At 62.3% G+C, this 57338-nt stretch carries 54 protein-coding genes and 1 pseudogene (2 of these 55 cut by a window edge); 14 read left to right on the top strand and 41 right to left on the bottom strand.

The annotated features are described in order from the left end of the window. From GRI48_RS08745 to GRI48_RS08880, 28 genes are all read right to left on the bottom strand, one after another. A protein-coding gene (locus tag GRI48_RS08745) for a sugar transferase (RefSeq protein ID WP_160674165.1) crosses the window boundary here: on the bottom strand, positions 1-53 show its 5' portion. Its footprint begins 511 nt before the window's first position; the window shows 53 of its 564 coding nt (coding positions 1-53); it begins with the start codon at positions 51-53; its stop codon lies beyond the left edge, outside the window. Positions 54-73: 20 nt separating this feature from the next. Further along, positions 74-769 carry a PIG-L deacetylase family protein gene (locus GRI48_RS08750; protein ID WP_160674168.1) on the bottom strand — a complete coding sequence of 232 codons (696 nt, stop codon included), beginning with the start codon at positions 767-769 and terminating at the stop codon, positions 74-76. 1 nt (position 770) lies between these two features. Further along, positions 771-1523, bottom strand: a complete 753-nt coding sequence (locus GRI48_RS08755; protein WP_160674171.1) for a glycosyltransferase family 2 protein — start codon at positions 1521-1523, stop codon at positions 771-773. Positions 1524-1547: 24 nt separating this feature from the next. After that, positions 1548-2393: a class I SAM-dependent methyltransferase gene (locus GRI48_RS08760; RefSeq protein WP_160674173.1), complete on the bottom strand. Its 846-nt coding sequence runs from the start codon at positions 2391-2393 to the stop codon at positions 1548-1550. Between the two features lie 38 nt (positions 2394-2431). Further along, a complete protein-coding gene (locus tag GRI48_RS08765; RefSeq protein ID WP_160674176.1) occupies positions 2432-3853 on the bottom strand; it encodes a capsular polysaccharide export protein, LipB/KpsS family in 1422 nt (473 codons plus the stop codon). 14 nt (positions 3854-3867) lie between these two features. Beyond that, the gene (locus GRI48_RS08770) at positions 3868-5307 is read right to left on the bottom strand and encodes a DUF6418 domain-containing protein (RefSeq protein WP_160674179.1); all 1440 of its coding nucleotides are present in this window, start codon (positions 5305-5307) and stop codon (positions 3868-3870) included. Continuing rightward, entirely contained in the window at positions 5304-6038 is a 735-nt protein-coding gene (locus tag GRI48_RS08775) for a class I SAM-dependent methyltransferase (protein ID WP_160674182.1), read from the bottom strand. The genes GRI48_RS08770 and GRI48_RS08775 overlap by 4 nt, the downstream gene beginning before the upstream one ends. A gap of 4 nt (positions 6039-6042) precedes the next feature. Further along, positions 6043-7428 carry a surface carbohydrate biosynthesis protein gene (locus GRI48_RS08780; RefSeq protein WP_160674185.1) on the bottom strand — a complete coding sequence of 462 codons (1386 nt, stop codon included), beginning with the start codon at positions 7426-7428 and terminating at the stop codon, positions 6043-6045. 34 nt (positions 7429-7462) lie between these two features. Next, complete coding sequence (locus GRI48_RS08785) at positions 7463-8362, bottom strand: hypothetical protein (RefSeq protein WP_160674188.1); 900 nt, start codon at positions 8360-8362, stop codon at positions 7463-7465. Between the two features lie 87 nt (positions 8363-8449). Continuing rightward, entirely contained in the window at positions 8450-9970 is a 1521-nt protein-coding gene (locus GRI48_RS08790; protein WP_160674191.1) for a lipopolysaccharide biosynthesis protein, read from the bottom strand. A gap of 20 nt (positions 9971-9990) precedes the next feature. Continuing rightward, positions 9991-11472 carry an aminotransferase class I/II-fold pyridoxal phosphate-dependent enzyme gene (locus GRI48_RS08795; RefSeq protein WP_160674194.1) on the bottom strand — a complete coding sequence of 494 codons (1482 nt, stop codon included), beginning with the start codon at positions 11470-11472 and terminating at the stop codon, positions 9991-9993. A gap of 49 nt (positions 11473-11521) precedes the next feature. Further along, entirely contained in the window at positions 11522-12178 is a 657-nt protein-coding gene (locus tag GRI48_RS08800) for an acetyltransferase (protein ID WP_160674197.1), read from the bottom strand. 8 nt (positions 12179-12186) lie between these two features. Next, entirely contained in the window at positions 12187-13329 is a 1143-nt protein-coding gene (gene neuC, locus GRI48_RS08805; protein ID WP_160674200.1) for a UDP-N-acetylglucosamine 2-epimerase, read from the bottom strand. Beyond that, the gene (neuB, locus tag GRI48_RS08810) at positions 13326-14363 is read right to left on the bottom strand and encodes an N-acetylneuraminate synthase (RefSeq protein ID WP_160674203.1); all 1038 of its coding nucleotides are present in this window, start codon (positions 14361-14363) and stop codon (positions 13326-13328) included. Before neuB ends, neuC begins: the two co-directional genes overlap by 4 nt. Beyond that, positions 14357-15160: an SDR family oxidoreductase gene (locus tag GRI48_RS08815; protein ID WP_160674206.1), complete on the bottom strand. Its 804-nt coding sequence runs from the start codon at positions 15158-15160 to the stop codon at positions 14357-14359. The genes neuB and GRI48_RS08815 overlap by 7 nt, the downstream gene beginning before the upstream one ends. Beyond that, entirely contained in the window at positions 15157-15855 is a 699-nt protein-coding gene (locus GRI48_RS08820; protein WP_160674209.1) for an acylneuraminate cytidylyltransferase family protein, read from the bottom strand. Before GRI48_RS08820 ends, GRI48_RS08815 begins: the two co-directional genes overlap by 4 nt. Continuing rightward, positions 15852-16859, bottom strand: coding sequence for a Gfo/Idh/MocA family protein (locus GRI48_RS08825; RefSeq protein WP_160674212.1), 1008 nt, complete (start codon positions 16857-16859; stop codon positions 15852-15854). The genes GRI48_RS08820 and GRI48_RS08825 overlap by 4 nt, the downstream gene beginning before the upstream one ends. Then, the gene (locus GRI48_RS08830) at positions 16850-19099 is read right to left on the bottom strand and encodes an N-acetylneuraminate synthase family protein (protein ID WP_160674215.1); all 2250 of its coding nucleotides are present in this window, start codon (positions 19097-19099) and stop codon (positions 16850-16852) included. The genes GRI48_RS08825 and GRI48_RS08830 overlap by 10 nt, the downstream gene beginning before the upstream one ends. Then, positions 19100-19768: an acylneuraminate cytidylyltransferase family protein gene (locus tag GRI48_RS08835; RefSeq protein WP_237451787.1), complete on the bottom strand. Its 669-nt coding sequence runs from the start codon at positions 19766-19768 to the stop codon at positions 19100-19102. Positions 19769-19776: 8 nt separating this feature from the next. Further along, positions 19777-21009 (bottom strand): hypothetical protein, encoded by a 1233-nt coding sequence (locus GRI48_RS08840; protein ID WP_160674221.1) that lies wholly within the window; start codon positions 21007-21009, stop codon positions 19777-19779. A 91-nt stretch (positions 21010-21100) separates the two neighbouring features. Then, positions 21101-23320: a GumC family protein gene (locus GRI48_RS08845; RefSeq protein WP_160674224.1), complete on the bottom strand. Its 2220-nt coding sequence runs from the start codon at positions 23318-23320 to the stop codon at positions 21101-21103. Between the two features lie 10 nt (positions 23321-23330). Then, positions 23331-24056: a polysaccharide biosynthesis/export family protein gene (locus GRI48_RS08850; RefSeq protein WP_337190794.1), complete on the bottom strand. Its 726-nt coding sequence runs from the start codon at positions 24054-24056 to the stop codon at positions 23331-23333. A 43-nt stretch (positions 24057-24099) separates the two neighbouring features. After that, on the bottom strand, positions 24100-25521 hold the full coding sequence (locus GRI48_RS08855) for an O-antigen ligase family protein (RefSeq protein ID WP_160674227.1): 1422 nt from the start codon (positions 25519-25521) through the stop codon (positions 24100-24102). After that, positions 25518-27554, bottom strand: coding sequence for a nucleoside-diphosphate sugar epimerase/dehydratase (locus tag GRI48_RS08860; protein WP_160674230.1), 2037 nt, complete (start codon positions 27552-27554; stop codon positions 25518-25520). Before GRI48_RS08860 ends, GRI48_RS08855 begins: the two co-directional genes overlap by 4 nt. A gap of 34 nt (positions 27555-27588) precedes the next feature. Beyond that, positions 27589-28524, bottom strand: coding sequence for an NAD-dependent epimerase/dehydratase family protein (locus GRI48_RS08865; RefSeq protein WP_160674233.1), 936 nt, complete (start codon positions 28522-28524; stop codon positions 27589-27591). A gap of 6 nt (positions 28525-28530) precedes the next feature. Further along, a complete protein-coding gene (fabI, locus tag GRI48_RS08870; protein WP_160675602.1) occupies positions 28531-29337 on the bottom strand; it encodes an enoyl-ACP reductase FabI in 807 nt (268 codons plus the stop codon). Next, the gene (locus GRI48_RS08875) at positions 29337-30350 is read right to left on the bottom strand and encodes a YihY/virulence factor BrkB family protein (protein WP_160674236.1); all 1014 of its coding nucleotides are present in this window, start codon (positions 30348-30350) and stop codon (positions 29337-29339) included. The genes fabI and GRI48_RS08875 overlap by 1 nt, the downstream gene beginning before the upstream one ends. A gap of 2 nt (positions 30351-30352) precedes the next feature. Continuing rightward, complete coding sequence (locus GRI48_RS08880) at positions 30353-31333, bottom strand: DnaJ C-terminal domain-containing protein (protein ID WP_160674239.1); 981 nt, start codon at positions 31331-31333, stop codon at positions 30353-30355. Positions 31334-31418: 85 nt separating this feature from the next. On the opposite strand from GRI48_RS08880, the gene pdxH reads away from it, so the two are divergent. From pdxH to GRI48_RS08895, 3 genes are read left to right on the top strand one after another with little or no spacing between them, the layout of a single operon-like run. Further along, positions 31419-32030, top strand: coding sequence for a pyridoxamine 5'-phosphate oxidase (gene pdxH, locus GRI48_RS08885; protein WP_160674242.1), 612 nt, complete (start codon positions 31419-31421; stop codon positions 32028-32030). Further along, complete coding sequence (locus GRI48_RS08890) at positions 32027-32977, top strand: cation diffusion facilitator family transporter (protein WP_160674245.1); 951 nt, start codon at positions 32027-32029, stop codon at positions 32975-32977. The genes pdxH and GRI48_RS08890 overlap by 4 nt, the downstream gene beginning before the upstream one ends. After that, on the top strand, positions 32974-33786 hold the full coding sequence (locus GRI48_RS08895) for a PhzF family phenazine biosynthesis protein (RefSeq protein ID WP_160675605.1): 813 nt from the start codon (positions 32974-32976) through the stop codon (positions 33784-33786). Before GRI48_RS08890 ends, GRI48_RS08895 begins: the two co-directional genes overlap by 4 nt. Here GRI48_RS08895 and GRI48_RS08900 read toward each other — a convergent pair. Further along, a complete protein-coding gene (locus tag GRI48_RS08900; RefSeq protein ID WP_160674248.1) occupies positions 33771-34898 on the bottom strand; it encodes a serine hydrolase domain-containing protein in 1128 nt (375 codons plus the stop codon). The genes GRI48_RS08895 and GRI48_RS08900 overlap by 16 nt on opposite strands. Here GRI48_RS08900 and GRI48_RS08905 point away from each other — a divergent pair. Further along, a complete protein-coding gene (locus GRI48_RS08905; protein ID WP_337190795.1) occupies positions 34897-35286 on the top strand; it encodes a hypothetical protein in 390 nt (129 codons plus the stop codon). The genes GRI48_RS08900 and GRI48_RS08905 overlap by 2 nt on opposite strands. Positions 35287-35290: 4 nt before the next feature. Here GRI48_RS08905 and fcl read toward each other — a convergent pair whose 3' ends face one another. From fcl to mnmA, 4 genes and pseudogenes are all read right to left on the bottom strand, one after another. After that, positions 35291-36247: a GDP-L-fucose synthase gene (fcl, locus tag GRI48_RS08910; RefSeq protein WP_160674251.1), complete on the bottom strand. Its 957-nt coding sequence runs from the start codon at positions 36245-36247 to the stop codon at positions 35291-35293. Next, positions 36240-37329, bottom strand: a pseudogene (locus GRI48_RS08915) (GDP-mannose 4,6-dehydratase). The gene fcl and the pseudogene GRI48_RS08915 overlap by 8 nt, the downstream one beginning before the upstream one ends. A 60-nt stretch (positions 37330-37389) precedes the next feature. Beyond that, positions 37390-38277 (bottom strand): hypothetical protein, encoded by an 888-nt coding sequence (locus GRI48_RS08920; RefSeq protein ID WP_160674254.1) that lies wholly within the window; start codon positions 38275-38277, stop codon positions 37390-37392. Then, complete coding sequence (mnmA, locus tag GRI48_RS08925; protein ID WP_160674257.1) at positions 38274-39437, bottom strand: tRNA 2-thiouridine(34) synthase MnmA; 1164 nt, start codon at positions 39435-39437, stop codon at positions 38274-38276. Before mnmA ends, GRI48_RS08920 begins: the two co-directional genes overlap by 4 nt. Before the next feature lie 109 nt (positions 39438-39546). Between mnmA and GRI48_RS08930 the strand changes: the two genes are divergently transcribed. The 8 genes from GRI48_RS08930 to GRI48_RS08965 all read left to right on the top strand — a co-directional run bounded on the left by GRI48_RS08930 (position 39547) and on the right by GRI48_RS08965 (position 48146). Further along, the gene (locus tag GRI48_RS08930) at positions 39547-39876 is read left to right on the top strand and encodes a hypothetical protein (RefSeq protein WP_160674260.1); all 330 of its coding nucleotides are present in this window, start codon (positions 39547-39549) and stop codon (positions 39874-39876) included. Next, the gene (gene sciP / locus GRI48_RS08935; RefSeq protein ID WP_160674263.1) at positions 39873-40172 is read left to right on the top strand and encodes a CtrA inhibitor SciP; all 300 of its coding nucleotides are present in this window, start codon (positions 39873-39875) and stop codon (positions 40170-40172) included. Before GRI48_RS08930 ends, sciP begins: the two co-directional genes overlap by 4 nt. Before the next feature lie 182 nt (positions 40173-40354). Next, positions 40355-40618: a GlsB/YeaQ/YmgE family stress response membrane protein gene (locus GRI48_RS08940; RefSeq protein WP_160674266.1), complete on the top strand. Its 264-nt coding sequence runs from the start codon at positions 40355-40357 to the stop codon at positions 40616-40618. Positions 40619-40861: 243 nt separating this feature from the next. Then, positions 40862-42052, top strand: a complete 1191-nt coding sequence (locus tag GRI48_RS08945) for an efflux RND transporter periplasmic adaptor subunit (RefSeq protein ID WP_160674269.1) — start codon at positions 40862-40864, stop codon at positions 42050-42052. Between the two features lie 5 nt (positions 42053-42057). Then, entirely contained in the window at positions 42058-45552 is a 3495-nt protein-coding gene (locus tag GRI48_RS08950) for an efflux RND transporter permease subunit (RefSeq protein ID WP_160674272.1), read from the top strand. A gap of 68 nt (positions 45553-45620) precedes the next feature. Next, positions 45621-46826, top strand: coding sequence for a DUF445 domain-containing protein (locus GRI48_RS08955; protein ID WP_160674275.1), 1206 nt, complete (start codon positions 45621-45623; stop codon positions 46824-46826). Then, positions 46823-47374 carry a GNAT family N-acetyltransferase gene (locus GRI48_RS08960; protein ID WP_160674278.1) on the top strand — a complete coding sequence of 184 codons (552 nt, stop codon included), beginning with the start codon at positions 46823-46825 and terminating at the stop codon, positions 47372-47374. The genes GRI48_RS08955 and GRI48_RS08960 overlap by 4 nt, the downstream gene beginning before the upstream one ends. A 67-nt stretch (positions 47375-47441) precedes the next feature. Continuing rightward, complete coding sequence (locus tag GRI48_RS08965) at positions 47442-48146, top strand: sigma factor (RefSeq protein ID WP_160674281.1); 705 nt, start codon at positions 47442-47444, stop codon at positions 48144-48146. 108 nt (positions 48147-48254) lie between these two features. On the opposite strand, the gene GRI48_RS08970 is transcribed toward GRI48_RS08965, so the two are convergent. From GRI48_RS08970 to sucC, 4 genes are all read right to left on the bottom strand, one after another. Further along, positions 48255-49061 carry a hypothetical protein gene (locus tag GRI48_RS08970; protein WP_160674286.1) on the bottom strand — a complete coding sequence of 269 codons (807 nt, stop codon included), beginning with the start codon at positions 49059-49061 and terminating at the stop codon, positions 48255-48257. Between the two features lie 60 nt (positions 49062-49121). Beyond that, a complete protein-coding gene (locus GRI48_RS08975) occupies positions 49122-50051 on the bottom strand; it encodes an electron transfer flavoprotein subunit alpha/FixB family protein (RefSeq protein WP_160674289.1) in 930 nt (309 codons plus the stop codon). Positions 50052-50078: 27 nt separating this feature from the next. Then, complete coding sequence (locus tag GRI48_RS08980) at positions 50079-50825, bottom strand: electron transfer flavoprotein subunit beta/FixA family protein (protein ID WP_160674292.1); 747 nt, start codon at positions 50823-50825, stop codon at positions 50079-50081. Between the two features lie 183 nt (positions 50826-51008). After that, positions 51009-52208 carry an ADP-forming succinate--CoA ligase subunit beta gene (gene sucC / locus GRI48_RS08985; RefSeq protein WP_160674295.1) on the bottom strand — a complete coding sequence of 400 codons (1200 nt, stop codon included), beginning with the start codon at positions 52206-52208 and terminating at the stop codon, positions 51009-51011. Between the two features lie 104 nt (positions 52209-52312). On the opposite strand from sucC, the gene GRI48_RS08990 reads away from it, so the two are divergent. Next, entirely contained in the window at positions 52313-53107 is a 795-nt protein-coding gene (locus tag GRI48_RS08990) for a 3'(2'),5'-bisphosphate nucleotidase CysQ (protein ID WP_160674298.1), read from the top strand. 121 nt (positions 53108-53228) lie between these two features. On the opposite strand, the gene GRI48_RS08995 is transcribed toward GRI48_RS08990, so the two are convergent. Then, complete coding sequence (locus tag GRI48_RS08995) at positions 53229-53921, bottom strand: YiaD family glycine zipper/OmpA-like lipoprotein (protein WP_160674301.1); 693 nt, start codon at positions 53919-53921, stop codon at positions 53229-53231. Positions 53922-54092: 171 nt separating this feature from the next. Between GRI48_RS08995 and GRI48_RS09000 the strand changes: the two genes are divergently transcribed. Further along, positions 54093-55412, top strand: coding sequence for a CNNM domain-containing protein (locus GRI48_RS09000; protein ID WP_160674304.1), 1320 nt, complete (start codon positions 54093-54095; stop codon positions 55410-55412). A 54-nt stretch (positions 55413-55466) separates the two neighbouring features. On the opposite strand, the gene GRI48_RS09005 is transcribed toward GRI48_RS09000, so the two are convergent. The 3 genes in view from GRI48_RS09005 to ileS are tightly spaced (each overlapping or abutting the next) and all read right to left on the bottom strand, a layout consistent with a single transcriptional unit that may run on beyond the window. Continuing rightward, on the bottom strand, positions 55467-55877 hold the full coding sequence (locus GRI48_RS09005; RefSeq protein ID WP_160674307.1) for a DUF3035 domain-containing protein: 411 nt from the start codon (positions 55875-55877) through the stop codon (positions 55467-55469). Beyond that, positions 55870-56412 (bottom strand): signal peptidase II, encoded by a 543-nt coding sequence (lspA, locus tag GRI48_RS09010; protein WP_160674310.1) that lies wholly within the window; start codon positions 56410-56412, stop codon positions 55870-55872. Before lspA ends, GRI48_RS09005 begins: the two co-directional genes overlap by 8 nt. Continuing rightward, positions 56409-57338: the 3' end of an isoleucine--tRNA ligase gene (ileS, locus tag GRI48_RS09015; protein WP_160674313.1), read on the bottom strand. It continues 1992 nt past the right edge of the window; only the last 930 of its 2922 coding nucleotides appear in the window; the start codon falls outside the window, past its right edge; the stop codon is at positions 56409-56411. The genes lspA and ileS overlap by 4 nt, the downstream gene beginning before the upstream one ends.

Here is a 57338-nt window from a genome sequence, read left to right on the forward strand (position 1 = left end):
AGCGCTATCAAGGCCCCCGCAATATCGATGACACGCTTGCCGACCTCGTACATTTTGCGAGAGGCACCTACCATCACCTCAAACCGATGGCCTGCGCCGTCATGAAAGCTTCCGCGCGGTCGAGGCCGGCCTGGGCACCGCGGGCGGTGGCCAAAGCACGGATCGCTTTTTCGCTCCGGGAATGCGGGTAAGCCCGCATGACGCCACGATAGCAGGCCAAAGCCTCGATTTTGCGATCGAGATTTGCTCCGACCTCTACAAAAGTGTCGGGTGCGAAGCTGCCGGAAGCCGCCGGAAACGACCAGTCCGTGGATGACTGCGTTTCCATCAGATAGATTGCGCGCACGCCAGGCGGCTCCGACCGACGCTGCGACAATCTAGCTGCGGCAAGACAGGCCCGGGCGACATGCCCATGATCGTCGTTCAGGTCGCCTGGAAAATGCGTGAAAATACGGTGCGGATCGATTGCAGCGATCTGCTCTTCTATGGCTTGGACCAGTTCTACATGCGGCACCGTGTTGAAACGGATATTCGGAAAGTTCTCAAAGCATGGGTCTTCAAAACCCAAATGCCGGTGCGCCGCCAGACAGTCCGCGCGAAGTTCGTCGTCGGACGGTCGCGCGTTGCGGGCATCGGCCCCTGAGCACATCAGCAGCGTATGTACTCGCTCTCCTTGGCTCGCCAACTGTGCACCGGTCGCACCAAAGCCGAGGACCTCATCGTCGGGATGAGCGACGACCACCAAGTTTCTTACCGGTGCTTCGACCATGTCAGAATCTCCGATACTTCAATGCTGCCCGCGCGGCATAGTGGGCGAAGAACCACGCCGAAGCGACGGTGCCGAAACCTTCGATCTCTCGGTATGTTTTCCAGACCTGCCGCGCGGAATTGCCCTTGTCGCGAGAAACCGACGCGTCGAGGACGCGGTAGCGCACCAGATCCTCATCCAAGCCGCGCGCGGCACCGCCTTCACGCAAGATGTTCAACCAGCAAACGAAGTCGTCATAATAACAGCGCTGCATGTGGATCGGACCGGTCTGACGCCTATCTACCATGACCGACGAGGTTAGGATGGCCGTGTTCTTTAGCAGACCACGATAGTCGATCGCGTCGGGGACAGTGACGTACGCGCCGGTTCGGGCCGCGTCGGCGGAAATTCGACGGTAGCCGGTAAAGGTCAATGCAGCCTTGGTCTCAAGCTGAAATGCAATCTGACGTTCCAGTTTTTCCGGCAGCCATAAATCGTCGCTGTCCAGAAATGCGATCCAGCGTCCGGACGCTTGCCCGAGAGCCAGATTGCGTGCCGCCGCGGGCCCTCCGTTGTGGCTGGCTTCAATCAAGCGGATTCGCGAATCCGAACGCGACAAGGCGCTCACGATCTCGCGCGTATTGTCTGGTCCGCAATCCTCGGCGATGAGCATTTCCCAGTTTTGATAGCTTTGGGCCTGCACCGACCGAATGGTCTGCTCGATGACGTTCGCCGCCTTGTAGGCCGGTGTTATCAGCGACACGCGTTGTTCCATCGAATCTTCTTGTAGAGGCGCCATCTAACCCACCGGTTCCCATACCAGCAGTGTCGGGGGATTGCGGGGCGAGGACACAAAGCGCAGCTGCTCGGTGGCGATGATCCTGACAAGTCCCTCGTCACGAAGTCTTGCCGCAGTACTAACCAATGTGCGCTGATAATCCTGCCGCCACACGTAGGTGCGTGATGCCTGATCGCGCAGGCTGAACTTGCTCAACAGTTCGTAACTAGGCTCCAGCATGATTACTCGGCTCACACCGGCCGAGATCAGATTGCGGAACACGCGTTCGGTGTAATCAGGCAGCTGCTCCAGACAGTAGTGGGTGAAACAGGTTGCCCCGCGCAGCTCCGAGAAGCCCGGACTGTCAGAATCGAGCAGATCGATCTGACCGATGCGGATTATATCGTTAAAGCCGAAATGGTCGACCACTTCCCGAGCAACATCGCGTCCTGTTGCCGACAATTCGAGGCCGACCAGCCGCGCGTAGCGGTTGCTTGTCGCGAGCGAGACGAGGTTCGCACCGGTCCCCGAGCCAAGTTCGTAAAGCGTATCTGTTTCCTGATCATACTTCGCCAGGATCGCATGCAGCATTCTGCGACGGTAGGCATAGTAATCGGTTCCGGGCATCTGCCAGAGTGCGCCTTCGATCTGCACCACCGCAGGTTCGTCGAGCCAGGCCTTGTCAGCATAAAGCAGGGCATCGTCGACCTGCTCCCAGCGGCGCGCCTGCCTCTGTTGCATCCACTCGCCTTGATCGTAATCGGTTGCGACGAGATCGCTATGCCGCGCGCGCCGTTTGACCAACCGATGCACGATATTGGCGAGAGTAATCCGGCCGTATATTGCCTGCGCGCGCAGGCTGGACACGCGCTTTGCGCTCTCCGGGATCGGTATTCCGTAACTCGTCATCGTGTGAGTGTCGCCATGTCAGGTTTTGCGGGTGTGGAGCCGCCTCGGCGCGCGGCATGGGCATCAAGAGCCTCGAGCAGTGTCTGCGCGACCTGCCGGATGTTATCCGGATCGAGATCGTACAACTCTCCGGGCAGAGTCTCTCGCCAGAGCCCGGCGAACCACCCGCGCTTGGCAGCGTGCTCGCAGATGGCTGTCGATCCCGACAGCGCAGACTTGATCGCGACGGCTGCCTCACCGGGGTTTTCGACCGCGTTGGCAAATGGTGCATCGCGATAGAAGGCATTGCCCAACACGATAACCGGTTTGTCCAGCAGACCGGCCTCCGCTCCGCTCTTCGAATTCACGGTCACTACGGCTTGAGAGCCTCGCATCACCTGGTAGTTGTTGGTTGCCGGCGGCAAGATCGCAACATTCCGCCGCCGCGCCAGCAAATCCTTGAGCCGGCCGACCTCTATCATTCCGACCATTGCTGGGTGTTCCTTGATCGCCAACGATGTTCCCGGAGGAAGCGAGGCGGCGAGTTCCTCGACGAGCGCCAATTGGTCCAGATAGGCGGGACTGCGAATGGTCAGCGCCACGTCTCCGGGCACATGCAGCGGATAGTAAATGTAGCTGCCGAGACGCTCGAGCGGCGTATAGTGTGCAGCAAGGCGGCGGGAATTGAGCACATTGCGCAGGTGCACCGCCACGTGATGCCCGATAAAACCGAATTCCTGTTTCTTGCCGAGGACATATTTGTCGACCGACTTCTGCCACAACCGGATTGCGTTACGCTTCGTGAGCATTTTGCCGAGTGCGGACGCGTAGTGATGACGATCTTTGGCCGGGATGACCAGCGAGCCGCTGGTGACCGTGTGAGCGAGGTATTCGTCGACGTCGCTATCGGGAGCGGCGGTCGCAGCGGATCGGAATGACGGTGCTAGGAAGCTGTTTGCAGTAAAAAGTAGACGGCCTCGGAAAAAACTGGGTTCGATGAACAGGTTGTCCAGCCCCAAGTCGCGTGCCGCGTAGAAAACGCCAATGACGGAAAGAAAACCGCCGAGTTCCTGAATTATGATCGGTCGCGCATCAGCCGGCATGTCGCGGATTGCATCATGCGTTGCCTGTATGGCCCTGGCCAGTTTTCGACGCATCGCGGTGTTATCAGATGTGCCAAACGCGTAACGCTCATGCCGACTGATCGTCGCGAAGTCAGGCATGTCGATCGAGGCGAGGATCTCTTCCTCCGCCCCCTCGTGCAGAACCACCTTGTACGCATCACGGACTGCAAAGCCCTCGGCTTGGAGCAGTTCAGTGCTGCGGTTGTCGAATGAGATGAAGTGCGGCGTGTGACCGAGGGCGCGAAGCTGCTTCGCTACCGGAATCCAGAATTCGGTCTGGTACTCGGCCAGTGTAGTGATGATGGGTGTAGTCATGGACATGCGGCCCGTCATCTTGCTGTCGCAGCAAGACCGTCTTGGGTTCGGGGCAGGTCGAACCCGGGCGAACCTGCGGATGGCCCGTTCACGGCCTGCATGCGCCCCACTAGGTTCTCTCGCTCGCGGCGCAGGATGGCTTGCTCGAGATGAAAAACACCGAACAGGATCAGGATCTTGAGATAAAAGGTATAGGCCAGCAACGAGTTCAGCATTCCTCCGATGTAACCAAGGTGGAATGCGAACATCACATAGATCGCCATTATCGATGACAGCAAATAGCCGCGAAAGATATTGCGCATCGCAAGCCTGGTTATCCAAGCTGTGCAGATTCCGATCAGAACCATGAGCGGGATCGCCCAGAACATCCCGAAAAGGCTGAGATAAATCTCCGGATATCCGCCCGCGAATTGTGTTCCGTTGGCAAGCAGTTCCTCGGTCCTGAAAAAGCCGACTTCGTTGATCATCAGATATTTGATGGATGTGTTTACGTTGGAGTCGATTGGATTGATGAGGACTTCGTCAATCGCCTGCCAATCTGGCTCGCGCATACCTCCGAAGACGAAATTCTGATAATGGGAAGCGTAAATTTCGACTGGTTGGACCAGCAGACGTTGCGATAGCTCAAACACCGGGTCGGCATAGCCACGCACATTATAGTAGCTGTTAACGATCAGACCGACCACAGCGATGGCGCCGATCAGGCCTCCGATCGCCATCAGCACTTTTGGCGAGATAAGTGCGGACCAAGGATCGGAGACGGTTTGGCGCGTCAGCAATCCTGCGCGCTTGGCTAGAATCAACGCACCGAACGGGAAAGCGTAAAAGCTTGCCACCATAACAAACGCGGAAAAGCGATTTCCCGTCAGCGCCCAGTAAACCAGCAGCAGCAGGACCAGTAAATTGGCGGACACGCTGACCGAGCGTCCTTGCAATCGTGGAATGACCGCTGCAATCCCAAGGGTAGCCGAGATGAGGAAGTTCATCTCGTAGGACAGACGGTGCAGGGGGCTTGCTATAATATTGTAGTCGACGCGGTCCATCCTGGAAAGAAGCGGTATTGTGCCGATTCTCAGCATTTCCAGATACAGAAGCGCGATCAGGCCGCTGGCACCGGCAATCATCAGCCACCGCATGCCATTGATATAGCCGGACGCAGCATAGGCCTTGTGGCTTATGCCCCTGAGAAACGCGCGGTCACCAAAGGCAACTGCGAGAGGGAGCACCAACGCCAGCACGGCAAAGCAAAAGAACGGCGTCGCCGAGTTCGCTCCCACGTGACGATCGAGTTGGGTTGCGTAGATCGGACCTGCGAGATCGAGATACAGAATGTCGACGAGCCGGCTACTCAGCGAGAACAGCAGTAGTGATGCGGCGATAGCAGCGACTATCCGCTTACGGATCAGCCAGGCAATGAAAAGCAAGGTGACACCAGCTATGCCAATCGAGATCATGACGACGCGTCCGCTTTCGCCGGCTTTCGCAAGGTCCAAATGATGTTGTAGCTGAAGCGCGGAGAGAACTCCTTCTTCGGCATTATGAAGAAACCATCGAGGTAGAAGTACCCGCCGGAAGATTCGCATACTTCAAGCCCAGCGCGGCGAGCGAGCGAGCGAAGAACGTCGCTGGATAGGATCGAGATGTGTCCGAATTCTTCAGGCGAGCTTTCAGTCTTGTAACGGGTGGAATTGCCGCGCGCCAACCATGCCACCCTCTCGACGACGTTGAAAGCATTGGGCAGCGACACGAAGGCCAGGCCTCCCGGCGTGAGCACGCGGGCGATCTCGCGCAGGATGGAGGCCGGGTTTTCGAGGTGTTCGAGTACATCGGATGCCACTATCGCATCGAATTCCGCGTCTCGATAGGCAGATAGTGCTTCGGCGTTGAGATCGACTCGACGGTACGAAAACCCGTCGGGCATCGCATCAACTTGGTCCTGCGGCAGCCAGTCGCATCCGGACAGATGTGTGAAACCGCGCGCGGCAAGGTGCTTTGACAGCCCACCTTTGCCGCACCCGACATCCAAGACCCGACTACTGCGGTCGTGGATCCGGCTCGCCACCTTGTCGGCCACCGTGGTATGACGCATCGACTGGCGATTAAATCCATCGGATGCTGTTTCATGCTGAGCTGCCCCAACCGCTGCACCGGCCCGCAACGCTCCGCGCAAGATATTTCTCAGCATCGTCTCAATCTCCAGCCGTCTTGGTCGCAACAACCTGTATTGAAGAAAGGGGCAGTCCGGTGAACGGGTGTCTTGCGGGCTTTGCGATCAGGCGTGGTCGGCCTGATATGGTAGTGGCCTTGTTTAGCCAATGTCGAACTTCGCCGATGCTTACCCGCTTCGCGCGGCGTTTCGGCTGTATGATCGCACGCAGGCGCGATGCCGCCCTGGATCCAAGCAGGTTCGCCCCTACACCTTGAAGCAACTGCGCGAACTTTGGTTTTTGATGACAGCCAGCCATCGACTGAATCAGGTTGCGGCTGCCGTTGCGAGGCGATCGCACCAGCACCGCCGCAATCCTTTCGGACGCGTCGCCGTCGATACGATAGAAATAGGGATAGCAGACCGACGTATATCGTTCCTGCAGGTCGAAGCTCTCCATGGCTACATCCAGGTTAGCTATGGCAAAAGCCATGTCTTCGAAAGATTGCATCAGCATACTGGCGCGATTGGGCAATTCGCTGTGCTGCCGTAGCGCGGGACTGGAAATAAAGTCGGGCGACATCGGCAATTTGTCGACCATCAATGCTTCAATCGCCGTGCTGCAATTGAGCTGGATCACGGCCTTGCTCCTGGCAATGACGCGTAGAACTCCACCCTCTCCATTAACGGTGACATTGGGCAAGTCGCGCAGCGCGTGCGAATAGACGTCAGGGTTTTCGAACGGATGCGGCCGCACGAGAAACTCTTCGTTCGGAAACCGGCTGGCTAACTTTGCGATCAAGCCAAGCATCTCGCGCATTGCTGTGGAACTGTCGGCGACGAGCGCGTTGACATAGTCGGAATCCCACCCTGCTGACACCATCGCATCAATGTCGGTGCCGCCTTCGACAAAGCGTGAATTCACCAGAGGAAACGCCGTGTTGATGAGAATGAAATCGCCACCGTCCGCATCGAGCAATGCGCGCCATTTGCGAGAGGCGCAATCGAACCGGGGACATCCCGTCAAGTGTAGTTTCTCCGGCGGGAGCACCCCGCGAGCCACGAAGGCATCATGCAGAAGCGGCCCCCAGAAGAAATATCCCGTAACGAGGTCGGCCCATCCTCCCTCGCCGACTGCACGCGCCAGTTCAGCCGGATTGTTGGGGCCATCGTTGGACAGGACGCCGCCTTCGCTGTCGAGGACGTAGACCGAGATGCCCATGTTTGCGTAAGCTTCGATTACATGGCGATTGGCCGGCCGGAGAAATGTCGTGACGACGGCGTCCAATCCGAGCAATGGCACATCCAGGCCTTGATCATAGAGCGGGATAATATAGCTCTCGACGCCCCGCGACCCGAGGGCAACCGCAATCATTGACACTGTCGGCAGGTCGCGGATCGGATGATCAATGATCAATCCGACCTTCAAGGGGCGATCTTGGTTCAAAAGGTTCTTCCGGAGTTCAGCCGTAAGTCAGGGCCACGCGTTGGCACTCACTCAAGTCGCCGGTGAGTTCGAATGTTGTCGTCTGGCGACCATTGAATTTCGGGTAGGATGTGAATGCAGCCATGTAAAGCAACCGTTCGTGGCCCGGGCTGACACGGCTGCCCATGTGATAACATCGGGTAGTGTCGACGAATCGGGCGCTTAACATTTTACCCTTCCAAGCCGAAACATAACGTTCGACCCCGTTTGTGAGCACTTTACTGTCGTGGCGATGACTGTTGAGTCCAAAAGGGACTTTTGCCGAAATGTCAGCGGGCAAATAGGTGAAAGGACCGTCGGCATCGTCTTCGCAATCGGTGAAATACACAAAGAGTTTGAGAACCGCAGTATCGTCGTAATCCTTGTGCCAAAGTTGCGACACGCGAAGGGGCCCAGGACGGTGCGAGGAATGGAGCAGGTATACGTAGTCGAGCAGCGGCGCATCATCGAAATACGCGCTTACAACGGCCAGGATTCGCTCCGCGATTGCAAGCTGGACGAATGGACTGTCGGCCGACTGGTGCCCGGCCTCATTCAAGTCCTCGTCCAGCAAACGATCCCAAAAATCCTTCTCCGGGTTGAGGCGATTGTCCTCCCGCACTCCGCTTGCGAGCTTGCCGACCGCGGCATCATACGCCGCACGCAGCAGTGCCTGATCGACTATTGCAGACGCATCCGCGCTTCCCGTGCGTCGCAACGTCTCGACCACAGAGCGCTGGTCTTCGTCCAGATCACGTCCAGCGAAGCTCTCCCTCCGACGATGAACAGCCGCGCGCGCACGATGGCGTGCAGCGGCCTTGCGCGCATGGCGATAGGGAGTGCGCGTAATGAACCAGCTAACTCGATTGCGAAGATTGGCGATTAATGGGGAAACCATGGAAAGCGGTGCCTGCTCCTGTGCGCTCCGGATTTAGATGCTCCGCCGAATCACTATAAGGATTTTTTCACGCGGCCTCTAGGCCGGCTATATCAGCTTGTCGTCCGGAGCTGCACGAAATAATCCCAAGAATGCGCGGATAGCGTGCTCGCGAAGAGCGCGCGGTAGCAGCAAAAAGGCGTAAAGAAACCAAATCAGTGCGGGCCCAAGCAGCAAGATTGCGAGCAGCACGATCGGGCTTGGTTCGGGCAAGAGCAGGTAGAGCCCACCAGCGACGACGAGTGCAATGGCGATCGCGGCAAGGCACTGCGTCACCAAATCGCTGCGCAGATCAATCCGCATGGCAATTACCCGCATCTGGAGCGGAAAAAGCAAAGCGAGGCTCACGACCTCGCCGATCACGAATGACCAAGGCGTAAAGTAACTCAGCAGCGCGACCGACAGGACGAGCTGCAACACCGACTGGATCAGCGTATAGACGTTCAGCCTGTTCACGCAGGCTCGATCCGCTGCAACCAGCGTGCCGGCAAATCCGCGCGGGACGTTCAGCAGCGGGACGGCCATGAACATCGCGAGCCACATCCAGTGACTGGAAATGGCCGACCCGAGCCAGTGAAAGAGCACAGGCTCGGAAAATGCGGCGAGCATGACAATCGGTGGAGCTGCAATCATCAGCGCTGCTGCAATACCCCCTCTACCGAGACGCTGCGAACGTTGCCTGTCGTCTGCGCTCAGCAGGCGGGCACCGAGCGGAAGGGCAGTGGTATTTATAAGCCCGAAAGCCGATTTGATGAACCTCGGCACCCGTGCGATGCTATCGAACAACCCCACTGCAGAAGGGCCGATTAGGATGCCGAGTAGCGGCGAACTCATCTGTGTCTGGATGATGCCAAGGGCCTTGCTATACAACATGGTTCCAGACCATCGTGCGATGTCATCGCGTGTCTGGTAGTCCCAAACAGTCAACCTAACGCCATTGCCGCGCAGTATGCCAATAGCGAAAAATCCTGCCACGACGGCTCGGGCGACCAACCCGATCAAGAGAGCGACGGCTACATTGTTTGGACCCAGATCGCTGAACACCGCGCCGATACCAAGCGAACCGTAAAGTAAGGCCGACAGGATTTCGCAACCTCTCAACTTGCGAAAGGCTTCAAAGCCGCGCAGGATCCCTTCGCTAACAAGCGTCAGGAACAGCAGCGGTTCGAGCAGGGCGGTGAGCCGAAGGACGGCGACGAAGCCTGCCCGTCCTTCAGGTTCGATGTTGAGCCATTCGGTAATCAGGGGCGCTGCGGCAAAGAGCGCGGCTCCAACGACAAAACCGAGTACAGTGGCCAAGACCAGCAGCAGGGAGATCGCTTTTCCGGCAGCCGCGTTGTCGTTCGTCGGACGGGTGGTCGCTATTGCGCGTGTGGCGTTCTCGCCGATCCCCAGATCGAACAGGCCGAACGACGCGCTTGGCAGCGGCAGACGCGCCAGGAGTATCTGACCATAGCCTGCCAGCCCATATGAAGCGATCAGGATCGGGGCCATCAACAAGCCGATGGCGCTGATGATGAAATAGGCTACTCCGGTAATCAGAATATTCCGGACCAGCGCTGCGAACATCGGAAATCTCTAGTCTGCGATCATGCTTGCGACGGCTGGCGCGAAACGGCATCGGCAAGCGCCGCAGCAACCCTGTCGACCTGGTCGAGTGTCATGTTCGAACCCGAAGGCAGGCACAGTCCGCGAGCGAATAAGTCAGCAGACACATCGCTCGTTTCGTTACTGCTTACGAAGCGTGCTTGCTTGAACAGCGGCTGCAGGTGCATGGGCTTCCAGACTCTGCGTGCTTCGATATTGAGCCGCGCGAGATCTTGCATGACCGCTTGCGGGTCGAGCGAGTGATTCAACAGGCAGGTTGTCAGCCAGCGGTTTGACCTGCTGCCGTCGAATTCCGGCATCCACGTCAGCGCCGTGCAATCGGCAAGTGCCTGCTCATATCGCGCAAAGATTTCGCGCCGCTTGTCGACCCTCTCCTCGAGCTTTGCCAGTTGACCGCGACCGATGCCCGCCAGGACATTGCTCATCCGGTAATTGTAGCCGACTTCGGAGTGCTCGTACCATGGCGCGTCATCGCGAGCCTGCGTAGAAAGCTTCCGGGCTCGCGCGACCAAGTCAGGATCGTCTGCCACCAGCATGCCGCCGCCCGAGGTTGTGATGATCTTGTTTCCATTAAAACTGAAGATGCCGATCTTCCCGAACGATCCGCACGCCTGCCCGTCGAGCTTCGCGCCCAGCGCTTCCGCAGCATCCTCGACGATCGGGACGCCGTATGCTGCGCAGATCGGAACAATGCTGCGATAATCGGCTGCCTGGCCATAGAGGTCGACCGTGATCACCGCCTTGGGGAGCCGTCCCTCCCGTTTGCACTCGGCCAGAGCACGCTCCAGGGCGAGCGGACAGATGTTCCAACTGCCGGTCTCCACATCTACAAAAATCGGTTCCGCCCCTTGATAGAGAACCGGGTTTGCACTCGCGACGAAGGTCAACGACGGGCAAATTACGCGGTCGCCCGGGCCGACGCCGAGGAGCACAAGCGCCAGATGGATAGCCGCAGTTCCCGATGACAATGCAGCGCCGTGTTGTACTCCGACGAATTGCGCGAGTTCTTTTTCGAAAGCGTCAACGTTGGGACCAAGCGGTGCAATCCAATTGGTGGCGAATGCCTGGTTGACGTACTGGAGTTCGTCTTCGCCCATATGCGGCGTCGACAACCAGATTTTCTCAGTCAGATCTCGGCGCAGCAATAAATCGATCACCCGGCCATTGTCATCGACGATCGGCAGTTGATCGATCTTGTGCCTGTCCAACAGCCCGACGGCTTCGGCGTCGCTGCATGGCATGCAAGCGGTGATTGGCGAGCGTTCTGGCAGATCGCGCAAACTCCTGCCCAAAGTCCAGTCCTGCAAAAGCAGTCGCCGGATATCGCCATCGGTGAGAAGGGCGACCAGCTTGGCATCATCATCCACCACGAGCGCCACTTCCTTTGCGGTGCGCTCAATGAGCTGCAAGGCATCGCCGAGTGATGCGGCTCCGGTCAGAACAAGATCGTCAATCTTCGCCAAAAATTGCCCCTTTTCCTTGCTGCGTGCCTCGCAGCGCGGTCGGCTTGGTCTAGCGTGGGAATTCGGGCAGTTCCCTACGCAGTTTGGCTGGCGACCCCAACCATAATTCGTTTGCAGGGATGCTTTTGGTGACGACGCTACCCATCCCGATCTGGCTGCCCGAACCCAAGGTCACCCCCGGCAGCAGGGTGGTGAACATTCCGATGTCCGCCCCTGCTTCGACGGTTAGGCTCGATCCGGCGCATTGCGGGGCGAAAGTGCAAAAATCGCCTAGGATCGTGTCGTGTCCTACCGAGCAGATCAGATTGAGAATCACGTGTTTGCGAACCTCGATCTGCGTGGTCAGCACGCAACCCGCGCAGATCACCGACCCCTCACCGATTGTCACGAATTCTGACATCTGCGCACTACGGTGAACGAGCGTGGCAAACTTCGGCTGACCAGCAGCCACCATTCGGTCATGCACCGCCTTTTTCGGTCGCGGTGGGCCGATTGCGATAACGAAATGCGCATCGGGGTAATCCGCCCAGCTATCGATCGAACCAAGTACCGGGAGGTCGCAGATTTTGGTCCCCGTGAGCGCCGGATCGTCATCGAGAAAGCCGAGTACCTCCCAGTCGTCGTCTCGCGCTTCGCGCGCTACCCAGAGAACTTCGCGCGCGAACGCGCCTGCAGCGACAATAATGAGTTTTTTGGTCTCAGCCATGCGGCCTCCTAGTAAGTCATCGCCTTCTTCAACAACCTGGTGTCGGCGAGGTCGATGTTTTCGATCACGTGGCGTATATTCCGATCGGCTTCATCCGTACCGTACACATTCTCCAGCCCGCGCGTGTCGAATGTCATCGCGGCATCGATCGCTCGATCAATGGACGCAGGCTCGAGCTCGGCATCGAATACATTGGGCCCACGCAGGCGGCCAGCCTGGCGATCGCCGATGTTGACGACCGCGGTCTCGAGCGTCGCCGCTTCGACAATTCCACTGCTAGAATTTCCGATAAGAAAGCGCGCGTTGCGCATGACCGATAGATAATCTTCGCGCGGCATATGGGTCACACGAAACACTTGGCCGAGTTCGCTCGCCCGGTCGATCTCGTTACGGATGTGACCAGTGCCATGATCCGCATTAGGTAGCAGCGCGACGATCTGCAGATTCCTTTCGCGCAACGCATCGAGGACCACACGGAACTGTCGCCCAGCGCTCATGGCGTCTTGGACAACGGGATGAAAGAGCAGGAGCACGTAGTCGCTCTGTGCCGAGAAGCCATAGCGGTCGGCGAGGGCTTGGAGCGGGACCGAAGCCAATTGCTTGAGGCCGGGCAGGCCGGGTGCGCCGACCAGGTGGATACGCTCAGCTTCCTCGCCCAGGCCGAGCAAGCGCTGTCGGCCATCCTCCGCAGCGACCAAATGGACATGGGCAAGTTTGGAAATCGCATGCCTGATCGAATCGTCCACCGATCCGGAAACTTCCCCGCCAGCGATATGCAGGATCGGCACGCCGCAAAAGAGCGCTGCCGTCGCACCCGCCAGCATCTCGCCCCTGTCTCCAAGCAGGATCAGGCCATCGCGGGGGTGCGCTTCCAGAAAATCGGCGACCGCGCGCGTCACCTCGGCGACCGAGCGGGCCATGCCCGGTCCGCTATCCTCATCAATCCAACAGGAAAATGCCGAGGCGATCCTGAGGCCGCTTCCCTCGACCTCGTTCAGAGTGTGTCCGAACTTCTCCGACATGTGCATGCCTGTAACCAGAAGGTCGAGATCGATTGCGTCGCTGGCATCCAGCGCGCGCAAAATCGGCAGCATGACGCCGAAATCGGCGCGGGTACCGGTAAGGTAGGTCAGCTTCTTGGCGGCTATCACCCAAGATCACCCTCGGCCAATTTCGCGCCTTCTTCGAGATCGTGAAGCATCACCGAACCGATTATGTCGTCGATCCGTTCCGGACCGATCCCGTCGCCGGGCCGGAGAAAAATGATCATGTCTTGCGTGAGAACCTCGCCCGCGGCGATTGGACGGGTGGCAAACGCGCTCCTGCGGACCAACTGGCGGGTGGGCAGCTCGATGTCGGATGGCACCTTTTTACTGCTTCCCATCGCCTCTTCGACATTTCTAATCGCCTGTACCAGCTCTACCAGCTGTTCTGGTGCCAGTGATGCCTTGTGATCCGGACCAAACGCGCTGCGATCCAGCGTGAAATGTTTCTCGATAACCCGCGCACCCAAAGCTACCGCTGCCACGGCGATTTCGTGCCCGACACTGTGATCGGAATAGCCGACTGGCACGCCGAGTTCTGCCCCCAGCGTATTCATCGCGCGAAGATTGATCGTGCTCGGAGGTGCGGGATACTCCGAAGTACAATGCAAGACAGTCAGGTCTCCGGGCAATGGTTCATGCCCTGCAGCGCGCCACTCGTCTTTTATCCAGTCAACCGCACGCCGCGCCTCGTCCATCGTCGACATGCCGGTCGAAAGAATAATCGGCAATCTGGCGCGGGCGACCTTTTGTATCAGCGGCTTGTTCACGATTTCGCCCGACGCAATCTTGACGCGCCGCATGCCCAACCCGACAAGCAGGTCGATTGCCCAGGCGGCGAAGGGCGTCGACATGAATTCGATCCCACGCGCATGGCAGCGCTCGGCGATGGAGGCATGATCGTCTTCGCTGAGTTCGAGCGCCTTGATCATCTCGAACTGGGTTCCACCGCCGGTCTGCGTCTCCTGATACCGTGCCTTCGCTGCCGTTCGTGTGACTACTTCTTCTGTCCGGAAGGTCTGGAACTTGATTGCATCGGCACCCGATCGCGCGGCGACGTCGACGAGTTCCAGCGCCTTGTCGAGCGAACCGTCGTGGTTGACGCCTGCCTCGGCGATTATGAATACAGGCGTTGTCACCATGTGGTCAGCCCGCCATCGACCACGATGTTCTGGCCGTTTATGTACGACGCCGCGTCGCTTGCGAGAAAGGCCATCGCGCCTGCAATTTCCTCGGGCCGTGCCATCCGGCCCAGCGGTACGCGACGCGAGTAGCTATTGACGAATACGTCGTTTTGACCGCTGAAGACCCCGCCCGGTGTTACCGCGTTCACGCGTACGCCGCGATGGCCCCAATATGTTGCCAAATACTGGGTCAGACCCCATAAGCCTGCCTTGCTTGCTGAATACACGGCCGGAGCGTTGATGGCCCGTCCTTCGTACTCCGAGCCAGCGTAAATTCGCTGGTCAGGGGCGGAAATGCCGTAAATGGACAACGTGTTGACGATGAGACCGCGACCGCGTTCCACCATCCGTGCCCCGAACTTCTGGCTGGTGATCACTGCAGTCGTCAGATTGATAGCCATAACCTCGTTCCACTCGTCGAGCGGAAATTCTTCGAACGGCGCGAAAATGTTCTCAGTCTTCCCTGCAATATTGTTGAACAGGCAATCCGGCAGGCGGTCTTCGTTCTCCAATGATCCGACACAGTCTGCGACGGCCGCATCGTCCGTGAGATCGATTGTTATCGCTGTTACCTGGCCTTGCAGTGTGTCCGGGAGCCGGGCAATCGCCGCATCAAGGGCGGCGCTGTTTTGGTCGATTGCTATTATCGTCGCGGCCTGTTCGGCGAACGCTCTCAAGGCGCTCGACCCGATGATGCCGGCAGCGCCCGTCAAGGCGATTGTTTTTGCCGAAAGGTCGAATCTGGAAGTGGTCAATTTCGCACCCTGCCGTTCTCGCATATCAACAGCTCTACGAGCTTGAAGTCGATCTCGGAATCAACATCGATCGACCGTTCGCGCGGCATGACATGTAATGCCGGGCGGTTATCCCAAACCGATGGCAGCAACGCATCGCGTCGCCAAGCGTAGATCGATGCATTCATCGCGTAGACCTCGGGTGCAGCCTGCCGCGCGACAAAAACCCCCTCGGACGGCGGCTTTGAAAGCCGCGCCGTGCCATCTTCGGCAAGTTCCACCATGTTGAAATAGGGATTTTTGTCGGCCGGGTACGCGGTGATAACCGATGCTGCTCCGCCCTCGATCATGTCGAGGCATGCACTGATGTCTTCGGGTGACCTCAGCGGCGAAGTCGGATCGAGGTCGACGATTGTATCTACCGTCGCGCCGTTCTGCTCAAGATACTCCACGAGGTGTATGATGGCAGGAACCTTCGCTGCCGTTGATGTTGCAAGTTCGGTCGGCCGCAAGAACGGTACGTCAGCACCGTTTTGCTCGGCTATTCGCGCAATTTCCTCGCTGTCCGTCGAGACATGGACGCTGTCGATTCTGGCGTGCGCCAACGCCTGCTCGATGCTATAAACGATCAAGGGCTTGCCACACAGCGACCGGATGTTCTTGCCCGGCACGCCGACTGAACCGCCGCGGGCGCAAATCGTGCAGACGGTAGTCATCGTTGCACCCCGGCGCCCGGCAGGCCTGCGAGAATTCTAGCCTCGATCCCCAGTCGAGTCGATCGCAGACCTTCTTGCAGAGGCGTGCTTGTGCTGCCGCCAGTTTCGCTTGCGTTCAGCAATTCCTCGATCTCCATGATGAATGCCGCGTCGTAATCGAACCCCTCGCCCGTTCGCTCAACGACGGCATCGCCTTCCCTCAGTTCGAGCAGGCTGCCGGCTAAGTCGAGCCGTGCGTTGGCGTTCTCCCCAATGATTTCGACGTTGCGTACCCTCGTGCGAGAAAGATAGTCTAGTCCGACAGCGATAGGGAAGCCAGCGGGGCCGGACAATTGCAGGTGCGCGACATCCTCGCTCGTAATCGCGAGATCGCTCTGCTTCGCTGCGAAGGCGTGAGCTAGTGTGTCTGCGCCCAGAAGATGAATCGCCAGATCGACCTCGTGGATGAGGTCGAATATCACCCCTCCACCTCGCCGACTGCTTGCGGAATACGACGCACGGTAATCAGTGCCGGGTCGCCACTGGGGCAGGTACTGGCCACACTCTATCCGCGCGCGGACGATCCGGCCCAACCGCCCGGAAGCTATCCATTCCGACAGGGTTTGGACCGCACCCAAAAACCTGAGCACCAAGCCCACCTGAGTTGGCGGCAAGGATCCTGTCGGCAATGCTTCGAGCGCTTCGAGCTGGTCCATCGATGTAACGACCGGCTTCTCGACAAAAGTCGGTATGCCCGCCGACAACAATTCTACAAGGGCCTCGTAATGCAGATTGGAGGGTGTTGCCACGATGGCAATGTCGGGTTTCCAGGCCAGGCCCGACGCCAGACTGTCGAGCACAAGAGCGTCGGTGGCACACGACAGTTCATCCTCGCGAGCGCCTTCGCGCACGAAGGCCAGGCTGGCATCGGGCCTGAGATGCTCCAGAGAGCGAATATGGCGCCGTCCGATCGAGCCGGTTCCTAAAAATAGCGCCCGCGTGGCCCGTGTAGGGGTCAGAACCATTGTTCCAACCGGTCGAGTGCGGTCCAGAACCCGGCACCGTCATCCTTGTGGCCTTGCCAGATTTCGGGAATGAAGCTTGCTTCGGGCGCGGCTCTGTCGAGCACCTCGGCCACCATTGCAAAGTCGATCGAGCCCTCGCCAATCTGCAACCCTTCGCCGTCCTCGCCTTCCGCATCGACGATATGAAGATGTCTGGTGAACGGGGCGACCTTCTCGAGGAACGTCTTGAAACTTTCTTTCTTGTGAGTTGCCGCCAAGGCTGAATGCGAAATGTCCAGGCATGTACGCATGCCGTGCTGGCTGCAGAAATCCACGATCTCGTCCGACGTCACGAAGAGATTGTGATATCGCTGCCCGCCGAAATGCCATGGGTAAGGAGGCATCGTTTGGGGGATTATCTCCACGCCATCCGCGTCGAGCGATGCCAGTGCCTCTGCGATCATGTCATACAAGCGCGGCTTTTGAGCATCTGGCAGGGGGGCATCGGCCGAAAATCCCCCGGCGTTGATGATGATCGGGGGCCTCGTTGCCTTGGAGAAATACGGCGTCAGCGCACGCGTCAGGTCGATCACCCGCTGCAGTTCTTCGATTGACCGCTCGCGGTATTGTGGATCGTCGGAGCACAAATCCATCACATGGTCGCCAGCAAACAATTCGGGGCTGTGGACCACCAGATCGATGTCGAATGACTGTGCATCCAGCGTTGCCGCTACGTCCATCTCCATATCCTTGTAGGACAGGTGGAACTCGACCAGATCGAGATTGGTCGCGCGGATCATGGTACGCAGGTCGTGATATCTTACGGGGACGCCGAACGGACGATTGAACTTGTAGTCGCGTGCCTTGACCGCATCATCGTCCAGGTCGCTCTGAAAGAAGAAATCGCCTGGCAAGAATTGCCTGCGCGCTCTCATCCCGACCAGGGCGACGCGGTGGTATGGCTGGAGTCCTTGCCCAGGACTGCGCAGCCCCAAATCCTCGTCGGCGATCACCTGACCCTCGGCTATCGGACGCTCGGCGACGATACTCTTTGCCAGCACCTCCCGATTCATCAATTCGCCCTGGGTGAGCCGTCGCGGCTGTGTAGTGCCCATCGCCGCTTCCACGTCACGGATGGAATTCACCATCTGCTGAAACTCATCGGGCAACAAGCTGACGCGATGATCGTTTCCTTCCATCGACCGGTCGATAGTGAAGTGCTTCTCGATAACCTTGGCGCCACGCGCGACCGCCGCCACCGGGACGTGAATGCCGCGCTCGTGCCCGGAGTAGCCGACGATAGCGCCCGAAAGCTTCGTCAGCGTGTCCATATAGGCGAGGTTGATGTCTTTGAACGGTGCCGGATAAGTCGAATTGCAATGCAGCAGTACGAATTGCGCGTCGAGCGACTGGAGCAATCTAACCGCACCATCGATTTCCGCTTGGTTCGACATACCGGTCGAACATATCAGCACCTTGCCGGTCCGCGCCATCGCACTGATCAGCGCATGGTTGGTCAAATCGGCTGATGCCAGCTTGTAAGCTGGCATGCCATATGCCTCGAGCTTTGCCAGGCTGACTTCATCCCAGGGGGTGCACATTGGCTGAATGCCGCGCGTTACGCAATGATCGAAGGCCTCGAACATCGCATCGTCGTCTAATTGGAACCGGGCGAGCAGGTCGAGGGTGTACTGTGCACCCAAGTCCGCGCTTTCGTCATTCGCATCGCCGGAATTGCGATAGAGCGTTGCCATGTCGCGCATCTGGAACTTCGCGCAATCTGCGCCCGCATCTGCCGCCAGATCGACTAGCTTCTTGGCCAGTTCGAGGCTTCCGTTGTGATTGTTGCCGATCTCGGCGATAATGAAGGCTGGTTCGTCGGGCCCCAAGGCCCGGGTTCCGATCCGCATCGACCTGCTTTGTGGCAGAGCGACCCCAACGAGATGGTTGTAATCGTCCACGATCGGAAGGAAGCCGATGCGATCGGAAAACGACCCTGCGATCTCGTCGGTCGGCAAACCGTTCCGGACCGACACGAACTCCCGATTGGCAACTTCCAGTGCGCTGGCGGAAAAATCCATCGGTTCGCCGTTGGTCAACCATCGACGCACGTCTCCGTCGGTAAGAACCCCGTCAAGCCTGCCGGATCCTGACACACACAGGACGAAACCACGCTTGTTCTGGCTGATCTTGCGAAGCGCATTGGTAATGTCGTCTTCGGAGAAGACGACGTAGGGTGCCACGTCCCTTTCAATAAGCACTTAGAATTCCTCGCTGAGTAAAGCGCCAAGGACAGCGAAATCAACCAGTGAGTCGATTTCCCAGCCTTCACGCTCCTGCATGATGAAAAGGGCAGTTTTCCCGGCTAGGCGATTGCCCTCACGCCTGAACGCGTCGCGGCGGGTAATATATACCGATCCCGTTTCGCGATAGCGGATGTCGGAAAGCTGAATATCTTGTCGACGCGGTCGGTTTGCCGTGTCGTAGCTCGCCCGCACCGGATCGACTTGCCAGAAGAAAGCGTGGGTTTCGACGACACCGCACAGGCTGTCGGCATCGTCCTGTACAAACGCTTCCCAGGCCGAATCGAGCGTTCCAGCCAGTCGCAATGGCGAAGTCGGCTGCAGAAGCATGACGGCATCGTAGCGGCCGTGGCTCTCTTCCATCACTTCCAGCGCATGCAGCATGGCGGGTTCGGTCGGGGCGTCGTCTGTCGCCAGTTCTGCCGGCCGCAGGCACGGGACATGTGCGCCGGCCGCGCGGGCGACGCGCGCGATGGCCTCGCTGTCGGTTGATACGACCGTGTCAGTGACGCAGTTCGCTTGCAGGGCTTGCTCGATACTCCATGCGATCAGCGGCTTGCCGCAAAGATCGCGGAGGTTTTTCCCTGGCACACCCTTGGAGCCGCCCCTGGCGGGAATGATTGCCAAGAGCCGGCTCATACCTCGCCCGGATCGTCCGAAGTCTGGCTCGCGCCTGGCGAATGTCTTTCGACAACCAGTCGCTCCACCAGCACGCTAGCCGCGTCGTTCCCGGCGGCGACCCGGAACTCGAGTTCCTGAAACGGACAACCGGACCCGATCACCAACCGGAATCGCTTGACCCCGTTAGACAGCGATTGACGGGCGTCCTGGAAGGGCAACTCTGGCCCTTCGTTTGCGACACACCGGTGAGAAAAGATCAGCGCCGCATCGGAACCCACCTCCTCGGCAAGCTTGAGTGAGACTGTGTAGGCACCGGGCGGTAGCCGCATGATACGCTGCAATACCGGGCCCTGCCGAGCGGGATTGGCGAAGAATTCCAGGACGCCATCGTCGAAAATGCGGCTACCCGAATCGTAGTTGTCGATCGGACGCCAGTCGATTGGAGCGTAGGCGGTTCGAGTCAAATCGGCTGCCCGTGCCCGCTCCTGATTGAACGATTCGTACACCTCGAAGGCTTCGGCGTAATTCCTGTTGCTGGACAGGATATCGACGAATTGCTGGCCATAACCCGGGTCTCGGGCCGGCGACCCGCTATCCAGATATCCGATCAGTGGGGCCGCTGCCGGCAAATACTGCGGATTGGCGAGAACCCAGTCCATCATCCTCTGATCCCAGACCGGGCCATCTGCGATCAGCTTTCCGACCCGATGTTTAAAACCGGGCATGGAAGCAGCGCCCATCAGTACCGGGAAGATAGCACTGTCGAGGCGCGTGGAAACGACCAAGGCTCGGTTGAGGCCAGCCATCCCGGCGTCGAGATCGTTTTTGCGCAAGTCCATTTCGGCCAGCTGCAACGCCCCGAAAACATCACGTTTGGATACGCGTTGTGACAATCGAAGGAATTTTTCCCTTCGTGCGGTACTATCGGAAAGGAATGCCAGCTGGCGCAGGCTGCCTGGCGTAAGTGGCGACGCCTCCAGTCCTGAGAGGGCCGCATTTTCGATGTACCGCCGGTCGCTCTCGGAAAGGTCGAGGCCAATACCGGTGAAAAGTGACGGCGGCACCTGACCTGCTTCCAACCTCTGCCCGGCGGCCTCGAGCGCCTCCTGCCCTGCCGTGACGATCCGAATGTCCGCCTTCTGCGCCGCTGACCTGTTCAGAAGTGGGCTTATCATAGCCGCGAATTCGGGATTGCCGCGATCGTTGAGGATCGCGAGCGAGTAGAGGCTCGAGTATGCCGCCGCCATTATGGCGAGCGACCCTAGCAGTAGCGGTTTCGCTGCAAACATTGCGCGAAACCGGTTCTTTGCCGACTTTGGACGCGCAAAGCGCCTCGCGCTAGGCATTGACCGTTCCGTCGCCTTCGTGCCTGGTCCCATACGCGTACTGATAACTGTAACCGTAGCCGTATTCGGCATGGGACTCATCGAACTTGGTCAGGATTGTCCCGAGAACATTCGCATTGGCGGCGTGCAGACGACTGAGTGCGGCGCGCAGGCCACGCACCGAAACCAAGCCTGTTTCGACAACGAAAATCACCCCCTCGACCGTGCGGCTTATGAGCGGGGCGTCTGCAAGACCGATGATCGGGGCCGAATCGATCAGGACGTAATCGAACTCACGCTCCAGAAGTGTCACCAACTCCTTCAAGCGCTCTCCGCTTAACAACTCGGCCGCGCTTGGGACCGAAGGTCCGGCTGGCATGAACGAGAAACCTGATCTGATCTCCTGCGTCAGCGAACGCCAATCGTCGGTCCCGGCCAGGAAGTTCGTGAGGCCGACATCGCGATGGGTACCAAGATATTGGTGGATCGACGGATTTCGCAAATCCGAGTCGATCAGGATGACGCGCTTGCCGACGCGGCTGAGGACTGTGGCCAAGGCAAGGGCCGACGTGCTCTTGCCCTCCGCCGGTTGCGAAGAGACGAGCATCATCGAGTGTGGCAAGCCATGTTCTGTCGTGAAGGCGAGACTGGAGCGGATTGCCAGATAGGCTTCCGATATATCGGATTTCGGGTCCTGTATCTCGCTCGTGATGTCGGTTTCGTCATCGACCTTCGGGATGCTGCCGAGCAGGGGTATGCCAAGCAGTTCTGCCGCCGTATTCGGATCGCTGAGCCCTTCGCGCGCCTGCTCCAGTACAAAGACGAGGCCGATCGCGGCGACCGAACCGGCCGCAAGCGCCAAGACCAGATTCAGCAGAAGATTGGGCGAGGATGGCTCTGCCGGAGGCTCGGCGCGATCGATGACCGCGATGTTGTTGGCAGAGACGCCGGCTACGCCGATTTCCTTGTAGCGTTGCAACAGCGAATCATACAATTGTCGGTTGGTGTCCGCCTCGCGCTGATAGATATTGTACTGTATCGAGTCCTTGCGCTGCGACTGTACCTCGCCGGACAGCGAGGCCACCTGCTCGCGCAGACGGGCCTCGCGGTTGGCCGCGGACCGGTACGTCTGATTGGCATCCGCACGAACGCGCGCCTCCTCGCGTGCGATTGCGCTGTCGATTTCGCGAATGCGGCCCTGCAGGCTTTGGGCTGCAGGGTATTCGGGCTCGAACTGGACGAGAAGATCGGCGTAGTCCGATGCTAAGTCTGCCCGCTGCTGGCGCAGGCTGGCGAGTGTCTGGTTGGTCTTGGTCGACCCATCGGCTCCGGCCAGCGATTGCGCCTCGATCCGGTCGGCGGTCGCCTGTTGCAATTGCCGATTGAGAGATTCGAGGCTGTCTGCGGTCAGCGTGCGCTCGCGAAGTTGGCCGCTTCCTGCCTGATTTCCGCTGGTGGGGTCGATGGTGATGATGTCGCGCGCAGTCGCGTAGTCGACCAGGGCACGCTCGGATTCCTCCACCCGATCGCGCAATTCCGCCAACCGCCGCTCGAGGAAAGTGCGCGCTTCGGAAGTGGAATCGAACTTGCGTGCGATCGACTGCGCGATGAACTCGGCAGCCCAGGCATTGGCGATTTCAGCCGACATTGCGGGATCGTACGAGGCGTATTCTATGTCGATCAACGAGGACCCTCGGATCGGACTTATGGTTATGTTTTCAAGCAGCAGTTCAATCGCAACCTGCTCGCGCGCGCCCGCACTTTCGTTCGCACGCCGCGCTACCGGCTCACCCTCGACGGTATCGAGTTTGTCTGGGTCGACGCCATGAGCGTCCCAGAAGTTCCCGAGGCTTCCCAGCCGCAGACGCCTGACCACCCGTTCCGCCAGGCTGCGGGCCTCGAGCAGCGAGTACTGGGTCTGATAGAATTCCAGATCGCGCCCCACCTGTTCGGAATCGACACCCTGCACGTTGGTCACGTTTTTCAGTTCGCGGCTCACTTCGATCTGCGTGACCGCGGTGTAGGAAGGTCGCATGAGCAACGTCGCCACGAGCGCCAGCATCAGCGAAACCGCCAGTACGCCGACGATCCACCACTTTCTGCGCTGGAGAATATGGAGATATTCTACCAAAATTGCCGCACGGTTGCTGTGCGGCGATGCCTGCAGGCCAACGGGCATTTGTGCCGGCTTGCCGTGACCGTTGTGCGGGCCATCAAGTTCGAATGCGTTCATGAGGTCTTGCTCAATTGTTCTGCAGCACGGCGATGATCGGCGCGGTCAGGAGAGGCGCGGCCGCAAGAAAGTCGCTGAAGATCCGGCGGCTTCTCGATTCGCCGACGATGATCCGGTCGCCCGCGTATATCTGGGGGTCCTGATAGTAGCCTCTCCGGATCGCGGCGAGATTGTACAAAGCAGCATACTGACGTCCATCCGACGTCCTGAATACGACAACGTCCTCCATCTTCGCGAATTCGGACAAGCCTTCTGCCTGCGCAACCGATCGCATCAGCGTCAGATTGCCGAGGGCTGGGTACAGACCCGGCTTCTTGACCTGCCCGTCGACTGATACAAGCTGGCTGTTGATCACCTCCAGATTAACCGACACCCGGGGATTTCGCACGTAGGCATCAAGCAAGCGGCGCGTCATTTCCTGCTCGATCTGAAGCGGCGTCATCCCAGCCACCTGAAAAGAGCCGACGAGGGGAACGGAAATATTCCCACCCGCGTCCACGGTGACTTCGCGCGCAGTCAAACCTTCCAGCCCAAATACATCGATGATCAATTCATCGTAAGGACCCACGGCAAAACTGTCGTCGCCGAGCGGCTGGTCCGCAAGGGTAGGGCGCGGCATCGCCCCTTCAGTGATGATCTGTAGATCGGGATTGTTCGTTGCCAAGGGCGGAGTCTTGCCGGCGCAGGCTGCGAGCGCGCTCGCAAGGACTGCCAAGAGAAGAAGTCTGTTGGTCACTTGGTTGATTCCGTTTTGCCTGGTGCCAAGCCGGTTGTGAACGTCATGTCGGATTGCGCCCCTTGGCACCTGTATCTTTGGTGAACGCGATTTTCTTGCCCTCGTCGCTCGCCACGTCGCCGACCGTTTCCCTGCCGACGACCATGACGACCGCCAGCGCGAGAATAGTCGCCAGCAGCGGTGTGCGAACAGGATAGTCGTAAGCGCTGCCGATTGCTAGGATGAGGATGAGGGACACACCCAACCGCCCCAAGATCTGATCTTCGCGTTGGCCGCGCCGGCGCAAGCGGGCAGCAGCTTTGCCGAAGACGACGGCCGCCGCTATCGCGAGAAGACCGATGAATGGCAAACCGCCCGTCATCAGAAGCTCCAGATAGTCATTATGCGCATGATTGATGTATTGAGGTGCCAGCAAATCATCCGGTTCGTTGGTCGCGTAGATTTCAACAAAGGTTCCGAGCCCGCTTCCGGTCGGCAGGTAACTCAGGGCCATATCGAAAATCGGCGGCCAGATGCTCAACCGCAATTCGTCGTCTTCGGCACCAAGGCGCTGGATCGAATTGGCCGCGCTGAAGGCGAGGGTGAGGCCGACCAAGGCCAGCGTCGCCAGCCCGGCGAATATGATCCTCGGATCGAGCGCGATCTTCCTGCGTCGAGGTTGCGCCGCTTCGCGCGGCGATCGATAACACCAGACCGCCAACCCGGCGCCGATCAGCCCCACCACTATGCCCGCACGCGACTGGGTGAACAGAAGGAATGGCACCAGCAAGGTGGTGATGCCCGCAGCGGTCCATTCACGGAGCCTGATCTGCTCCCGCGAGACTGGCCATAGGGCAAGTGCCGTGGCAATGAGCGGGAAGCCCATTGCTATAAAAATTGCCTGGTGATTGCGATTGGCGAACAGGCCCACAGCCGAGCCGGCATTCGTCACTCGATAGGTGTAGAACGGGCTCGAATCCCCGCCGACCACTTGCAACAGGCTCAGACCGGCACTCAGCCACACGATCAGCACCATGAATGCGATTGCGACGCGTAGTCGGCTGCGGGGCATACCGAGTGCCAGTACCAAGGCTGCGAGCGGCACCGTCAATGCAAAGAGGGTGTTGAGCGTGCGCCAGGGGACGAGCGAGAGCGGGCGCCATTGATCGGCAAGACCTGCTGCCCGATCGATCTCCTGAGCCAGCTCTCTGCCGGGCAAGGCATGCCACAGGAAAGGTGGCAGGGGCACCAGCTGAAGGGCAGTCAGACCGAACCACGCACCGGCCAGATACAGGACAGCGGTATTTGCGCGGGCCTGCGCGCCGCTCAGGCGATAGAGACCCCACGCCAGCGCAAGTATGGCGACAGGACGCAGCACGATCAGCGACGAAATATCGCTGCGCGATGATCCGCCCATCAGGGCAGCGCAAGCAATCAGGATCAGCAGGCCCCATTCGGACCGTCTGGCTGTCAATTGCAGTTTCATCCTGTCCCGTTCGCTGCGACTGTGCGGCCTGGCAGGTGATTTGCTGGCCCGCCGGGCCTTTGGCAGCCGGATTCCGCGGCGTCAAGCGACGCGCCTGCGGGCGGCAATGTCGGAACCAGTGCCGACAGATTCGCACGGCACCCTCCCTCATCTCCATTAATGACGGCAGTTTCGAGCGCATCGAGATGCGGCTCCAGTTCAGCGATCCCTAGGAACTGTTCCTTGGCGCGCATGATCCGTGGGTGGCGCGTGGGCAGCGCGCTTTCGCCGATCAGCAGTTCCTCGTAGAGTTTCTCGCCCGGCCGCAGTCCGGTTGCCACGATCTCGATATCCCCGTCGGGGTTGGATTCGTCACGAATTGTCAGGCCTGCCAGTGTGATCATCGATCGGGCAAGGTTCCATATTTTTACTGGTTCGCCCATGTCGAGCAGGAACACTTCCCCACCCTCGGCCATGCCTCCAGCTTGAAGAACCAGCTGCGCCGCTTCCGGGATGGTCATAAAATAACGGATGACGTCGCGGTGCGTTACGGTGATCGGACCGCCACGCTCGATCTGCTGGCGAAATAACGGCACAACAGAACCGCTCGACCCCAGGACGTTGCCGAAGCGCACCATCGCAAAGACCGTATCGCTGCCGGCACTGTCGAAGGCCTGCAAGGCCATCTCGCACACCCGCTTGCTAGCGCCCATCACATTCGGCGGACGGACGGCCTTGTCGGTGCTGATCAGGATGAACTTTTCGGCACCGTTATGTTGGGCTGCGCGGGCGGTGTTGATCGTGCCGAAGACATTGTTTCGCACTCCGGCGACGATGTTGCTCTCGATCATGGGCACGTGCTTGTAGGCCGCGGCATGATATATTGTTTGCGGTCGATGCCTAGCAAACAAGCGTTCGACGTCGCTCCGATCGGTCAAATTGACCAAGCGGCAGTCAATGGTCGGCCGTTGATCCGTGTCGAGCGCCGCGACCTTGGCCTCGATCTCCTTTTCAATTTGGAACAACGCGAACTCGTTGGCGTCGACCAGTACGATCTCGCTTGGTACGACATCCACGATCTGGCGGGCGATTTCGCTGCCGATCGAGCCGCCTGCACCGGTGACCATCACCCGTTTTCCGGAGACTGCGCTGGAGAGCAGATCGTAAAGCGGGGCGACCGGCGACCGGCCCAGCAAGTCGTCGACCTCGATCGATTGAAGATCGTCGAACCGCAAGGTTCCGTCGAGCAGTGCGCGCATCGGCGGCAGAGGATGGACCTTGACCGGATGACCGGAGAGGCGGTCGACGATTTCCTGTTTCCGGCTTCGAGAGATATCGCTCATCGCCAGAAGAATGCGAGTTGCGCCGGTGCGCTCGATGACCATGTCGATGTCGTCGGAATGCCAAATCCGGTGGCCATCGAGCCGCCGGCCCTTCTTCGACGGATCGTCGTCGAGATATCCGACCAGCTGCATCCCTCGTTCAGCAGCAAGCGATGCGGCGAGGCGTTGCCCCAGCGAACCGGCTCCGTAGATCAGCGAGCGATGGCGCTCCGATCCGACCGCGGGTTGCGAGTGGAACAGATCGACCAGGACGTAACGCCCGACAATGCGCGCGGTGGCCATCATTGCGAAGAAAATCATCGGGGCCAGCAACGCGATCGTTCTTGGCACGCCCGGGTAGGACCGGATCATGTAGAAATAGACCAGCGGCACGCAGACGATGGCAACGGCGGCCGCCAGCGTCACGATCGTACCCCTGCCGGTGTAACGGAAGATCGCCGCGTAGACGCCTTGCCACACCGCGACCGGGAACCAGATTAGCAGAAGCGAACCCGCGAATCGTATCACGGACCAGTCGAGCAAGCGCCATTCGCCGAGCCGCAGCGAGAAGGCGAGCCAGACTGCGAAAACCGCGAGCATCGCGTCGCCGGCCATCACCAGCGACCGCTTGACCCATCTCGGCCACGTCACCGCCAGCGAGGATACTTCGATCAATGCCGAAGCCGCCTTGTTCAAGGCTGCCTCGAACCATGAGACGCTGCGCTCAATCATTTGCTGCCAATGCGACCATTCGAATTACAAGGAACTACGACCCCTCGCCTGTAGTCCGGGCCAGTGCATCTTCCATATCGAACCGGGGCGTCCAGTGAAAGGTCTTACGGAAATTCTCGGATCGGAAGGCCGAATCGCCAAGCAGGCTGGCAGCTCGATCGCCCAGTATCGCTCCTGCGCCTGCCCATACCAACGCCTGTGGCAGGGCGAAGACCCGATCGCCGTAGCCGTAGCGGGCGAGCAACAGGCGATAGAGGCAGGCAGTGGATATCGGATCGCTGTCGGTAACCAGGTAGGCACCGTCGATCGGCCTAGCGATGGTCGCAATCACGGCGCCCGCAATATTTCCTCGAAATGCGAAACTTCGCAGGTTGTCGATCCGCGCCAGCGGCAGCGGCAAGCCGATCGAGGCGGCCCGCCTTATCCGGGCGAAAAAGGCACCGACATCGCGGTCGTAGATGGTCGGAGGCCGCAGGCTCGTGACGACAAAGCCGGGTCGTGCCAGCCTGGCGAGCGCCTGGTCGGCCTTTAGCTTGCTGCGACCGTAAGGTGTTGTCGGCGCTGGTGGAAACCCATCGCCGACGACGGTTCGCTCGGGCGTGACCGAGCCGATTGCAGCCACCGAACTCATCTGGATAAAGTGGCCGCAGCCATGTGTCCGTGCGGCACGTGCCAACCGTATGGGGAACTCGACATTCATGTCCTCATAGGCCGCGCTCGCCACAGCCGTGTTCTCTTTGGCAGTCACATGCACCCGCGCCGCGCAATTCACGACGGCATCGCAATCGCCCACAAGGGACTCCAGCGGAGCCGTCAACAGATCGCCCGCGGCGACCGTCTCAGCGGCGTCCTCGATTGCCCCAAGGGAGGTGTCTCGGACGATCGCGCGCACTGAATGACCGGCCCTAAACAGTTGGCGGACGACCTCCCTGCCGAGAAATCCGCTGGCGCCGGTTATTGCGACCCGCATCGGGTTCTAGTTATCCAGCGCGATGTCGGGCGCGTCTTCCTGCTTCATCCCGACCACATGATAGCCGCCGTCGACGTGGTGCGTCTCGCCGGTGACGCCCGACGACAGGTCCGACAGGAAATAGACGCCCGAGCCGCCGACATCGTCGATCGTGACATTGCGCCGCATCGGCGAATTGTACTCGTTCCACTTGAGGATGTAGCGGAAATCGCCGATCCCGCTCGCCGCCAGGGTCTTGATCGGGCCCGCGCTGATCGCGTTGACTCGGATGTTCGCCGGGCCGAGGTCGTTGGCGAGATATTTGACGCTCGCTTCCAGCGCCGCCTTGGCGACGCCCATGACGTTGTAATGCGGGATCACCTTTTCCGCGCCGTAATAGGTCAGCGTCAGGATCGATCCGCCATCGGGCATCATCTCGGCGGCGCGCTTCGCCACCGCGACCAGCGAATAGGCCGAAATGTTCATCGTCATCAGGAAATTGTCGAGGCTGGTGTCGACGTATTTGCCGCGCAGCTCGGTCTTGTCCGAATAGCCGATCGCATGGACGACGAAGTCGATCGTCTCCCACCGATCCTTCAGCGTGGCGAAGGCCCGGTCGAGCGCGTCCATCTCCGAGACGTCGCATTCGAAGGTGAAGTCGCTGCCGAGTTGCGCCGCGAGCGGTTCGACCCGCTTCTTCAACGCTTCGCCCTGATAGGTGAAGGCAAGCTGCGCGCCGTGATCGGCAAGCTGTTTCGCGATGCCCCAGGCCAGCGACTTGTCATTCGCGAGGCCCATGATCAGCCCGCGCTTGCCGTCCATCAATCCGCCCATCATTCGTCCTCTGCTTCAGCCCTTGCGCGCGCATGGCGCCGCCGGTTGTCCGCCTGCCCGATGACGTTCATCTCTTCCTCGGGCGTTTCGGCGAGCGCGGCGTTCAGCTCCGCGCCGAGCACGACTCCTAAGCCGACCAGCCAGAAAAAGAAAAGCGCGATCATCATGCCGGCGAGACTGCCGTAGGTCATGTCGTAGGCGAAGAACTGGCGCAGCACGGGTGGCAGCGCGACGGTCACGGCGACCCACCACACGGTCGTCGCCAGCGCGCCCGGCCACTTGGGATAGCGGCGCACGCGATAGCCCTTGGGCGTCAGCGTGTAGAACAGCATGTAGATCGAGCCGAACAGGCCGAAGGCGGGGACAATGCGCGACAGGCGCAGGCTGCCCAGCGCATCGTTGAGCGCGGGGAAATAGGCGTCGATCACTTCCTGCGCGGTGCCGATCAGCACCTGCGCGAACAGCGACAGCAGGAGCAGGACGACCGAGCCCATGATGATCCCGGCAGAGAGCAGGCGGTATTTCCAGAACGCCTGGGTCGCGTGCGTGCCGTAGGCGCGGCGGAGGATGTCGCGGATCGTCTCGATCAGGCTGCCGACGGTCCACAGCGCGACTGCCGCGCCGGCCCAGAGCAGCCACCCGCTGCGTTCCTCGATCACGTCGCGCGCGACCGGGCCGATGACGTCGCCGACCTGCGGCGGCATGGCGGCGAGGAAATTGTAGATCGAGGTCGCCGTTTCGCCCTTTTCGCCGAAAGCGGCGAACACGGCTGCGGTCAGGATGAAGAACGGGAAGATCGCCAGCATCGCCAGATAGGCGAGGTTGCCGGCGTGGATGAAACCGTCGTTATAGGTGCCGACAAGGACTCTCTTGGCGACCTCGAACGCGCGCGTTCCGGGCCCGACGCGATCCTCGATCCGGCCGCGCAGGGTAGCCGCTTCTCGCCTGCGCGCTTCTGGCGACAGGGAATGGACTTCGCGCTCTTCGGGATCGGGAAGCTGTGCGTCTTCCAAGCCTAACGCCCGAGCCTGCTTCGCGGATCGCTCTCGTCGGTCCACCCGTCGAGGCGTTTCTCGAGCTCGGACAAATCATCGGGCAGCTGGATCTCGAGCGTCACAAGCTGGTCGCCGCGCTGGGCGTTCTTCTTGCTGAATCCCTTGCCCTTCAGGCGCAGGACGGTGCCACCGCTGGTACCCGGCTTGATCGTCATCATCACCGCGCCATCGACCGTGGGCACGCGAACCTTGCCGCCCCTGACGGCCTCGTCGAGCGTGATCGGCAGGTCCAGCCGCACGTCGTCGCCGTCGCGGGTGAAATAGGCGTGGCGATCGATCGCGATCGTGACGAGTCCGTCGCCCGCGCCGCCAGGTCCTTGTTCGCCCTTGCCCTTGAGGCGCATCTGCGTGCCATTCTCCACGCCCGCCGGAAGCTTGAGGTCGATCGTCTTGCCGTCGGCCAGCGTGATCCGCTGGTCCTTGCGCGCGGCCGCATCGACGAATGGCACGCGCAGCTTGTAGGCGATGTCTGCGCCCTTGCGTGGCGGGGGCGGCGGCGGGGTGCGTCGGCCGCCACCGAAGCCGCCGAAGCCGCCGCTCGCGCCACGCGCGCCGCCGCGGCCACCGAACAGTCCTTCGAATATGTCGCCGAGATCGGCGTCCTGCCCGCCGAAGCCCTGGAAATCCTCCGCCCGGAAGCCGCGTTGTCCGCCGCCGTAGCCGCCTCCGCCGAAGCCACCGCCCATTCCGCCGAACGGATTGGTGGGGTTGCCTTCCATGTCGATCTCGCCGCGGTCGTACTGGGCGCGCTTGTCCTTGTCCGACAGCAGGTCATAGGCCTTGGTGACGTTGGAGAACCGCTCCGACGCGTCTGGCTTGCCCTGGTTGCGATCGGGGTGGAGCTCCTTCGCCAGCTTGCGATAGGCGCTCTTGATATCTTTTTCGGTCGCGCTGCGCGTGACGCCGAGAGTCGTATAAGGATCGGATGCGTTCGTTGCCATCAGGTGTGCTAGCTAGGTCGCACACGGGGCCGGTGCAAGCATTCGCGCTTTCACTGCGAGCGATCGGGGGGTAGGGCGTGGCTCCATGGACGATCAAAGCGCCATCCCCGAAAGCGATCCCGTTGCACTGTTCGACGCGTGGTTTGCCGAGGCCGGGACGAGCGAGCCCAACGATCCCAACGCCATGGCACTCGCCACCGCCACGCCGGACGGAAACCCGTCGGTCCGGATGGTGCTGCTGAAGGGCCACGGGCCGGAAGGGTTCACCTTCTACACGAATGCCGAGAGCCGGAAGGGCGGCGAGATCCTCGCCAATCCCCGCGCCGCGCTGCTGTTCCACTGGAAGAGCCTGCGCCGGCAGATCCGGATCGAAGGCTCCTTGCACGAGGTTACCGCTGCACAGGCCGACGAGTATTTCCACTCGCGCCCGCGCGTCTCACAGATCGGCTCCGCGGCATCGGACCAGTCGCGGCCCCTGCCCGGCCGCCAGACATATCTCGATCGGGTCGAGGACATCGCACGGGAATTCCCCGAGGGCGATATCCCGCGACCATCGCACTGGACCGGCTTCACGCTCGTGCCCCAGCGGATGGAGTTCTGGCTAGGCCGGCCCAACCGGCTGCACGATCGGCGCCTGTTCGTGCGCGACGAGAGTGCCGCAGGCGACGGCTGGACCAGCGGGTTGCTATACCCATGACCGGCGCCGTCGACCCCGCTACCCGCGCGCAACTGACTCGCCGGGCCGCCTATGCCTCGATCGCGATGGCCGTGTTCCTCGCCGTGCTGAAGGGCTGGGCGACGTGGAAGACCGGCTCGGCCGCCATGCTCGGCAGCCTTGCCGATACCACGCTGGACCTCGTGGCCAGCATCGCGACGCTCATCGGCGTGTGGATCGCGGCGATGCCTGCGGACGAGGACCATCGTTTCGGCCATGGCAAGGCAGAAGCACTGGCTGCCATGTTCCAGATCATGCTGATCGCACTATCGGCGGCCGCGATCGCATTCCGGTCGGTCGAGCATCTTCTCTACGGGGCGGAAACGTCCGCCGCGGGCGAGGGTATCGCGGTCTCGGTCATCGCGATCGCGGCGACCTTCGCGCTGCTCGCATGGCAGCGCTACGTCATCGCCAGGACCGGCAGCCTCGCGATCCGGACTGACAATCTTCACTACCAGTCCGACCTGTTCCTCAACCTCGCGGTCATCGCCGCGCTGGTGCTGGATCAGTATATCGGCTGGAGCCAGGCCGACCCGCTGTTCGGCCTCGCGATCGCCGGCTGGCTGCTGTGGGGCGCGTGGAATGCCGCGAGCGAGGCGATCGATCACCTCATGGACCGCGAATGGCCGGAAGATCGCCGCCAGCAGTTCGTCGCCGCTGCCGCCAAACATCCCGAGCTCAGCAATCTCCACGATCTGCGCACCCGCACCGCGGGCAATCGCGATTTCGTGCAGTTCCATGTCGATCTTCCGGGATCGATGACCGTCGACGAGGCGCACGAGGTGATCGAGAAGGTCGAAGAGGATTTGTGCCGCCAGTTTCCCGGCATGGAGCTGCTCATCCACATCGATCCCGAAGGTCATGTCGACGAACCGGACAACCCGCTGGTGGAGGAAGACCAGTTCGCCAAGCTGGAGGACAAGCCCTGAGACAGTCGCTGCCCTACTGGCATGTCGATGCGTTCGCCGACCGGCCGTTTGCGGGGAACCAGGCGGCAGTCATGCCGCTCGAAACATGGCTCGACGATGCGACCCTGCTCGCAATCGGTGAAGAAAACAATTTTGCCGAGACCGCCTTCTTCGTTCCCGACGAAACCGGCGAGGCGGATTACGAATTGCGCTGGTTCACGCCGACAGAGGAAGTGCGCCTGTGCGGCCACGCCACCCTTGCCAGCGGGCACGTAGCGCTCACGCAGCAGGGCTTCATGCCGGACGCCGACCGCGTTCGGTTCCGCACCCGCATGGCGGGCGTGCTGGAAGTCGCCCGGGCCGATCCAGGCTACGAGCTGGCGCTCCCTGCAATCCGGACGAGCCGCAGCGAATGGCCCGAAGCGGTCGAACTGCTCGGTGCACGCCCACAGGAAGTGTGGCTGAACGAGGATCGGTACGGCATCTATCTTTTCGGCAGCGAAGAGGAAGTGCGCGCGCTCGACCCGGATTTGCGTGGGTTGAAGAGGCTAGGGAACGACCAATTCATCTGCACGGCGGCCGGCAGCGAAAGCGATGTCGTCAGCCGGGTCTTCGTACCTGGCGGCGGCGTCGACGAGGACAGCTTCACCGGTAGCGCACACGCCTGCCTCACGCCGTTCTGGTGCGAGCGGCTCGGCAGAACCCACTTCACCGCTTTCCAGGCGTCGGACCGGGGCGGGCATGCGACATGCAGGCTGGATGGCGACCGCGCGGTGCTCGGGGGCCAATGCTTCACCGTGGTCGAAGGGCGGTTCTACCTCGCCGGATAGAGCGCGAGGATATCGGCGACTTCCTGCAGCATTGGCGGACGCTCGGCGGCATCAGAATGGCCCAGCCGCACGATCGTCACCCGCTGTTCGGGCGATACGATAACGTACTGTCCCATGTGGCCGATCATCGCGAAGACGCTGTCCGGGGCGCGATCGGGAAACAGCGGGTTCTCCGCTTCGCCGGTATCTCGGTTAAGCCAGGTCTGGCCGCCGTAATTGGGCTGGCGCGGGCTCGGCGTGGTCATGAAGCGCACCCAGCTCTGCGGCACGATCTGCGTGCCGTTTTCTGAGCGCCCCTGGCGGCGCAGGAACTCGCCGAATTTCGCCCAGTCGCGCGCGGTCGCTTGCATCAGGCTGCCTCCGATCAGCGTTCCGCTGGCATCGTATTCGGGCACGACAGACGTCATGCCGAGCGGGCCGAACAACCGCGACCGGAGGTAATCGCCGACCGCCTTGCGCCGGGTGTCGGGGTCATCGCTGTCGGTCAGCACGCGTGCCGCGATGTCGGCGAGAATGACGGTAGTATTGCTCGAATATTCGAAGGTGCGGCCGGGCTCGTCCTCGAGCGGCTGGCTCTCGGCATAATCGGCCATATCGTCGCGCCCGTCGAGGAAGAGCATCCGCACCTCGGACGAATCATAGGGCGGATCGCCCGCCTCGGTATGGCGCAAGCCCGAGCGCATCTGCAGCAGTTGGCGCAAGGTTATGTCGGAGCGCGGGTCGCCCGGCCTCTGCCATCGCGGGATCGGCGGCGACTGGTCGAGGGTCAGCCGCCCGTCGGCGACCAGCATGCCGATAAGCACGGCGGTGATCGTCTTGGCCATCGACCAGCTGACGAAGCGCGTATCCGCGTCGTAGCCTTCGGCGTAGCGTTCTGCGGCGATCTTGCCGTCCTGCATCACGATCAGCGCGCGCGTCTCGCCCAGTCCGTCCTTGGTGAAGGTCTCGTCGACCGCCCGGGCGAGCTTTTTCTCAGGCGCGCCGGGCGTGGCAGTCACCGCTGCCATGGCAGCCTCGCTCAGCGGCTCTTCGACCGGAGCGGTATCGCCGCAAGCTGCGAGGGCTGGCAGCATGGCGATCGAGCAGATAAGGGGGGCGCGCCGCAACGTCATGGCGGCTCCCTCTACCAAGGACACGCGCATTTCAATGGCCAAGACCAGCCGCCGCCGCAATCGTTCGAAACCCGGCGGGGCGTGGAAATGGATCGCGCTCTTCGTCCTCGCTGCGATCGTCGCGGCCTGGTACGCTTACCGCGTGCCAGTCTCGGGCTATTCGTCTGCCGCGACGGCCTACACGGCGCGGGTGGCCTGCTCCTGCCATTTCGTCGGCGGGCGCGAGCTGGGCGACTGCGCGAAGGACAAGATTTCCGGCATGGAAATGGTCATGCTGAGCGCCGACGAGGAGGCCAAATCGGTCACTGCCTCGATCCCGCTGGTCAAGAGCGACACCGCGACCTATCGCGAAGGATACGGCTGCGTCCTGCAGGAATGGCAGGGCTGACGGGCTAGGCGCCGAGGCCGCGCGTCTCGCCGTCGAGAAAATCGGCATAGGCGGCGGCAATGCCGTCGCGCAGGCCGATGGACGGCTGCCATCCCAGATCCGACAGTTTCGAGCAGTCGAGCAGCTTGCGCGGCGTTCCGTCGGGCTTGCTGGCGTCGAATTCAATCCCGCCGGTAAAGCCGACCACTTCGGCGACCAGTCGGGCCAGGTCCCCGATGGCGATGTCCTCGCCCGCGCCGACATTGACGTGTTCGGCCTCGTCGTAATGCACCAGCAGGTGGACCAGCGCATCGGCGAGATCGTCGACATGCAGGAATTCGCGGCGCGGCGTGCCCGTGCCCCACACTTCGATCGCGTCCGCATCACCCGTCTTCGCTTCATGGGTCTTGCGGATCAGTGCGGGAAGAACGTGGCTGTTCTTGGGATGGTAATTGTCGCCAGGGCCGTAAAGGTTGGTCGGCATGGCGGAGATATAGCTGCGGCCGTGCTGCTTGCGATAAGCCTGCGCCAGCTTGATGCCGGCGATTTTGGCAATGGCGTACCATTCGTTGGTCGGCTCGAGCAGCCCCGTCAGCAGCGCGTCTTCGCGCATCGGCTGCGCGGCAAGGCGCGGATAGATGCAGGACGAGCCGAGAAACAGCAGCCGGTCGACGTCGGCGCGGTGCGCGGCCTCGATCACGTTGGCCGCGATCATCAGGTTGTCGTAGAGAAAATCCGCCGGATAGCTGTCGTTGGCAAGGATGCCACCGACCTTTGCCGCGGCAAGGACGATGGCGTCAGGCGTTTCTTCGGCGAGCCAGGCGCGCACGCTTGCCTGATCGCGCAAGTCGAGGCTGCGCTCGGTCGTCAGGACCTCGCATGCCTCGCTTTCCAGCCGCCGCACGAGCGCACCGCCGACCATTCCGCGATGGCCGGCGATCCAGATTCGCTTGCCTGCAAGCGGAAAGACGGGCTCAGCCATGGACATTGCCGTTGGCGAGCGCGGCCATGTCCGCCTCGACCATTTCGCGTGCAAGGTCGCGCGCGCTGGTATCGTGTGTCCAACCGAGCTTCTCGCGCGCCTTGGTCGGATCGCCGATCAGCAGGTCGACTTCGGTCGGCCGGAAATAGGCCGGGTCCACTTCGATCAGCACCTTGCCGGATTTGTTGCACACGCCGGTTTCACCCACGCCTTCGCCGGTGAATTCGAGGTCGATGCCCGCGTCGGCGAATGCCCAGCGGGCAAAGTCGCGCACGCTCGTCGTCTCGCCGGTCGCGAGGACGTAATCGTCGGGCTCGTCCTGCTGCATCATCAGCCACATGCCGCGCACGTATTCGCGAGCATGCCCCCAGTCGCGCTTGGCATCGAGATTGCCGAGGTAGAGCCTCTCCTGCTGTCCCGCCGCGATGGCGGCAGCGGCACGGGTGATCTTGCGGGTCACGAAGGTTTCGCCCCGCAGGGGGCTCTCGTGATTGAACAGGATGCCATTGGAGGCGTGTATGCCGTAAGCCTCTCGGTAATTGACGACCGTCCAGTAGGCGAACAGCTTAATTGACGACCGTCCAGTAGGCGAACAGCTTGGCGACGCCATAGGGGCTGCGCGGGTAGAAGGGCGTGGTCTCGCTCTGTGGAACCTGCTGGGCAAGACCGTACATCTCCGATGTCGCGGCCTGGTAGAAGCGGACCTTGTCTTCCATCCCGAGAATCCGGATCGCCTCGAGCAGCCGCAACGTGCCGATCCCGTCGGCATTGGAGGTGTATTCGGGCGTCTCGAAACTGACCAGCACATGGCTCTGCGCGCCCAGATTGTATATCTCGTCCGGCTGTACCTGCTGCACGATGCGGATGAGGTTGGTCGCATCGGTCAGATCGCCGTAGTGGAGAATGAAGCGTGGATCCTCTTCGTGCGGATCCTGGTAGATATCCTCGATCCGCCCGGTGTTGAACGAGCTCGAGCGGCGCTTGATGCCGTGGACGGTATAGCCCTTGTCGAGCAGCAGCCGCGCGAGATAGGCGCCGTCCTGCCCCGTCACTCCGGTAATGAGCGCTGTCTTTCCCGCCATGTCCGCGTCCCCGTTGCCAAGCGGCGAGTTAGGCGAAGCGTCACCCTATGCGCAAGCGTGTCACTCGCCCGGCAGGATGCAGTCCGGATGATAGATGTCGTATGGCGCGGGTGCGGCCGGCGGCGGGCATTGCTGCGCTGGCTTGCCGGTCGCCAGACAAGCCTCGTGAAACGCGCGTAAGCGCGCTTGCTGCGCTTCGTTATCGGTCCGCGCCGCCGCGAGACGCGCGACATCGTCCTTGCTGCACAGCGGCTTGCGTTTCATGACCGCGATGCGCCGCATGGTGTCGACCTTGCAGGCCTTGGCCAGTGCGGGCGGAGCGGGGACCGGCTCGTCTTTCGAACAACCGACGCCGCTAAAAATGCCATCCGGCTCGCCGAAACGGATTTCAAATTCGGGCGAGGCATCCAGCAGGCCGAGCGCGAGATAACCTTGCGCATCCCGGTGGATATGCGTGATGCCCAAGACCAGCGGGCCCGGTGTCTTGCCGCCCGCATCCTGGAAGCGTGGGCAGCCATCGACGAGGACTACCTTGCCCGAATAGGACGGCGGGCCTTCGAGCGTGCAGGTCGTGATCCGCTCACGCGACGGTTCGATCACAACTTCGCGCGGGATCGCCCGGATGAAGCGGGCGACGTCGGCCGCGATCGGCTCGTCTGGCACGAAGCCTCCGCGCTGGCTCGTCCGCGTGACAGAGAGCGCCGGTGCATCGAGCACCGTGCCGAAGCCGTCTTCGCCCAGGCTCATTCCGACCGTCGGACCAGTAGCGGGCTCGCCTTCCTGCGGCTGCCATTGCAATCGGGTGACGGGAGCATCCGGGTCGCGGAAATCGCCGCGCCACCAGTTCGGCGGGATGAAATAGAGCAGGAAGGGCAGTGCGACGAAGCCGGCCAGCAGCGCCAGCGCGGCGGGCGGAACCTGACCGCTCTTGCCGCGCCAGAAGCTCACTCCTGCTCCGCGGTTCCGGTGGTGTCGGCGATCCAGCCGCCGCCGACCACGCGCTCCCCGGCGTAGATCACCGCGGCCTGTCCGGGCGACACGCCGTATTCGGGCGAATCGAAATGGAGCACAACCGCGCCGCCTTCGCCAAGCGATCCTTCGAGCCGCACCGGCACCGGCTTGGCGAGGCTGCGGACCTTGGCCGTCAGCCGCGTGTCGGGCAGGGGGCCGATACGATTGGTTTCGATCACCCGTGCGCTCGAAACAGCGAGCATCCGGCGCGGGCCGACCTGTACTTCACGCGTGCCCGCATCGATGCCCACCACGTAGAGCGGTTCGGGCTGTCCGCCGATTTCCAGGCCGCGGCGCTGGCCGACGGTGTAATGGATCACGCCCTTGTGCTCGCCGAGAATCTCGCCGGTTTGCGCGTGGACGATCGCGCCCGGCGCTCCGCCCGCGGGACGCATCTTCTCGACGATCCTGGCATAATCGCCGTCCGGCACGAAGCAGATGTCCTGGCTGTCGGGCTTGGCCGCATTGCGCAGCCCGGCCGCCTCCGCCAGTTCGCGCACCTGCGATTTCGGCATGCCGCCGAGGGGGAAGCGGATGAAATCGAGCTGATCTTCGGTCGTGCCGTAGAGGAAATAGGACTGGTCGCGCGCCGGATCCGCCGCGCGGTGCAATTGCGGCCCCGTAGGCGTGGCGAGGCGCTTCACGTAATGGCCGGTCGCGATGCAATCGGCGCCCAGTTCCTTCGCCATGCGAAGCAGGTCGGTGAACTTGGGGCCCATGTTGCAGCGGATGCAGGGTACGGGCGTGCGCCCGGCAAGGTAATCGTCGGCGAACTGCTCGACCACTTCCTCACGGAAAGCGCTTTCGTGATCGAAAACGTAATGCGCAAAGCCAAGGCGATCCGCCACGGCGCGGGCATCGCTGATGTCGTCTCCTGCGCAGCAGGCACCTTTGCGACCGGTGGCGGCACCATAGTCGTAGAGTTGTAGCGTGATCCCGATGACCTGTGCGCCGCTGCGGGCGGCGAGGGCCGCGACGACCGAGGAATCGACACCGCCCGACATGGCGACGACGATCGTGCTTTCGCCCGCTGCGCGGGGCAGGTCGAAGAGCGCCGCAGCCTCGTCGGCCGGCATTTCGAGAGCGGTTGATGGCATGATTGCGCTGCCCATACACGTCGGCGCGCTCTCTTGCCAAGCTGCGCGTGTGTCGCGCGGCCGGCGGGGTTTCACATCTTCTTTACCATACCGGCGGTAAGAAGGGTGCATGTTCGAAGGAAAGACCCTCCACCGGCAATTCGCCGACGCCCGGGCCCAAACCCGGGCCGAAACGGGTGACGGCCTGCAGCTGCGCGAACTCGTGTGGAGCGAACTCGTGGCGCGTCTGGCGGCATCAAGCGAGGGTCGCGCCGAGTTGGAACGGGTCGCAGGGGTGGCTGGCGGGAGCTTCGGTCACTTCCCGAAGGTGACCGCACAGGCGCTTTGCGAAGGGAAATACCCTGTTAACCGTAATGCTTTAGAGCATGGCAAAATCATTGAGGCACATGGGGGCGAGGCCGTGATCGAAGCGGTAACAGGCGACCGAGAGAATTCATGATCGAGAACCAAGACATCCGTCCCGCCGAAGTGATCGGCCCGCTCGGCGAGCCGATGACGATCGACGATCTGCCTCCGCCGGAAACGAAGCGGTGGGTCGTGCGGCGCAAGGCCGAAGTCGTCGCGGCGGTCAACGGCGGCCTGCTGACGATCGACGAGGTGCTCGAGCGCTACAGCCTTACGCTGGAGGAATTCGCATCGTGGCAGCGGGCAGTAGACCGCTCGGGGATGCAGGGCCTGCGGGTGACCCGAATCCAGCATTATCGCGATCTCTACGAGCGCCAGCTGAAGTATTGAGGTGGCAGGACGGGTACGCACCTAAAGGCGTAAAGTCCGAAAATCTAAAGATTTTCAATCGGAAAGGCCCCCTCTGCGGGGCCTTTTTCGTATGCCCGCGAAAATGGCTCGGGAACCGGCGAGCCTCGAGCACCGTTGTCTGCGGGTAACTCCACAGGAAATATAACAGGAGGAAGTGGAAAATGGGCTGGATTATCGCAATTATCGTCGGTGGCATCATCGGCTGGCTCGCAAGTCTCGTGATGAACCGTGATGCCTCGATGGGCATCTTCTGGAACATCGTTGTCGGTATCGTCGGCTCGTTCATCGGTCGTTTCATCGGTTCGCTGATCGGCGTCGGTTCGACCCTTACCGAATTCAGCGTCCCGGGCCTGCTGATGTCGCTTCTCGGCGCCATCGTGCTTCTCGGCATCGCCAACCTGGTGCAGCGCGGTCGCGTTCGCTAAAACCGGGTAACACCGATCAAGGAAGGCGGGGCTGCGCAGGCAGCTCCGCCTTTTTTTGCGTCTGCGTCGTCTTTCATCGGGCGTGGTCTGCCATTCGTCGATTGTAGCATCGTTGCTACATCGCGAGACAAACCGCGCGTTGCTCTCGCGGCTCATCGCAGCTAAGTCGCAATCCACGACTTGCTGGGGGTGGCTTAATCGTGTAACACACCCCCTGCGTTTGACAGGCGAGGCATTCTGGCGATGAATTACGAGACCCGCGTCACGGCCGACGGTAGCGAACCGTTCGAGTCCGACCTGCGCGGCGTCGACGAGACGCAGCGTAGCGCGATGCGCAAGCGCATCATCATTGCCGGGATCATTCTTGCCGTACTGGCCGCGATCGCCTTCGGGCTGTTCGCGAAATACGGCAGCACCGGTCTCGCGGCAGGGGACGAGGAGGCACAGCTTCCGGTCGTGACCGTGGTCGCGCCGGGGCGGACCACCGTGGAAGGTACGATCGGGGCAACGGGTACACTCGCCGCGCGCCGTGAATTGCCGATCGGTGTCGTCGGCGAAGGCGGCCGTGTCGTGAGCGTTCCGGTGGAAGCGGGCCAATGGGTGCGCGCCGGCCAGGTTCTCGCCTCGATCGATCGCTCGGTCCAGTCGCAACAGGTCCAGAGCGCCGCGGCCCAGATCGACGTCGCACGCGCCGATGCCCAGCTTGCCCAGGCCAATCTCGAGCGCGCGCAGAAGCTGGTCGAGCGCGGTTTCGTCAGCCAGGCCGACATCGATCGCCTGACCGCTACCCGCGATGCGGCCCGCGCCAGGGTCCAGGTCACCCAGGCACAATACCGCGAGCTCGGCGCGCGCAACGCCCGCCTGAACATCGTCGCACCCGCCGCAGGGCTTCTGCTCGAACGCAATGTCGATCCCGGCGCGGTCGTGAGCCCCGGCTCGGGCGTCCTGTTCCGCATCGCCAAGGGCGGCGAGATGGAATTGCTCGCACGGGTCGGCGAGGGCGAGCTCGGCCAGCTTTCGGTCGGCGTCCAGGCGGAAGTCGTGCCGGTCGGCACGGATAAGACCTTTACCGGCCAGGTCTGGCAGCTTGCGCCGACCATCAATCCGCAGGATCGGCAGGGCACGGCGCGGATCGCGCTGTCCTACGCTCCCGAATTGCGTCCCGGCGGCTTTGCCAACGCGACTATCCGCAGTGGAACGGTCGTTGCCCCGCTGCTGCCCGAAAGCGCCGTTCTGTCCGATGACGAGGGCAGCTTCGTCTACATCGTCGGCAACGAGGACAAGATTGTGCGCCGTCCGATCGTGGTCGGCAGCGTCACGCCCGATGGCATCGTGATCGAGGATGGACTGCGCGGGACCGAGCGTGTCGTCCTGCGCGCCGGTGGCTTCCTCAATGCTGGCGAGACGATCAAGCCGGTCTTGCAGAAGGACTGACCGCGGTGGAATTCCGCAACATATCCGCGTGGTCCATCCGCAACCCGATGGTCCCGATCGTGATTTTCACGGGGCTCATGCTGCTCGGGCTGATGAGCTTTGCGGGCATGAAGATACAGGACAATCCGGACGTCGAGTTTCCGGTCGTGATCGTCAGCATCTCGCAGCCGGGCGCCGCGCCGACCGAGATCGAGAACCAGATCACCCAGCGTGTCGAATCCGCCGTCCAGGGCGTCGAGGGCGCGCGCAACATTTCCTCGACCGCGTCCGAAGGCAACACCGTCACGGTCATCGAGTTCGAGATCGGCACCGACGTGATCGAGGCGGTCAACGAGGTCAAATCGGTCGTCGACCAGATCCGGGGCGAGCTGCCCGACGGCATTCTCGAGCCGCGTATCTTCCGACAGCAGACCTCGAACCAGCCGATCGGATATTTCGCGGCCACTGCGAACGACATGACGCTGGAACAGCTGTCGTGGTTCATCGACGATACGGTCGCCAACCGCCTGCTCGCGATCCAGGGCATGGCCGAAGTCAGCCGCGGCGGCGGCGTCGATCGCGAGATCGTGGTCACGCTCGATCCGGCGCGCATGCAGTCGCTCGGCGTCACGGCAAGCCAGATCAACCAGGCGCTGCGCGCCAACAACCTCGACGCCGGCGGCGGCGTGGCCGAGATCGCCGGTTCGCGCCAGTCGGTCCGTGTGCTCGGCAATGCCGATACGGCCTACGAGCTTTCGCAATCCCAGATCGCCATCGGCGGCGGGCGCACGATCAAGCTGGCCGACGTGGCGGAAGTGCGCGACAGCTACGGTGAAGTCCGCTCGCTGGGCAAGTTCGAAGGCAAGCAGATCGTCACCTTCGGCGTGACCCGGGCCAAGGGCGAATCCGACGTGTCCGTCTACGACGCGACGGTCGAGGAACTCGACAAGATCTCGCAGGAATATCCGGGCCTCTCCTTCACGCCGCTGTTCACCAGCGTCGATTACACGAAGGCCCAGTACTCGAGCTCGATGGCCGCTATGATCGAAGGCGCCGTGCTGGCGGTCATCGTGGTCTTCTTCTTCCTGCGCGACTGGCGGGCGACCATCATCGCGGCGCTGGCGATCCCGCTCTCCGCGATCCCGACCTTCTGGTTCATGGATCTGATGGGTTTCACGCTCAACACGCTCTCGCTGCTGGCGCTGGGCCTTGTCGCAGGCGTGCTCGTCGACGACGCGATCGTCGAGATCGAGAACATCGTCAGACACATGCGCATGGGGAAGACCGCCTACCAGGCCTCGATCGACGCGGCGGACGAAATCGGCCTCGCCGTCGTCGCCACGACATTCTCGATCGTCGCGGTCTTCCTGCCGGTCGGTCTGATGCCCGGCGTCTCGGGTCAGTTCTTCAAGAACTTCGGCCTGACGGTCGTCGCCTCGGTCCTGATGAGCCTCGCGGTGGCCCGCATGATCACCCCGATGGTCGCGGCCTATTTCCTCGAAGCCAAGGGCCGGGCCGAACACGGCGGCGGCAAATGGATGGAGCGCTACGTCAACCTGCTTCGCTGGACGCTGCGCCGGCCCCAGGCCGACCCGGCGCCCAAGCCCGACGTCGGCGATCGCAAGATGTTTTATTTCATGATCGCGTTCGTGTTCTTCGCGATCGTCGCGGTCGCGTTCCTCGCCGTGGCAGGGCTTCTGCTGACCGGGCTTCTCGGGCCTGCCGGCTTCATCGTCGATACGAACTTCTACGAGAGCTTCCTCGTCTTCCTGCCGGAATCGATCCGGCACCTGGTGGCCTTCGTGCCGGCCTTTGTTTTCCTCATCGCCGGGACCGCGCTGGCGCTTGCCATCGGCTGGCTCGTCGCGCGCCTCGTCGCCCGGCTGCTCGGTTTCGTGGCGAGAATGCTCAGCCGTCCTGTCGGAGAGCGGTTCGCCTGGCGTTCGGCGCGGTTCGCACGTCGGTTCCGCGATCACCGGATGTGGATGATGGGACTGGGCGCCAGCGCGCTGCTGCTGACCGGGCTGATCGTCGCGCAGATACCCGCCCAATTCTTCCCGACCTTCAACAGCGATTACAGCCGGATCTCGATCCAGATGGTTCCGGGCACCACCCTCGAGCAGACCGAAAGGGTCTCCGACCGGGTCGCGGCCATCCTGTCCGAACGGCCCGAAGTGCGGACCGCCCTGCAGCGCGTGAACGAGGGCAGCGGCAACATCTACATCACGCTGCACAAGGAGCGGGAGAAGACCCAGCAGGAGTTCGAGCGCGAAGTCACTCCGATGCTCCAGGCCATTCCCGATGCGCGCGTGTCCTTCCAGAGCATGCAGGGGCCCGGTGGCGGCGGCCGACCGATCCAGGTCATGCTCTCGAGCTCCAATCCCGACCTGCTGCAGGAAACCGCCACCACGCTGGTCGAGCAGATGAAGGACGTGCGCGGCGTCGTTGCCCCGCGGATCGAGGCCGATCTGCGGCGTCCGGAGATCATCATCACTCCGCGCGAGGAACTCGCTGCAAGTCTCGGCGTGACCACCGCGGCGTTGAGCCAGACGATCCGTATCGCCACGCTTGGCGACATCGACCAGAACGCGGCCAAGTTCTCGCTGTCCGATCGCCAGGTGCCGATCCGCGTGCGCCTGCCGGTCGAATCGCGGCGTGATCTGTCGGTGATCGAAAACCTGCCGGTGCCGACCGCATCGGGCGGTTCGGTGCCGCTCTCGCGCGTCGCGACGATCAGCCTGGGCTCCGGCCCGACGAGCATCGAGCGCTACAACCAGAGCAGGCGCACGTTCATCACTGCCGATATCGCGCCGGGCCTTGCCGAAGGCGACGTGAAGGAACTGGTCAACAAGCTGCCGGTCCTCACTAACCTGCCGATGGGCGTGTCGAACGCCCCCTACGGATCCGACGAAATCCAGCAGGAGATGCTGGCCAACTTCCAGATCGCGCTGGTGTCGGGCATCCTGCTCGTGTTCGCGGTGCTGGTCTTGCTCTACCACCGCGTCATTTCGCCGCTCGTCAACATGGGCTCGCTGTTCCTCGCGCCCTTCGGCGGCATGCTGGCGCTGTGGATCGCCGGGCAGCCGCTTTCCATGCCGGTCCTGATCGGCGTCCTGATGTTGTTCGGCATCGTCGCGAAGAACTCGATCCTGCTGATCGACTTCGCGATCGAGGAGATGGCGGCCGGCGTTCCGAAATACGATGCGATCGTGGATGCCGGGCGCAAGCGTGCCCAGCCGATCGTGATGACCACCGTGGCCATGACGGCCGGCATGGTGCCGACCGCGCTGTCGCTCAGCGGCGACGGTGCGTTCCGCGCCCCGATGGGCACCGTCGTGATCGGCGGCCTGATCATGTCGACCCTGCTCACGCTGCTGATCGTTCCGGCGGGCTTCAGCCTGGCCGACGGTCTCGAGAAGCGTCTCGGCCCGTGGCTGCGCGATCGCCTGCTGAGCTACAGGCCCGGTGACGAGAAACCGCGCACGATGACGGGCGGCGCGGCAGCACACCCGGCCGAGTGACCCTGGGCGACCGGTCCAGCAGGTCTGCGCCGGCGGGATCGTCGCTCACCGCAGATCGCGCCCGCACGATGCGGATGACGGCTACCGGCATGCTCGTCGCCATGGGCGGGCTGTTCCTGCTCTCGCACCATTACCTCGGCCTGCATCCTGCATGGGGCTATGTTCACGCCTTCGCGGAAGCGGCGATGGTCGGCGGCCTGGCGGACTGGTTCGCGGTCACGGCGCTGTTCCGCCGGCCGCTCGGCCTGCCAATTCCGCACACCGCGATCATCCCCGAGAACAAGGACCGGATCGCCGATACGATGGCGCAGTTCCTGCGCGAGAATTTCCTGACTCCGATGGTCGTGGCACGGCGCATGAGCAGCATGAACATGGCCCGCGCGCTCGGCGGTTTCCTTGCCGATCCCTCGACTGGTTCGGGCTCGCGCATCCGGGCGGGCGCGGGCGAACTGGTCGTCGAGGTGCTCGAATCGCTCGATCCGGACAGGCTCGGGGGCGAGGTTAGCGCCGGCCTCAAGTCGCAGCTGGAGAAGCTGGAGGTCTCGACCCTGCTCGGGCGGATGCTCAGCGGCGCGATCGCCGATGGGCGGCACCTGCCGCTGATGGAAAGCATGATCCGTTGGTCCGGCCTGGTGCTGGAAGACAATGAGGACATGGTCCGCGAGATGATCCAGCGCCGCGCCAACGGTATCATCCGCTGGACCGGGCTGGACGAACGGATCGCCAATTCGGTGCTCGACGGCCTCTACAAGCTGCTGGCCGAAGTGCTGATCGATCCGGAACATCCCCTTCGCGCCAAGGTTCAAGAAGGGCTGGAGGACCTGGCCGACAAGCTGCAGCACGATCCCGAAACCCAGGCCCGGGTCGAGCGGCTCAAGCTGGAAATGCTGCAGAACCCCGCGATCGGCGAGTGGTGGCAGGGCGTGTGGGAGCGGATCAGGGCCGGTCTCATCGACATGGCGCGCGGCAAGGACGACATGTTCGCAGGACTGGGCGGCAGCCTCGCCGAACTCGGCAATGCGCTGCAGCAGGACGAACGGTTGCAGTACCAGGTCAACCGCTTCGCCCGCCGCACTGCGGTCGGTGTGACGAGCCGCTATGGCGACCAGATCGTGCAGCTCGTTTCCGAAACCGTGCGCCGCTGGGATGCGACGACGATCACCGACCGGGTCGAGAGCGCGGTCGGGCGCGATCTCCAGTTCATCCGGATCAACGGGACGCTGGTCGGCGGACTGGTCGGCCTGACGATCCACTTGCTCACCCAGGTCCTGTGATCGACTATCCGCCGCGCGATCGCCCGGTGGTGGTGACGGAACGGCTGGAGCTGTGGGTCCCGGACGAGACGGACGTGGATGCGATGATCGCGATCCTCAGCCATCCCGAAACGCACCGCTTCCTGGGCCCGATGAGCAGTTACGCGGACCAGATGTCCCGGGTGTTGCGCAACCTCGGCAGCTGGCTGCTCAAGGGATACGGCATCTTCGCGGTTCGCCACCGCGAAAGCGGTACCGTCATCGGCAATTGCGGAATGTTCCACGGATGGCGGGACATCGGCGCGGATTTCGACGGCAAGCCGGAAGCGGGCTGGATCTTCGCAGCCGACGAGGTCGGCAAGGGATACGCCACCGAGGCGATGCGCGGCGCCCTTGAGTGGTTCGAGCGGGTCCACGGCTCTTCCGGGATCGTGTGCATGATCGATATTCGTAACGCGCCCAGCATCGCCCTGGCGCGCAAGCTCGGCTTTGGGGAGCTACGTACAGCCACACTACCTGACGGCGATTCGGTCCTGCTGATGGAGCGGCAGCCAGGCATTTCCACCTAATCGCGGCGCAGGTCGCGGCTAAGCCGGATCGAATAGTCCTCCTTTTTCGAAGGAGGGCAATCCGGTCATGGCAGCTTCGGTATCCAGGCGCGCGCTCGAACACGAAGTCGGCGAGATCCGCGCGCTCGAAGCCGCGCTGGCAGCGACGGGGTCACGCGGCGGAAGCTACTCGCTGCGCATCGATCGCCATTATCGCCGGGTCATGGCGATGCTCGAACCGCGCATAGCCTGGCTGACGCGGCGCTACGGGCTGGGCAACTGGCGCGAGGACGCGGCCCAGGCCTGTGCCATCGGCATCTACCGCGCGGTCGGGAGCTGGGAGCCGGAGCGGGCCGGGTTCTCGACGCTCGTTCATTGGCAGATGCGCGGCGAGCTGCAGGCGCTGCGGCACCGGGTGATGCTTGATCGGCGGCCTGCGGCGCGAGCGGCAGCGGCCCGAACGGTGAGCATGTTTCGCGATGACGGTCGGACCGTGGGCGAACTGGCCGAGCTGGACGACCGGGAAGCCCTGCCTGGGACGGAGCGGCAAGCGGCCGATGCCATGGCAGGGGCACTCTTGCGCCATTTGCTCGACCGGATCGGCTCGCCTGCGCGCGAGCGGGCCATCGTCGAGGCAGCGGTCTTCGCTCCTGACGGCGGGCTCGACCTGCCCGAGAAGACCAGGGAGAAGCACCGACAGATCGTGCGCCGCACCTTCAGGAACTGCGCGAAGGTGGCTGCGGATCCGGTCGGCTCTTCGCAAGTCAGTTCACGTAACGCACCGAGCTGGTAAAGAACGAGCGCACCGGCGATCCGCTGGCGTCGAGAGCGGGACTGAACTTCGCTCCATTCTTGATCAAGCCGCAAACGGTAAGATCTCGATCGAAGCCTTCGGAGGTCGTCATATTGGTTGCTGACAGCTTTCCGGGCGGCCTTCTTCGTCAACGATGACCCGGATGTTGAATCGTGCCATTCTTCCACCGCGAAGAGCCTGCGCGGGATAATTCCTCTGAATGCTTCGAACGATCTTCTCATCGTTCAGCCACACGGGAAACTTCTGGATCTGCTTCTGCTGTTCCGGATCGAGACCCCAGGTCTTGACGAGATCGTCCATGCAAAAATTCATCGCTTTGAACGGTGCTTCCATGCCGCCGAGCTCAAGTTTGACGGTACCGATGCGCGGTGACGATAGCGAAAGCCAGCTGATCGCTTTACCCGTTTCTGCATCTAGCTCGCGAAGTTCTCGCGAGCCTTCTGCGGGCTCCGGATTCTTCGCTGCGCGACCTTCGAACTCTTCCTTGGTTTCAAAGACTGTCTGCACCGGACCATACCCCATTATGGCGGCGCCAAGATCACCGAGACTCGCATCCTCGTACGACTGCTCATACCCCGGTAGGGCAGGACCAAACTGAACTTCCACTTTCCGCTCTGGAAGCCTCTGAAATTTGTTCGTGATCCTGAGATCGTACAGCGACGGGCCGGCCACCCCGTAGGAAAACCGAGCAGAAGGATTGAACTGCTCGATGTAGAACAACGTCTCGCTCGCGCCCGTACCGAAAGTGCGGGCGAGGCGGCAACGGTGTTCGCCCATGTCGAGCTGCCATTGGCTCGACGGCTGCAGGACGAGTGTCGCCTTGTCCTGTGCGGCGGCCGGGCAAACGATCAGCGCGCCGAGAACCAGCGAAGCGATGACAGGTGTTCTGACCATGAAAAAGCCCTCCGGACGCCTTGTTAGCGCACGGAGGGCCAATTGTAAGTTACAGAATGGTCAGAGCTTTTCGGTCAGCTCCGGCACAATCTTGTAGAGATCGCCGACAAGGCCGATGTCCGCCACCTGGAAGATCGGCGCGTCCTCGTCCTTGTTGATTGCGATGATCGTCTTGGAGTCCTTCATGCCGGCAAGGTGCTGGATCGCGCCCGAGATACCGATGGCGATATAGACTTCCGGTGCCACGATCTTGCCGGTCTGGCCGACCTGGTAATCGTTCGGCACGTAGCCTGCATCGACCGCGGCGCGCGATGCGCCGACGCCCGCGCCGAGCTTGTCGGCGAGCGGCATGATGTATTCCTCGAAGGTTGCCGAGTCCTTGAGCGCGCGGCCACCCGATACGATGATCTTGGCGCTGGTCAGTTCGGGGCGCTCGCTCTTGGCGAGTTCCTCGCCGACGAAGCTCGAAGTGCCATTGCCGGTCGGGCCGGACACGCTCTCGACCTCGCCGTTGCCGCCTTCGGTTTCGGCCTTGTCGAAGGCCGTTCCGCGCACGGTGATGACCAGCTTGGGATCGGTGCTCTCGACCGTGGCGATGGCGTTGCCGGCATAGATCGGCCGGGTGAAGGTCTTGTCGCCTTCGACCGACAGGATGTCGGAGATCTGCATCACGTCGAGCAGGGCGGCGACGCGCGGCGCGATGTTCTTGCCGGTGGTCGTGGCGGGCGCGACGAACGCGTCGTGATGGCCCATGAGGTCGGCCACGAGCGGCGCAACCGCTTCGGGCAGCGCGTTGGCGTAGGCCGCGTCGTCGGCGACGTGGACCTTGCCAACGCCGGCGATCTTGGCGGCAGCCTCACCGACCGAACCGCAGTTCGACCCGGCGACCAGCAAGTGGACTTCGCCCAGCTTCGATGCCGCGGTAACGGCGGCGAGCGTGGCGTCCTTGACCTCGTTGTTGTCGTGTTCGACCCAGACGAGCGTTTTCATGTGTGTGTTCCTTTCTCAGTCCGGGGCTCAGGCGATGCCGAGCGCTTTCATCTTTGCGACCAGCGCATCGACGTCCTCGACCTTTTCGCCAGCCTGGCGAACCGGCGGCTCGGTGACGTTGGTGGTCTTGAGACGGGTTGCGGTATCGACGCCGTAATCTGCCGGAGCCTTGGTATCGAGGGGCTTCTGCTTCGCCTTCATGATGTTGGGCAGCGAGGCATAGCGCGGTTCGTTGAGACGCAGGTCGGTAGTGACGATGGCAGGCATCGCGAGCTTCACCGTCTGCAGGCCGCCGTCGACTTCGCGCTTCACGGTAACGCTGTCGCCATCGACCTCGACCGTATTGGCGAAGGTGCCTTGCGGGCGATCCATCAGCGCGGCGAGCATCTGGCCGGTCTGGTTGCTGTCGTCGTCGATTGCCTGCTTGCCCAGGATCACGAGACCCGGCTGTTCCTCGTCGGCGATGGCCTTGAGGATCTTGGCGACTGCGAGCGGTTCCACTTCGTCGTCGGTCTGGACCAGGATCGCCCGGTCGGCGCCCATGGCGAGCGCGGTGCGCAGCGTTTCCTGCGCCTTTGCCGGACCGATCGACACGGCGACGATTTCTTCCGCCTTGCCGGCTTCCTTCAACCGGATCGCTTCTTCGACCGCGATCTCGTCAAAGGGGTTCATGCTCATCTTGACGTTGGCGAGGTCGACACCCGACCCGTCCGCCTTGACGCGCGGCTTGACGTTGTAATCGATGACCCGTTTGACGGGCACGAGGATCTTCATGGGAGTTCCTTCCTCTCGTTCAGCACGGGCGCGGAAGCTCGGTCCGCAACCCTCTCCTGTTCAATGACACGCGACCCTTTGCGTTCCATTTACGTTAACGTCAAGGGCAAGTCCGGAGCCCCTGCCGCGCCGTAGCGTCAGCCCGCCGCGCGCCGTGTTCGCGCAGCGACCGGCGGGCGCGAATCACGCGGCCTTCTTGACTTCGGCGACGATCTTCCTGGCTGCATCGCCGAGGTCGTTGGCACTGACGATCGGCAGGCCGGAATTCTCGAGGATTTCCTTGCCGGCATCGACATTGGTGCCTTCGAGCCGCACGACCAGCGGAACCGACAGGTTCACGTCCTTGGCCGCCTGCACGATGCCGTTGGCGATGACGTCGCACTTCATGATCCCGCCGAAGATATTGACGAGGATTCCCTCGACCGCCGGGTCCTTGAGGATGATCTTGAATGCCGCGGTGACCTTCTCGGTCGTCGCGCCGCCGCCCACGTCCAGGAAGTTGGCCGGGAAAGCGCCGTTCAGCTTGATGATGTCCATCGTCGCCATGGCGAGGCCTGCACCGTTGACCATGCAGCCGATGTTGCCGTCGAGCTTGATGTAGGCGAGGTCGTATTCGCTCGCTTCCACTTCGGCCGGGTCTTCCTCGGTCTCGTCGCGCAGCGCCTCGACGTCGGGATGGCGATAGAGCGCGTTACCGTCGAAGCTCATCTTGGTGTCGAGCACCAGCAGCTTGCCGTCCTTCGTCTCGACCAGCGGATTGATCTCGAGCATTTCGCAATCGAGGTCCATGAAGGCGGTGTAGAGTTGCTTGGCGAGCTTCTGCGCCTGCTTGTTGAGATCGCCCGAGAGCTTGAGCGCGAAGGCCATCGCGCGGCCGTGGTGCGGCATGAAGCCCTGTGCCGGATCGATGGTGATGGTGGTGATCTTCTCGGGCGTGGAATGCGCCACTTCCTCGATGTCCATGCCGCCTTCGGTCGATACGATCATCGCGACCTGCCCGCTCGCCCGGTCGACCAGCATCGAAAGGTAGTATTCGCTCTCGATATCGACGCCATCGGTCACGTAGAGGCGATTGACCTGCTTGCCGTCATCGCCGGTCTGCACGGTGACGAGCGTGTTGCCGAGCATGTCGGTGGCATCGGCGCGCACATCGTCGAGCGTCTTGGCGAGGCGAACGCCGCCCTTCGCATCGGGTGCCAGTTCCTTGAACTTGCCCTTCCCGCGACCGCCTGCATGGATCTGGGCCTTCACGACATAGAGCGGGCCAGGCAGCTTGCCGGCGGCCTCGACGGCTTCCTCGACGCTCATGGCGGCGTGGCCAGCGGGAATGCCGATACCGTATTTTGCGAGCAGTTCCTTGGCCTGGTATTCGTGGATGTTCATTGAGGGTCAGCCCTTCGCGAGTCTGTGGGGAGATTTGCTGGGGGCCTAAGCATGGATTGGCCCGCTTGAAAAGTATCGCTTTGGAGAGCACCTCTTGCCAAGCGATGATTGACAGCGACCGCCTAGAAGAAATTGTCCACGAAGCCGGGCAGATTGCCCTGCGCCAGTGGCCCGGTGCAGGGCACGAGGTGGATATCTGGGAGAAGTCGCCGGGCAACCCCGTGTGCGCCGCCGACCTGGCGGTCGACACCTTCCTCAAGCGCGAACTGGGCGCGTTGCTGCCGGCCGCGGGCTGGCTTTCCGAGGAGACTGCGGACGAGGCGGGACGCCTCGCGCGCGACCTCATCTGGCTGGTCGATCCGATCGACGGAACCCGCGATTTCATTCGCGGGCGCAAGGGCTGGGCCGTTTCCGTCTGCCTCGTAAGTTCCGGCCGCCCTCTGATCGGGCTGCTCGCCGCACCGGCTCGGGGCGAAAGCTGGCGCGGGGTGGCCGGACAGGGCTCGTACCGCAACGGCGAGCGACTGGTTGCTTCCCAGCGCGGGGAGTTCTCGGGCGCTCGTGTCCCGGCCGCCGCACTGCCGAAAGCGGACAGCGACCTGGTCGCGGTCGAGCAGCCCAATTCGATCGCGCTGCGCGCAGCAATGGTCGCCGCCGACGAGGCGGACTTGCTGGCGACGCTGCGCTGGGGCTTCGAATGGGACATCGGCGCAGCCGCGCTGATCGCGCGGGAAGCGGGCGCCGCAGTCACCGACGCCTTCGGCAGGCCGCTCGGCTACAACAAGCGCGATCCGCGTGCCTTCGGCGTGCTGGTCAGCTCGGCCAGCATCCACGAGGCGGCGGTCGAGCGACTGGCGGAGCGCGCGGCGAAGCTGGTGGTCGACAAGCCGCAACTCTAGCGAGGCGGTCCGGCGCCTGTGCGGCGACACGGTTGCGTGCGTGGATCCCGGAAACGAAAAGGGGCCGACCCGAAGGCCGACCCCGTCTGCTCGCTGTTCGACGAGCTGGATTTCGTGTCGATCAGTTGCCCTGCTGGGCCGCCTGAACGTCGTTCTGGTCGAACGGAATGATCTTGATCTCGACACGGCGGTTGAGCGGCTCGTTTACGCCGTCACCGGTCTGGACCGCCAGGTTGGTCTCGCCGAAGCCCATCGAGCGGATACGCGACGAAGCCACGCCCTGCTGGATGAGGTAATTGGCGACGGCCTGTGCGCGGCGTTCCGACAGGAGCTGGTTCGACGAGCTGGAGCCGACGGTGTCGGTGTAGCCATACACGTCGACCAGGCTGTTCGGATACTGGCGCAGGCTGGTTGCCACGCGATCGAGTAGGTCGCGGAAGCCCGGCGAGATCGAGTAGCTGCCGGTCGCGAAGGTCACGCCGTCGGGCAGGTTGACGAGGATCGCTTCGCCGCCGTCGACCGAGGTGACGTCGACGCCGGTACCGGCAGTCGCTTCGTCCAGTTCCTTGATCTGCTGGTCCATCTTGTAGCCGACATAGCCGCCGGCCGCGCCGCCGGCTGCCGCACCGATGATGCGTCCGGTCTTGCCACCGATCACGCCGCCGAGCAGGCCGCCGGCAACCGCGCCGCCGACACCGCCGAGAACGGTGCGCGAGACTTTCTTCTCGCCGGTGTTCGGGTCGGTTACGCAGGCAGATACGGTGACGAGCGACAGCGCTGCGAGGCTCGACATCATAATCCGTGAATTCTTCATGGGGGTTTCCCTTCTATTTGTGCCGTGGGCACAACCAATGCTTCATGGACGCGCCCACTGGCGTCCCGGGCCCTAAACGACGCGCAGGGCTGCATGTTCCCTCGATTTATGCGCCAATCGCCGCGCTGTCATGCTGGTAACGGTTGCGAATTGTGCTAGCGCGGGGGCACTGTGACGCCGTTTCCCTGGACAGACCTCCTCATCATCGCCGGGCTGATCGTGCTCAATGGCGTTTTCGCCATGTCCGAGCTGGCGATCGTTTCCGCGCGCACGTCCAAGCTGCGCGCTGCCGCCAATCAGGGCAGCAGCGCGGCCAGCACGGCGATCTCGCTGGCTGCGGACCCGGGCAAGTTCCTTTCGACGGTGCAGATCGGGATCACGCTGGTGGGCATCATCGCCGGTGCCTACTCGGGCTCGAGTTTGGGCGGGCCGGTGGGCGAGCGGATGGTGCTGCTCGGCCTGCCCGCGGAATATGCCGCAGAAACAGGTTTCGCCGTGGTGATCGTGCTGACGACTTATTTCAGCCTCGTCATCGGCGAGCTGGTGCCCAAGCAGATCGCCTTGCGCGCCGCGGTCCCGATCGCGCTGGTCATGGCCCGCCCGATGGCGATCATCGCCAAGGTCGCCGCACCGCTCGTCTGGCTGCTCGACAAGTCCTCCGCGCTGCTGATGCGCCTGATGGGCATTAGGCCGTCGGGACAGTCGAACGTGACGGCCGAGGAACTGCACATGATCTTTGCCGAGGCGACGCGCTCGGGCGTTATCGAGGCGGAACAGCACCAGATCCTCGCCGGCGTGGTCCGGCTGGCCGAGCGCCCCGTGCGCGAACTGATGACGCCCCGCACCGAGATCGACTGGATCGACGTCGATGCCGATCGCGCGGAAATCGCCCGCGTGATCGAGGAAACGCCGCATTCGCTGCTGCCGGTCGCGGAAGGTTCGCCCGACAAGGTGCTGGGCGTCGTGAAGCTGCGCGAGGTCCTCGCACTCATGGTCGAGGGAAAGCGGGTCGACCTGCGCCTGCTGATGAAGCGCGCCGAGGTAATCCCTGACCAGCTCGACGCGATGGATGCGCTGCGAGCACTCCAGCAGGCCGAGATCGCCATGGCGATGGTGCACGACGAATACGGCCACCTCGACGGAATCGTCACCCCGGTCGATCTCCTGACCGCGCTGGTCGGCGATTTCGCGAGCGACCAGGACCAGGGCGTGCGGCCGCAGGTCATCGAGCGCGAGGACGGTTCGCTCCTCGTGTCGGGGGCGCTGTCCGCCGACGTGCTCGCGGATCGTCTGGCGATCGAATACGGCCCAGATCGCGATTTCGCGACGGCGGCGGGCTTCGTGCTGTCGGTGCTCAAGAAGCTGCCCGGCGAGGGCGAGGCTTTCGAGGAGCAGGGCTGGCGGTTCGAGGTGATCGACCTCGACGGACGCAAGATCGACAAGCTGCTCGTGACCAAGCTCGAGCCGAAGGCCCCGCCCGCAGAGGGCTGAGGGGGACTACCCGCCGATAGAGAAGCACTCGCGGTTGCGAGCGCCGCCGATCCGTCAGCCCGGGATCACTGCCTGCGCGGCGGCGCCATCGCCTTCCGGTGCGGCGACGATGTCGCGGGTCAGCGGACCCTTGGCGACGGTATTGGTGTCCGGATCGCCGACCTTGGAGCGGATGCCCGGCTCTGCCGTGCCCGCACGGTCCAGAACGCTCACTTCCACCGCGCTGCGCGGAGCAGGGCCGCCGAACAGCACGTCGAGCGCCTGCTGCGCGGCCGTGCCTTCGCCCGGGCGAGGCGCGCCGGGAGCGGGCGGAACCATGTTGAAGTCCGGCGGGACCACCAGCGGAGCCTGCCGCTGCACGGCGAATTCGTCCGGCCGGTCGCGGTTGAGCAGCCCGCCGCCGCCGCAACCGGCCAGCATCGTGGCGGTGCCAAGGGCGAGGATGGTCGTGGTCAGTTTACGCATTATGGCTCTCCGCGGCGCCGGGCGCCGGTTCTGTGGACTTGTCGGCATCCTTGTCGCCGACGAGGAAGGATCTCACAAGGATTATGATGACGCCGAAGGTAATCGCGGCATCGGCAATGTTGAAGATCATGAAGGGGCGGAATTCCCCGAAATGCAGATCGGCATAGTCGACCACGTAGCCGAACAGGTAGCGATCGCGGATATTCCCGATCGCCCCGCCGAGGATCAGCGCGAGGCCGATGATGTCGACCAGCGACCGTTCGCGCACCATCCACACGGTCACGACCAGCGCGATGAGGCCGGTGATGGCGATCAGCGCCATGGTCATTTCGGTCGAGGTCGCCTGGAACATGCCGAGCGAAATGCCGAAGTTTTGCGTGAAGCGCAGGTCGAAGAACGGCAGGATTTCGCGGTAGTCGCCGATCCGGTCGATGCCGAGCGTGCCGGTCACCCAGCGCTTGACCCACTGGTCGACGGCAAAGACCGTCAGCGCGAGGCCGAAGCCGATCACGCGGTTGCGCGCGAGCGGGCTCATGCTGCCGCATCCATCTCGGCGACCACGTCCTCGCAGCGCGCGCACAGATCGCCGTCTTCCTCGACTTCGGGAAGCAGGCGCCAGCAACGGCCGCATTTGTGATCGGTGGTGCGGGTGACGGTCACTTCGTCGCTATCGGAGCGGGTCACTGACGCGGTGATGAACAATTCCGCGAGATCGTCGTCCGAGAAACCTTCCGGCACGGCCGAAGCGGGTACGGTGACTGCCGCTTCCAGGCCCGAGCGGATGACCTTGTCGCGCCGCAACGGCTCGATTGCTTCCATCACCCTTTCGCGCAAGGCGCGCAGGCTTTCCCAGCGCGCGCCATCGGCAGAAACGCCGGGGACCTTGGGCCATTCGAGCAGATGCACGCTTCCGCCGTCGGGATAGCGGGTCTGCCACACTTCCTCGGCGGTGAAGACCAGCACCGGCGCGGCGTAGCGGATCAGTGCATGGAAGACGAGGTCGAGCACCGTGCGATAGGCGTTGCGCCGCGTCGAATCCGGCCCGTCGCAATACAGCGAATCCTTGCGGATATCGAAGAAGAAGGCGCTCAGGTCCTCGTTGCAGAAGTCGACCAGCAGGCGGGTGTAGGTGTTGAAGTCGTAGCTCTGCGCTGCCGCTTTCAGCTTGCCGTCGAGATCGGCGAGCAGCGCGAGCACGTAGAGTTCCAGTTCCGGGATCTCGCCCGGATCGCCCATGTCGCCGACGAACCCGTCGAGCGCGCCGAGCAAATAGCGGAAGGTGTTGCGCAGCCGGCGGTACTGGTCGGCGACGCCCTTCAGGATCTCGTCGCCGATGCGGTGATCCTCGGTGAAATCGACGGAAAGCGCCCACAGGCGGATGATGTCCGCGCCATAGGTTTCCATGACCTTGAGCGGATCGATCGTGTTGCCGAGGCTCTTGGACATCTTGCGCCCGTCGCT

The sequence above is a fragment of the Qipengyuania oceanensis genome, from assembly GCF_009827535.1.
Classification (GTDB): Bacteria; Pseudomonadota; Alphaproteobacteria; order Sphingomonadales; family Sphingomonadaceae; genus Qipengyuania_C; species Qipengyuania_C oceanensis.

What these genes read in the sequence shown, in the direction of transcription:
- GRI48_RS08750 (WP_160674168.1), bottom strand. Translation starts at nt 769, where the DNA reads ATGGTCGAAGCACCGGTAAGAAACTTGGTGGTCGTCGCTCATCCCGAC.
- GRI48_RS08755 (WP_160674171.1), bottom strand. Translation starts at nt 1,523, where the DNA reads ATGGAACAACGCGTGTCGCTGATAACACCGGCCTACAAGGCGGCGAAC.
- GRI48_RS08765 (WP_160674176.1), bottom strand. Translation starts at nt 3,853, where the DNA reads ATGACTACACCCATCATCACTACACTGGCCGAGTACCAGACCGAATTC.
- GRI48_RS08770 (WP_160674179.1), bottom strand. Translation starts at nt 5,307, where the DNA reads ATGATCTCGATTGGCATAGCTGGTGTCACCTTGCTTTTCATTGCCTGG.
- GRI48_RS08775 (WP_160674182.1), bottom strand. Translation starts at nt 6,038, where the DNA reads ATGCTGAGAAATATCTTGCGCGGAGCGTTGCGGGCCGGTGCAGCGGTT.
- GRI48_RS08785 (WP_160674188.1), bottom strand. Translation starts at nt 8,362, where the DNA reads ATGGTTTCCCCATTAATCGCCAATCTTCGCAATCGAGTTAGCTGGTTC.
- GRI48_RS08790 (WP_160674191.1), bottom strand. Translation starts at nt 9,970, where the DNA reads ATGTTCGCAGCGCTGGTCCGGAATATTCTGATTACCGGAGTAGCCTAT.
- GRI48_RS08800 (WP_160674197.1), bottom strand. Translation starts at nt 12,178, where the DNA reads ATGGCTGAGACCAAAAAACTCATTATTGTCGCTGCAGGCGCGTTCGCG.
- neuB (WP_160674203.1), bottom strand. Translation starts at nt 14,363, where the DNA reads ATGGTGACAACGCCTGTATTCATAATCGCCGAGGCAGGCGTCAACCAC.
- GRI48_RS08820 (WP_160674209.1), bottom strand. Translation starts at nt 15,855, where the DNA reads ATGACTACCGTCTGCACGATTTGCGCCCGCGGCGGTTCAGTCGGCGTG.
- GRI48_RS08825 (WP_160674212.1), bottom strand. Translation starts at nt 16,859, where the DNA reads ATGGTTCTGACCCCTACACGGGCCACGCGGGCGCTATTTTTAGGAACC.
- GRI48_RS08840 (WP_160674221.1), bottom strand. Translation starts at nt 21,009, where the DNA reads ATGGCGGCGGCATACTCGAGCCTCTACTCGCTCGCGATCCTCAACGAT.
- GRI48_RS08845 (WP_160674224.1), bottom strand. Translation starts at nt 23,320, where the DNA reads ATGAACGCATTCGAACTTGATGGCCCGCACAACGGTCACGGCAAGCCG.
- GRI48_RS08855 (WP_160674227.1), bottom strand. Translation starts at nt 25,521, where the DNA reads ATGAAACTGCAATTGACAGCCAGACGGTCCGAATGGGGCCTGCTGATC.
- GRI48_RS08860 (WP_160674230.1), bottom strand. Translation starts at nt 27,554, where the DNA reads ATGATTGAGCGCAGCGTCTCATGGTTCGAGGCAGCCTTGAACAAGGCG.
- GRI48_RS08865 (WP_160674233.1), bottom strand. Translation starts at nt 28,524, where the DNA reads ATGCGGGTCGCAATAACCGGCGCCAGCGGATTTCTCGGCAGGGAGGTC.
- fabI (WP_160675602.1), bottom strand. Translation starts at nt 29,337, where the DNA reads ATGGGCGGATTGATGGACGGCAAGCGCGGGCTGATCATGGGCCTCGCG.
- GRI48_RS08880 (WP_160674239.1), bottom strand. Translation starts at nt 31,333, where the DNA reads ATGGCAACGAACGCATCCGATCCTTATACGACTCTCGGCGTCACGCGC.
- pdxH (WP_160674242.1), top strand. Translation starts at nt 31,419, where the DNA reads ATGGACGATCAAAGCGCCATCCCCGAAAGCGATCCCGTTGCACTGTTC.
- GRI48_RS08890 (WP_160674245.1), top strand. Translation starts at nt 32,027, where the DNA reads ATGACCGGCGCCGTCGACCCCGCTACCCGCGCGCAACTGACTCGCCGG.
- GRI48_RS08905 (WP_337190795.1), top strand. Translation starts at nt 34,897, where the DNA reads ATGGCGGCTCCCTCTACCAAGGACACGCGCATTTCAATGGCCAAGACC.
- GRI48_RS08900 (WP_160674248.1), bottom strand. Translation starts at nt 34,898, where the DNA reads ATGACGTTGCGGCGCGCCCCCCTTATCTGCTCGATCGCCATGCTGCCA.
- fcl (WP_160674251.1), bottom strand. Translation starts at nt 36,247, where the DNA reads ATGGCTGAGCCCGTCTTTCCGCTTGCAGGCAAGCGAATCTGGATCGCC.
- mnmA (WP_160674257.1), bottom strand. Translation starts at nt 39,437, where the DNA reads ATGCCATCAACCGCTCTCGAAATGCCGGCCGACGAGGCTGCGGCGCTC.
- GRI48_RS08930 (WP_160674260.1), top strand. Translation starts at nt 39,547, where the DNA reads ATGTTCGAAGGAAAGACCCTCCACCGGCAATTCGCCGACGCCCGGGCC.
- sciP (WP_160674263.1), top strand. Translation starts at nt 39,873, where the DNA reads ATGATCGAGAACCAAGACATCCGTCCCGCCGAAGTGATCGGCCCGCTC.
- GRI48_RS08940 (WP_160674266.1), top strand. Translation starts at nt 40,355, where the DNA reads ATGGGCTGGATTATCGCAATTATCGTCGGTGGCATCATCGGCTGGCTC.
- GRI48_RS08945 (WP_160674269.1), top strand. Translation starts at nt 40,862, where the DNA reads ATGAATTACGAGACCCGCGTCACGGCCGACGGTAGCGAACCGTTCGAG.
- GRI48_RS08955 (WP_160674275.1), top strand. Translation starts at nt 45,621, where the DNA reads ATGCGGATGACGGCTACCGGCATGCTCGTCGCCATGGGCGGGCTGTTC.
- GRI48_RS08965 (WP_160674281.1), top strand. Translation starts at nt 47,442, where the DNA reads ATGGCAGCTTCGGTATCCAGGCGCGCGCTCGAACACGAAGTCGGCGAG.
- GRI48_RS08970 (WP_160674286.1), bottom strand. Translation starts at nt 49,061, where the DNA reads ATGGTCAGAACACCTGTCATCGCTTCGCTGGTTCTCGGCGCGCTGATC.
- GRI48_RS08975 (WP_160674289.1), bottom strand. Translation starts at nt 50,051, where the DNA reads ATGAAAACGCTCGTCTGGGTCGAACACGACAACAACGAGGTCAAGGAC.
- GRI48_RS08980 (WP_160674292.1), bottom strand. Translation starts at nt 50,825, where the DNA reads ATGAAGATCCTCGTGCCCGTCAAACGGGTCATCGATTACAACGTCAAG.
- sucC (WP_160674295.1), bottom strand. Translation starts at nt 52,208, where the DNA reads ATGAACATCCACGAATACCAGGCCAAGGAACTGCTCGCAAAATACGGT.
- GRI48_RS08990 (WP_160674298.1), top strand. Translation starts at nt 52,313, where the DNA reads ATGATTGACAGCGACCGCCTAGAAGAAATTGTCCACGAAGCCGGGCAG.
- GRI48_RS08995 (WP_160674301.1), bottom strand. Translation starts at nt 53,921, where the DNA reads ATGAAGAATTCACGGATTATGATGTCGAGCCTCGCAGCGCTGTCGCTC.
- GRI48_RS09005 (WP_160674307.1), bottom strand. Translation starts at nt 55,877, where the DNA reads ATGCGTAAACTGACCACGACCATCCTCGCCCTTGGCACCGCCACGATG.
- lspA (WP_160674310.1), bottom strand. Translation starts at nt 56,412, where the DNA reads ATGAGCCCGCTCGCGCGCAACCGCGTGATCGGCTTCGGCCTCGCGCTG.